We start from the raw sequence: 57671 nt of genomic DNA on the forward strand, positions 1-57671 counted from the left end.
GGACCGGGACCTGGGTGGCACCTGCCCGCATGCCGAGCAGGCCGGAGGCGAGGTTATGTTCCTGCATCACCGGCTGCTGCTCGAGGGGCAGTCCGGCGTGGACGACATTCTCGCGGCGTTCCGCAAGATCCACCGCGAGGTGACCGGGGGCCGTGCGGGGGCCCGTGAAGCCCTCCACTGACCCGATACCGGGCCTCCAGGAAGCCGTTCTCCGAAACGCACTACCGCCTACCAGTAAAGGATCGTCATGGACTTCACTGCTTCTTCCGACGAATGGGTCCTGGGCCTCGGCGGATCCTCACACGACTTCGCGGCCGCGCTCATCCATGGAACGGAGATCAAGGTTGCCATTGAGGCCGAACGGGTCACGCGGAAGAAGTACGTCCGTCCCAGGTGGTTTGAGGACCCCTCCCGTGCCTGCGTCGATTACTGCCTCGAAACCGCGGGGATATCGCGTGACGAACTGAGCCGCGTGGTCTCCTGCGAGTTGCTGCCCTATCGGGCGCGGGCCCAGTTCGACGGCATTCCCGTGCGGGCCTACCCGCACCACCTGGCGCACGCCGCTTCCGTGTGCATGATGCTGGAGCCGGCCGAGTCCGCCGTGATCATGGTCATCGACGGCATGGGCTCCCCCTGCTCCGCCGCCAAGCGGACCGAGGTGTGCCCGCAGCCGTCACCGGACCCGGGCCTGGTCCAGCGGGAGACCTTCTCGTTCTTCGTCTACGAGAACGGTGATCTCACTCCCATCGGGGCCACCCGCGGAGAAGGATTCCTGGAGTTCGTGGACCTCACCACCGGTGCCACCAACTCGATCGGCCTGCTCTACGAGATGATCACTGCGATGCTCGGGTTCCATCCCCTGGAAACCGGCAAGACGATGGGGCTCGCCCCCTGGGGCCGGCCGCGGTTCCTGGATCTGCTTCTGGAGTTCACGTCGTTCGGTGACGACCTGAACAATGTCTTCGCCTTCGATCCGTACGACCAGCGCTTCCAGGAAGCCGTGACCCAGGTACTGGACCGTGAGGGACACGACTTCACGGTGCGCGCCGACCTGGCCGCGAGCGTCCAGGAACTGTTCACGCGCACGCTGTTGCACTGCTACGAACTGGTGGCCGACCCGCGCTTCGACGCGGTGTGCATCGCCGGAGGGTGCGGGCTCAACAGTGTCGCCAACGGCGTCCTCGCCGGACGGCTGGACAGCCGGACTCGGCTCGTGGTGCCACCGCACACCAGCGACGCCGGTATCGCGCTCGGCGCTCTGTGGTTGGACCGTCATGGGGCAGAGCCGGCCACGCCGGTGAAGCTGACGGTGGCTGGCAAGCCACTCATGCCGAATATCGCGCGTCCCGGTCGCCTTTACGACGCCACGGAGCTACAGACGGCCGCAGCCGCGTACCACAGGAACATTGCTCGCGACACGCGCATCACCTCAGCCGCGGACCTCGCCAGGTTCCTGGCCGACGGGAACGTGGTCGGCGTCTTCAACGGCGGCTCCGAGATCGGCCCGCGAGCCCTCGGCGGCCGCAGCGTTCTCGCAGATCCGCGCGACGCTGCGATCCGGGAGCGCATCAACCGGCGGATCAAGCATCGTGAACCGTTCCGCCCTCTGGCGCCGATCGTCCTCACCGAGCACTTCGACGACTACTTCTTCCCCGCCGCGGCAAAGGACTACTTCATGCTCGTCGTGGCACAGGCGAACGATAAGTGCCATCGGGAGGCACCCTCGGTCGTCCATGTCGACGGGAGCGCCCGAGTTCAGGTGGTCGACGAGGACTCGGACCCCTTTCTGGCCCAGGTGCTGCGAGAGTTCCACGGCATCACCGGCCTGCCGATACTGCTCAACACCTCGTTCAACCGTCGGGGCGAGCCGATCGTGGAATCTCCGGAAGATGCGATCCGGGCCTTCGTGGACATGGGACTTGATGGCCTCTACCTCCAGGGAGACTTCTACTTCCTGGCGGACGCGGGTGATACCGAATGAAAGGGAGGGAGGGTCCCTCGCCACGGACCGGGCACCCCGTCGTACGAGCGGTTGTCTTCGACATCGGAGGCACCGTGTTCGACGAAACGCGGCAGTGGGCCGGATGGGCCAAGTGGCTGGGGGTGCCCGAGGCGACTTTCTTCGCCGCTTTCGGGGCGGTCATCGAGCGCGGGACGCACATGAGCGAGGTCTTCGCGTTCTTCGATCACGGCCACATCGAACCGTACGCGGTGCGAGCACAGCGTATGGCGGAAGGTGAACCTGACGAGTTCGGCCTTGAGGATCTCCATGGCGACGCGCTGTCCTGCTTCGAGAAGCTGCGGGCATCGGGGTTCGCGGTCGGTCTGGCGGGCAACCAGCTGGAGCATCGGCACGCCCTGATCGAGGAGTTCGGCCTGCCGGTGGACTTCGTTGCCACGTCCGCGAGGTGGGGCGTCGAGAAGCCGGACGCCGAGTTCTTCGCCCGAGTGGTGCGGACCTGCGGTGTCGCACCGGGAGAGATCGCTTACGTCGGTGACCGGGTGGACCACGACATCCTGCCTGCGCTGCGGGCAGGACTGGTTACCGCGTTCGTCCGGAGAGGACCGTGGGGCTATGTCCAGGCCCGGACCGCCGGGGCCGAGCGCGCGCATTTGCGGCTGGACGAACTCGACTCTCTGCCAGAAAGGCTCTTGTCGTGGAACGAGGGCGCTCTGTGACCGCGTCAGCCCGGGAGGCGCCCGTCGGTGTGGTCCTGGGTACGCATCTTCCGCCGCAACAGACCGCTCGGCTCGCTGCTCTTGCCGAGGAACTCGGGTTCAGCGAGATCTGGCTTCCCGAGGACTATTTCTTCACGGGCGGAATCGCCGGCGCCGCCATGGCTCTTGCCGCCACGCACCGGATCCCCGTGGGGCTCGGCGTGGTTTCCGCGGCCACCCGGCACCCCGCGCTGCTGGCGACCGAGTGCGCGACTCTGGCAGGCGCTCACGGCAACCGCCTGTGGCCCGGCATCGGACTCGGCGCCTCTCCCGCCTTGGACAGGATGGGCCTGGACATCGAACGTCCGGTCGAGTTCCTGCGGGAGTACGTCTGCGGGGTCTCGCAGTTGCTCGCTGGCGAGGAGATCACACGATCGGGCCGCTTCACCTTCAAAGGGGTGCGACTCGCCTACCCTCCCTCCAGCCCTCCTCCGGTGTTCATGGGAGCGATCAGGCCGAAGTCACTGCGGCTGTCCGGAGAGATCGCGGATGGCACGGTACTCGGCTCCATGTGCAGCGCGCCCTTTGTCTCGTGGGCCGTGCAACAGGTGCAGCGCGGACGCGCTCGCGCAGGACGGCCACAAGGGGGGCACCGTTTCCCGGCGTTCTCGTTTCTGTGCCTTCGCTCCGACCGCGCCCGGGCCCGCCAGGCGCTCCGGCCGGTCCTCGCTCCCTACCTCAAGATCGTCGGCGAGGCGGGCTGGCCCTACACGGAAATCCTGGGGATCGGCGAGGACATCAGGGCGCTGGGGTCAGTCACCCGGATCGCACAGGAGATGCCCGACGCCTGGATCGACGAACTCGCCATCGCCGGGGATGCCGAGTACTGCGCGGGCAGGATCAATCGCCTGCTCGGCGCAGGTGCCACCTCCGTCGCCCTGTTTCCCGTGCCCTTTGACGAAGCTGACTCCATGCTCTCGCTGGCCGGACGCGAGCTGCTCCCCCAGCTATGGGCGTCCGAGTTCCGCGCAGACGTCAGGGAGATGGCATGAAGGAACAGTTGGACCGTCGCGATCCGCTGCCGTTGCACGAGCACGCCACGAGGTCGTGGGAGGCGCAGCTCCTCGAGTCAGGCGGAGCCCGCCTCGTGGACGTGCCGCTCCCCGGCCACCGCTACACCGTCGCGATCGGCGGCGGAGTGCGTCACGCCCTGCGCCTGGTGCTCGACGATCTGCGTCCTGGCAGGGTGGTCGTCGCTGCCCGCCGCGGCGCGCCAGGGCCAGCCGGCCTCGGACTGCACACCCTTGGGGTGCCGGTCGAGCACGTTCTGGTGGACGACGGGGAACCGGCCAAGACGCTGGCGGATGTGGAAAGAATCTGCCGTGCCTTCGCTCAGAAGGGTCTCACGCGGTGGGACGCCGTGGTGGCTGTGGGTGGTGGAACCGTGACCGACATGGTCGGCCTCGCCGCCGCGCTTTACCACCGCGGCACCGCCGTCGTGCATCTGCCCACCACGCTCCTGGCCCAGGTCGACGCGAGTGTGGGCGGAAAGACCGGCGTGAACCTTCCGGAGGGGAAGAATCTCGTCGGCGTCTACTGGCACCCCGCCGCCGTGCTGTGCGACACCGACTTCCTGTCGACGCTGGACGCCCGGGAATGGCGCAGCGGCCTGGGGGAGATCGCCCGTTGCCAGCTGGTGGGGGGTGAAGATCACCGCACCCGCCCGATGGAGGAGCAGATCGCTTCCGCCGTCGCCATGAAGGCCGCGGTCGTCGCGCGGGACGACCGCGACCATGGTGCCCGGATCCTGCTGAACTACGGGCACACCCTGGGGCACGCCCTGGAGTCGGCAACTCGGTATCGGATGAGGCACGGCGAGGCCGTCGCTGTCGGAATGATCTTCGCCGCACTGATCGCCGAGGCGCTGGGCCGGATCCCACGGCAGCGCGTCGCCGAGCACTACGACGTCATGGACAGCCACGGCCTGCCAGTCACCCTGCCCGCCGGCGTGAACATTCGCGGACTGACCGAACTCATGATCCGTGACAAGAAGGCGCAAGGGGAGCTGACGCTGGTGCTCGACGGGCAGCAGGGGTTGGAGGTGGTCCATGGCATCTCGACAGCCCTGGCCGATCGAATACTGAGGCAGATGCTTCCCGGAGCAGAGGGGAAGTGAAACGCGCCGCCAAGGACAGCCATATGCGATATCGCTTTTCGAGGGAGGTTCCCATGAGCTGGATCAAGACCGCGTCCACGATCTGCTTCAAACCGTATTCCCTGGAGGAGGCGGTCCGTGGCATCGCCGAATCAGGGTTCGCCAACGTGGAGCTGAGCGCGGTCAAAGGCAACGTGGAGCACCTCGACCCGGACGACCTGTCCCCCTCGACGGTGCAGCACGCACAGGCCGTGCTCGCCCGGTACGGCGTGACGGCGGTGAGCGTCAGCGGGCACGGCGACCTGCACACGGCGGAGGGCCTGGCACGGCACCGCCGGATCCTGCGGGCGACCCGCGACGTCGGCGCCCGGGTCCTGATCACTTTCATCGACGGCGTGGACGGGCTTGAAGCCTGGACGGCGTTCGTGGAGAACATGCACGACCTGGCCGACGATGCCCACCGACTCGGTGTCGGGCTGTGCCTGGAGAACCACAGTGACCGCATGGCCACAGCGAAGAAGGCTGCCCGGATCATCTCCGAGATCGGCCACCCCTGGTTGCGGATGAACTACGACACCGGGAACGCCAGTTTCCTTGCCGGCGTTCGCCCGGATGAGGACGTCGAGTTCGCCCTGCCCGTGCTCGGGCACGTTCACCTGAAGGACCATCAGGAACCTGCCGGAAACATGTGGTTCCCCCCTCTCGGGGATGGAGACCTCGACGTGGACACCTTCCTGTCGCGGGTCGAATCCGCGGGATTCGAAGAACCGGTGAGTGTGGAGATCGCCTTCGATGCGACGTGGCCGTCCTGGGACGAGTGCCTGTCCGCGCTGAAACGCAGCAAGAAATTCCTCGACTCCATCCGCCCCTGACAGGCGAGAACGGAGACTTTTCCATGCATGTCGCGGTAACCGGAGGAAGCGGCACGCTCGGCTCCTACATCGTGCCCGAGCTCGTCTGGGCAGGACACCAGGTGACCTGTGTGGGCAGAAACCGCCCGAAGGCCGGTGGCGGAGCCAGGTTCGTCCAGGGTGACATCCGCGCTCCCCGAAGCCTCCGGGAGGCATTCGACGGTCAGGATGCCGTCGTGCACCTCGCCGCGGTGCCAGGTCCGCACTGGACGACTCCCGCCGACCTCACCGACGTCAACGTCAGTGGAACGGTCAACGTGCTGGAGGAAGCCGTCAGCGCGGGAGTGTCCACGGTGGTCTTCGCCTCGACCGGGGCCGCCACCGGCTTCGCCTTCGGCGATCCGGTGCCGCGGTACCTGCCGATCGATGAAGAGCATCCCAGTGAGCCGCACGACCCGTACGGACTCAGCAAGCTTTTAGGCGAACACGTCTGCGCGCGCTACACACGGGCGTACGGGATCCGCACCCTCTGCCTGCGCGTCCACAACACGTGGTACGTGGACCGCCCCGGCACCGCACGCGCGATGGACAGCGCCGGCTGGGCGCGATCCCTTACCGTGGAGCGGCTCTGGGACAACTACCTGCGAGCCCTGATGGAGCCGGAGACACAGAAGGTGCCTGGCCCGCCCTCCGCCCGCCGCACGCTATGGGGCTTCGTGGATGCCCGGGACGTCGCCCGGGCCTTCACCGCGGCAGTGGAGAATGAAACCCTCAACCACGAAGTCTTCCTCATCACCGGCGCCGAAACGTGCTCGACACAGGAGACGCCTGAGCTCGTCGCCCGCTACTTCCCGAGCACGCCGCTGCGGACAGCCCTGCGCGGACACGCGACACTGGTGTCGCACGACAAAGCGAAAAAGCTCATGGGCTACGACCCCACGCACTCGTGGAAAGACAGCGACTTCTCGGTCTGGTTGCGGGCTCAGAATCCGAGCCTTGCGATGGGATGAAAGGTGAGAAACTCCTGATGGCAGACCACTTTGAAGATATTGGCGAACGGCTGCGCAAAGATTTCACGATCCTGGAGCGCAAGACGGATGACGGTCGGCCCCTGGTTTACCTGGACAGCGCGGCCACTTCTCACAAGCCTCGTCAGGTACTCGACGCGGAGCGTGCCTACTACGAACGTCACAACGCCGCCGTGCACCGAGGTGTGCACACACTCGCCGAAGAGGCCACGGAAGCTTACGAAACCGCACGCTCCTCGGTCGCAGCGTTCATCGGTGCGCAACCGAGCGAAATCGTCTTCACGAAGAACGCTACTGAAGCGATCAACCTGCTCTCATACTCCGTAAGCAACGCTGGACTGGCCGGAAGGCAGGTCCAACGCTTCCGTCTCGAGCCGGGTGACGAAATTCTCGTCACAGAGATGGAGCATCACGCGAATCTTGTACCCTGGCAGCAACTGTGCCTGCGTACAGGCGCGGTACTGCGCTGGATCGGCGTCACGGACGATGGACGGCTCGACCTGGATCAATTAAACACGATGTTGACCCCTCGGACTCGGATTGTGGCGCTCACGCATCAATCGAATGTCTTGGGCACCGTGAATCCAGTTGCGGAGATTTCCTCTCTCGCGCACTCGGTCGGTGCTCTCGTGCTGGTGGACGCGGCCCAATCGGTGCCACACATGCCCGTCGACGTCCGGGACCTCGGGGCCGATTTCCTGGTCTTTTCAGGGCACAAGATGCTCGGACCTTCAGGAATCGGTGTCCTGTGGGGACGCTACGAACTCCTCGAGGAGATGCCTCCCTTCCTGACGGGCGGGTCCATGATCGAAACCGTGCACATGGACCATAGCACTTTCGCGCCGCCACCCCAGCGATTCGAAACCGGCGTCCCCATGGCCGCGCAGGCCGTGGGCCTGAGTGCAGCCACGGCATACCTCTCAGACGTCGGCATGGAGAACGTCGAGCGCTATGGGCGCGCTCTTACGTCATATGCTCTCGAGAGGATCCAGACCATTCCGGGCGTACGTGTTCTCGGGCCCGAGGCGGCTACGGAACGAGGAGCGCTCGTGTCCTTCGTCCTGGACGGTGTCCATCCTCACGACGTGGGTCAGTTGCTTGACGAGCGAGGAGTAGAGGTCAGGGTGGGACATCACTGCGCATGGCCCTTGCATCGCAAGCTCGGTGTCACGGCCACCACGCGCGCCTCCTTCTACGTCTACAACACCTTCGAAGAGGTAGATGCACTCGTCGTTGGTTTGGACTATGTCCGCACGTTTTTCAGGTGATAGGCAGGCGGACATGTGGGAAGGCAGGTCATGAGCGTGCCGAAGCCGCTGATAGCCGTAGCCCTGCACGACGGCTGGTACGGCGTCGCCACGGGAGCCGGCCGTTCCAATCATGCACTGCTGCGTATCCTCGCCCAGGCCCTCGCCCCCGGGGTGGAGTTGGCCGTGCTCCCCGTACGGTTCTCTCCCGGACACGGCTGGCACCAGCCGCAGTGGCATCGCGCCGCACAATCTCAACTCACCAACGTCCCTCACCGTGTCCTGCCGTTGGGTGACGGATCCTTCGGCGGGCAGCCTTTCGGCACCCTGCCTACCTTCCGGCCGCTAGTCGCCGAGACCGCCTCCATCATCACCGGGCTCGCTTCGCACCACCGTCGCGGCGCGCTCATCGCCATAGACCGGCTTTTCGCCGGTCTCGGCCCGCTTCTGCCCGCTTCCCTCGACTGGGAGTTGCTGTACCTGCCGCGTTCCACCGCCGCGCACCACGCCGATCCCGAGGAACGGGCGTGGGAGCGGCACGGCCTGGACGGCTGGATCAGGCGCGGCGCCTTCGTCGGGGCGATCAGTGGCCACATGCGCACCGTCCTCGCCTCCTGCGACGTGCCCGAGAGTCGGCTGCTCGACGTGCCAGGAGGGCTCACACCGGACGACGAGGTACCCCTTTCCGCGGCTCCGCAGTTGCCCACGGCCGCGTCGCACGGCTTCCTTCTGGCCATGGGGCGTGCTCAGCCCTACAAGGGATGGGACGACCTCCTGGACGCGCTCGCGCTCTTACGGGAACGTGCCATCCGGGTCCCCCACCTGCTGCTGGCCGCCGTGACCAACGGCCCACCCAACGCGTACCAGCGCCACCTCGCCGATCGCATTCACGCGCTCGGCCTGGACGCGACGCTGTGGACTCGTCATCACGACGGCCTTCCCGGATTACTCCATCACCCACGGCTCCGCGCTGTTGTGGTTCCCTCCCGCATCGAACCCCTGGGCCGGATTCCCCTTGAGGCCTACAGCGCCGGTGCAGCCCCCGTCATCGCCACCACCGCTGGCGGACTCGCGGAGACAGTCATCGACGGTGTCACCGGCTACACCTGCCGCCCCAGCGATCCCGCCGACCTCGCTGACGCTCTCCACCGTGCCCTGCGCGCCTCACCCCACACACTCGCCCTCCAGCGCACGGCGGGAGCTCGTCTGGCTGCGGCCCGCGACTACACAGCCTGCGTCACCAGGGCGCTGCACACTCTCGCCCCCTGGGCCACGGCCACCGCAGCCCCTCGGGCAGAGGACCGCGCGCCCGGCTGAGATTCCCGGCGGTAGAGCGACCTTCCATGTGTGTGTCAAGAATGAGTGCTTAATTTCGCGGCGGCGTGCATGAGCATGACGGCGTAGTTCCGCTCGTCATTGACTGTCCGCTTCGACTGGACGGCCACGCTGACCGATCCAGTGGGGAGCCGCCCATGCCACACCACTGTGGATATCAGGTCCCAGCCGCTTACTGGCGCCGGGGTGCGCGCATACAGCCCGTCACTCATACGCAAATACGGTTCGAGCGAAGACCCAGCCGACCGTATTTTAGGCATGTGTCGACGCATGGACCGCCCCTCCTCGAGGGAGGCGAGCACCACTTGGCCTGCGGCATCCGCCTGGAGCGGCGCGGCGTCCAGGTTTGATGCTGCCTCACTGCTACTGCGTAACGCCTGGGTGAAAGCATCGCCGCTGTTGCCTCGTATGCCCACACACTTCCTGAGTGGATCCACACCGAAGAGGATTGCCGTGTGCAGCAGGGCCACTTGTTTACTGTGATGATGAAGGGTGGCAAGCAGCCGATGCACATCTGCGGAAAGTTGATACAGTGGCCGAAGCTGATTCATGGAAGTGCCGCTACTGTGCCCATTGATCAGGCCGTAGGTCCCTCCCTCCCCTCTGTAAAATATCCCTTCGCTTACGCCGGCAGCTAAGACCCGGCATGTGGTCGATGGTGTCATCCCAGATAACTGGGAAATGTCGCGCAAAGAATGCAGGCCGTCAGGTAGATCGTCGCGAAGAAGCCGGACGATTCGAAGGGCTTTCCCCCAGGCTGAGATACGCCCCTTAGGTGGCGCTAACGGCAAGGTGCGCGAATGCTGCTCCATAGCGTCTCACATCGCTCAACACTCGGCGAGGCCGCAGTATGGCACGGTGACCAGTTACGACCTCTGGTCTGACTCACGTGTCGCAGGGACGGGGATACGGCACGCGGGAGCGCCAGGCGCAAATCGCACTCACCGCGCATCCAGGCAGTCCTGTTGAACCCGCCGGGCAGCGCGAGCCGACGAGATCCGACGACGAGCCATCAACGGCCTGCCAGTGGTGCATGTGCATGGCAACGTCTCATGCGCCATTTGCACGAGTCAACCACCCGGACCAGCACTCCCCGCGTATTACAAGCCATCACCGGGCGCCTCACTGCCCCGCCGAGATCACCACCACCTGGTGGCGGAAGCGGTCGTGGTCAGTCGCTCCTTTTCAAGGTATCTACCATGGTCACCTCGACTCACAACGGGTCGTCAATATGTTGATCAACGTCGTCCCATGACGCTCGGTCTTCCCCAACAAGGAACGTGCTGACGGTCATCAGGATCCTGTTTGCCTTCCGTGTGAATCCCTCGGGGATGCTCCTCCACAAAGCACAGCGGCCAGCCACACCGGAAGGTCACACTTGCAGGGTCAGCTTGACTCATTTTCGACTGCGGCTTTGATTGCAAGAATCAAAACTCATGGCATCCCCGTTACTGCTTTCCCTCGGTCGTGCCCACTGGATGCGCTCCTGCCTCGCCCCGAGCGTTCTCGTGGTGGACGCCGAAGCGCACACCGGCTACTTCACCCTGCCGGCCTCCCAGCTGGTCGGCCCGGTCGGCCGCGTCGTCACCATCGAGCCGTCCTTCGCCCAACCGGGACCTGACTGCAAACATCGCGGCCAACGGGTTCGGCTTCATCAGCACCGGCAACGCCAACACCCCGAGGCGAAGGACCTGCTACCTGGAGCGCTCCACCGACCTCGGCGGCACCACCGCCGTCCGCCCGCGCACCATAAAGAGCCTCCTTCGAGGGCGCCGCGGCACCGCTGCCGCACCTCCTCACCGCAGAGGAACTCGCCGCTGCCCCCTGATCAAGCTCGATGTCGAGGACGGCAAGGCCCACGGCCGTGCGCGGGCTCGCCCCCATCCGGCCCCGGCTGCGCCACGACGCCGAACTGGTCATCGATCACCCTGCGGCTGGCCAAACAAGGCGCCGCAGACCGCACCATCGACGATGTCCTCACCGCCCGAGCCGTGAGGGAGCTACGACGCAGGCGGCAGGCCGGCGGGCTGGAAAGCTTCAGGCGGCGTCGAGTTCCGCCAGCTCCTCGGCCGTCAGCTCCAGGTCGACGGCGGCGCGCGAGTCCCGGATGGTCTCCGGCCGGCTCGCGCCCGGGATCGGGATGACGACCGGCGACTTGGCGAGCATCCACGCCAGGCACACCCGCTGCGGGCTCACGCCGCGGGCCTCGGCGATGCGGGCGAACGGGGCGTGGACCGAGCCCAGTTCACCGGCTCGGGAGATGCCGCCGAGCGGGCTCCAAGGCAGGAACGCGATGCCGAGTTCGTCGCACAGGCGCAGCTCCAGCTCGCTGGAACGGAAGGCCGGGGAGAACTGGTTCTGCACGGAGACCAGCCTGCTGCCGAGGATGTCGTCGGCCTCCTTGATCTGCTCCGGATTCGCGTTGGAGATCCCGGCCATGCGGATCTTGCCCTCGTCTAGCAGCTCCCGCAGCGCGCCGACGGACTCGGCGTACGGGACCCGGGGGTCGGGGCGGTGGAACTGGTACAGCCCGATGGCCTCCACGCCGAGTCGGCGCAGGGACGCCTCGCAGGCCTCGTTGAGGTGCTCAGGGCTGCCGTCCAGCGTCCAACTGCCGTCTCCGGGGCGCAGATGCCCGCCCTTGGTGGCGACCAGGACGTCGGCGCCGCGGTGGTGGGAGGCGAGGGCATTGGCGATCAGCGTCTCGTTGTGACCGACCTCGTCGGCGTCCCGGTGGTAAGCGTCCGCGGTGTCGATCAGGGTCACGCCGGCGTCGAACGCGGCGTGGATGGTGGCGAGGGAACGGGTCTCGTCCGGTCGTCCCTCGATCGACATGGGCATCGCGCCCAAGCCGATCGCGCTGACCTCGACGTCACCGATGCGGCGGGTGTGCATGTGCTCGTGACCTCTTCCGGCTGTCGTTTCGGCTGTCGTAGCGCACCTTCGCTTGTTGTCCGGCGCCCGGCCGGGGATCGCGGCGGTGCTGGCGGACACCAGCCTGGCTGCCGGGGTGGTCAAGGCTCAATAGAAGAAGAACGCATTCATCACCTGGAGAACTGAATCGCTGCCCGGCCGGTGGTGGATGCGGCAGGGTCGCTGCGGTCGGCCGACAGGGTCCTCGCGTCCGTCGGCCGACTCGTCGCTCAGCCGCCGCGCGGCACGGGAGTCGTGCGGTCTGCGTCGAAGGGTTCCAGGCGGATGACGGTGCTGGGATGTGGGGTCAGGGCCTGGTCGGCGACCACGGTGCGGCTGGTGACGATGACGATCGTGGGGCGTGCGTGGTCGGCCTCGCGCTGCTGGAACTGCTGGACGCTTTGCAGGTAGGTGAAGTGACGTGCGGGATCCATGTGGTCGGCCGCGGCTTGGAGCAGTTCGTCGAAGCCGTCCAGGAGGACGACTCTGACGACGCCGGCGTCCGGGTCGGCGACGTCCGGCCAGGGGATGCGGCGGCCCGTGGAGCGCAGCAGGGCCTCCTCGAGCTGTTCCTGGATGTCCAGGTCGGCGGGGAGGTGGCGCAGTTCGACGCGCTGGCAGAAGAATTCCGCCGCGGGCAGCCGTGCGGCGATCAGCTTGGTCAGCAGCGACTTGCCGGATCCGGGATGGCCCAGGACCAGCAGCGGCGCGCGGGTGGCGTCCTCGGTCAGCAGATGAGCGGCGAGGAAGTCCTCCAGGCCGCCCCACAGCGGCTGGGCCTCCCACCAGTCGTCACGGGCCAGGGTGCGGTCGCCTGAGCGGCCGGCCACGCGGAAGGCGGGGTTGATGTAGCCGGCTTCCAGGTGAGGGATGCGGGGGCCCGGCTCCTCGACATGGGCAAGCGGGGCACGGAGGTGCTGCTGGTGCGCGGGGGCCGGGGCGGCGTTGTCCTGGGCGAAGGTCTCCAGCAGCCGGGACAGGCCGGCCAGGCCCCGGCCGGGTGGGCCGGCCGGTGTCGCGGCCTCGGGCGGGTCCAGGGCTTCGGGCGGGTCTTCCGTCTGGGAGGTCAGGCGCAGTTCGGGGCATTCCCACGTCACCTGGGCCAGCAGGGCTTGGTAGCGGCGCCAGGCGCGGTGCGCGAGTTTGTCTGGCTGCTGGCCGCCCACGCCGCTTTCGTCGCACACGGTGTCGGCCGCGTAGGCATAGGCGGCGGCGATTTCCGCGCGTAGCTCGGCGGGATGCCGCACGCGCTGTGATCCCAGGATGACGCGCTCCAGTTCGGCCACCACGTCGCCGGTGAGGTCTACCTGCTCGTGCCCGAGTTCTGTCGTGTAGTAGATGCCGGAGGTGCCCACGGCCTCGCAGAACGCCGTCACCAGGATGACCAGATCGGCCGCGCGCAGCAGGGCGGTGCGGGTGGTGCCGCAGCTAGCCCTTACCCGGTCGGCGAACCCTTCCAGCACGGCGTTCAGATCGGTGACGACGGCGCCGTGCAGCTTCAGTTGCTCCAGCAGTTCTGCGGTCAGCCGGTCGAAGCCCGTCCTTTCTCCGATGAGGACGTTCACGGCGCTCACGAAGTCGTCGGGGATGGTCTCGGCGCGTGGCGGAGCAGGCGGTTTGGCGGCGCGTGGCCGCGGTGGCGCCTGGTCGGCGTCGGTTTCCGCCTCATGGTGGCGGTGGCGGTGGCGGTGGCGCCAGTAGGCCAGGTCGGGGGTGAGTCCGGACGGCGGGGTGGTGGTGGCGCGTTGGTGGCAGTACTCCACGATGCGGGCGACATCGTCCCAGGGGGGGCAGGGTAGAGCGGTGCCCGTTGAGGAGCATGGAGATGGACGGCGGGGCTGCGGTTCACGGCGCGTGCCAGGTCGCTTTGTTGAACGCCGCACTCGCTCACCAGGCGTCCCAGCAGCTTGCAGAAGACCGCTACCGGTCCCGAGGTCTCCCCCACGCTCACGCACCCACCCCCGCCGTTCACGCTGATTCAGTGTGATCTCTGGCAGCATAGGCAGTGACCTGCGTCAACTCCCGTCTGCTTTGGGACTTTTCAGCGAAACCCCGGCCCGGGCCTGCCGTCCGTCACGGTCGATGCGACACAACCCCATCCCCTTTGAGGAGTGCGCATGTCCTGGCTCATCGCCCCTGTCCCGGCTCTGGTGCTGGCCCTGGTGTTCTCCGTGTTCGCGGGCGTCGTGCTGCCCGCGGTGTGGTCCACGCAGCCCGCACGCCGACAGGCAGCCGCCGCCGTCCTTGCCCAACTCCTCCGAGCTGGGCGCGATGTCGACGGCAGCGCCCGGCCGTCCGTGCTGTCGTCCTCGCTGCCTGCCGCCCCTGCCGATCACCCACAGGCGCACAGCCGATCACACCACTGGGACAACGACACGCATGGCACGGCGTCCTGAGCCCGCCGGGCACGGCAGCAGCCAGCACGTGCTGGGGCGCGTGGCTGCGTGCTGTCTCGGAACACCTGTGGGATGCCGAGGGCGCTTCTGCCCCGCCCTTCGCGTGAGGCCCTCCGGCGAAACAGACGAGACGTGGCGGTTCTGAAACGCCCCTGTCGTCCGTCGCCGCCGCAGGACGTACCCGGCCAGGACCCGCCGTTGCGGTGGCCCATGACGCCTGGATGGTGCCCGGTGGTGGGCACTGCCCGGTGCCGGATCGGAGGACAGTCAAGACCTCGGCACGGCGATGGGGTTCGCCTGAGATGCAGGGGGTGCTCATGGAGGACAGGGCAGGTGGCACGGTGGCAACGGGCGGACAGCAGCCGCTGGTACGACTGCGGGCCATGGCTGCGGACATGGTGGTTGAGTTGCAGCGGGCGGATGGCAAGGCCACTGCGCTGTGCGGGGCCGCCGGGGGGCTTCTGGCGGCTGCTGTAGCGATGCTGTCCGGAATTGACGCCCCCCAAGGCCTTGCCATGGCCTTGGTGTGGGCGTCGGTGCTGCTGGCAGCGGCGGTGGGCGCGGCCTTGTGGGCTCTTCGTCCGGTCCTTCCCCGGGCCGGTACGCCTGGCGAGCTACTCGGGTTGCGGCGGGGAGCGGACGCCGGGCCGCTGGTGGCGTCGTTTGCTGCGATGAGCAGCGTGAGCCAGCAGAGCCTGGAGGAGCGACGGCTGTCAGTGATGGCTGTCCTGGCACGGCGGAAGTTCCGGGCGGTCCGTCTTGCAGCGGACCTGGTGATGGCCGCCCTGGCGATGGCCGGAATTGGGCTGTTGATCACCTACATTCCATGTTGAGACCATCTGGGCGTGAAGGGCGTCGCAGAGGGGGGACTGTGTATCAGCCGCATGTCACAGTGATCGGTGAGCAGTTGTGGTCTCAGTTGCGTGATCTCGCACCGCGGAGGGTGCGGCCGGCGCGCAGCGTGCTGTTACGCCAGGGCGATCCCGGGACGCATGTGATTCTGCTGGACTCCGGTTCCACCCTCGTGACGCTGACGGGCCTGAGGGGGGAACGGACCCTGCTGGCCGTGCGGGGGGCCGGTGAACTGCTGGGCGAACTGGCAGTGCTGGACTCCCAGCCGCGCACGGCGTCGGTCATCGCGGCGGAAACCTGCCGCGTGCACATCATCCCGGCCGCGGACTTCCTTGCCTTCGTGGACAAGTACGACTTGCTGGCGTCGCTGCTGCGGCATGCCATTGCCCGTGTGCGAGAGGCGGAGTCGGTGCGGCTCGAGCTGGCCACCGCGTCGGTTCCCGCCCGGCTGGCCTCGGCCCTGGCCCGTCTAGCGGATGTCTCCTCCACAGCGGCGCGCGAGTTGCCGGTTCGTCTCACGCAGACAGAGCTCTCCCAGATGATCGGCGCCTCCCGCAATGCTGTCGGCGTGGCTCTCAGGCCGTGGCGCGAGCAGGGCTGGCTGGACACGGCGCCCGGTGGAGGGCTCGTCATCCGCGACATCGCAGCCATCCAGACGCACGCCCACGCGGGGACGTGACGCACTGCATCACGGTGGTGCCCATTTCTGGGCACCACCGCCAGAGGGTCTAAATCAGCATGGCGCCTGTTGTGACCGCCATGACTGAAAGGCCCGGCCCATGGACCCTTCTGTCCCTCCGGACCGTCTCGATGTGCCGCCGGAGCATGCGCTCCTGGTCGTCGACATGAAAAACTACAGCCAGCTGCCTGAAGCGAAGATGGCTCCGATCCGTTCCGACCTGGACGACATCCTCCTCAGCACCGTCTTCCCGCAGTGCGGGCTCGACGACCCCCGGTCGCGGGAGGGCGCCTACCAGGACACCGGTGACGGCGCCATCTGCGTGGTACCAGCTCGTGACACGGCACGGCTGGTGGACCCCCTACTCGGGTACCTGAACGCGGCACTCGGTCGCTACGACCAGACGCGGCTGCCCGGCGGATCCACGATCTGGCTGCGCGTCAGTGTCCACGTAGGCCCCCTGTCCTTGCCCGACCACCGAGGCGACGCCATCAACGACGCATGCCGACTGGTCAACAGCGAGGCAGTGCGGCAGGCCATGACCGCGGCGACGGATCACGGGGCCTATGTAGCGGCCGTCTTGTCCACCCCGGTGTTTGACCGCACTGTGCACGCCGGGCGCACGCCGAACCTGCTGCAGACCCAGTTCCTGAAGGCTGTCGCACGCGTTGAGGGCAAGACGGGCTTCGAGCAACACTGCCGGCTCCATGTCCCGGGGATGGCCGCCGAAACGCTGCAGCGCTACGTCACCGAGCCGGCCCCGAACGGCGGAGCAGGCACGGCTGATCCGCCGCCGGTCCCCGCAGTTTCCGGGACGACGATGCAGTTCCTCGGCTCCATGAAGGACACCAACGTCATCGGCAACGTCGGCACCTACCACCACAACAGCCCTCGGCGCTGACCCCGCCGCCGCGTAAGCAACACACCTACACCACAGACGAGGTAACGCATGTCAGAACAGGGTTTCGGGTCGTTAGGGCCCGACCAGCCGGGCACCTCCCAGTTGCCTGGGGAGGAGTCGAGCGGATCCGGCGGCTGGCGGCCGCCCTGGCGGCGGCAGGAACCGAAACGGCCGGACGAGCATCCCTCGGGCGGTGTGCCGGCGCAGGCGTACGTCCCTGACAGCCCGCGTGGGGACAGCCGTCTGGAGGAGGTTGTGCCGGGCGTCATCCTCGTCAACGAACCCGGCACCCATCTGCACGGCAATATCGATGTGGTCGCAGGCAGCATCCATAAGCTCATCAAGGAAACACGCAAGCGGGACCTGCTGGAGGGCGGGCAGCTCGACCGCGAGGATGTCCTGGGCCAGCCCTTCGTACGCGAGGGGCAATGGGCCGAAGCCTGGCAGCAGGCGCTCGCCCCGGACGTGCCGCGGCCGCGGCAGCGAGTGACGGTCGTGGTGGCGCCCCGTTCCTTCGGTGCCACCACCTTCGCGTTGCGGCTGCTGGCCGAGCACACCGACAGGGCGACCGCACTGGTCAAGCTGGATGCGGACTGGAGCACTCCGACTCAGGGCCGGCTGCCGCTGGAAGAGGAGCACGCCTACCAGCTCGATCTGAAGGATCCCGAGACCGACCGGCCGTCGGCCGATTTCCTCAACTCCCTCAGCGGATTCGCCGACGACCTCGAGACCTGCCGCTCCTATCTGGTGCTCACGGTCGCCGAGCAACTCTGGGACGACCGCTTGACCACCCGCAAGGGCATGCACGTCGTGTCTCTCACCGAACCTCCGAATGCCCAGCGGGTGGTGGAGGCACACCTGAACGCCGCCGGGCACGCACCGCTCGTTGCCGAACTCCGGTCCTTCCCGAAGGCCAGGGCTTCCTTGCAAGGGTTGCACGCGGTCGCGGCCGTACGTGCTGCGGGCACCATCGCCATGACCTGGCAGGAGCACAGGCGCCTGCAGGACGCGCGCACGTCATCGACCTCCTACCAGTCCGGGCCGGCCGACGCCGACCTCAGTCTGGAGGACCGCATCACCGCGGCGCTGTCGGACTGGAGGGAGCACCTGGACCGGCTCTTTGGCGAGCTGGCCACTACCCACGACGCCGCCAACCCGTCCCTGACGCTGGAGGACCGCTGCCTGCTGCTGGCCCTGTCCGTGCACCAGTCGGCTCCCCTGCCCGCTGTGGCGAATACCGCGCGCGCCCTGCAGCAGGCCCTCACCCCGAAGGACGTCGGCAACCCGTCGGGATTCTCCCCCGCTCAGAGTGCCTTCGCCGGACGTGGGCTACGCCGGCGCATCCAAGATGTCGGCGCTGCTGTCGGCTCCCACGACACCGTGCTCTTTGACCGGCCCGCCTACGGCCGGGCCATCCTCGAGTACGTCTGGGACAACTACGAGGCGATGCGCGAGGCGATGCTTGCCTGGCTGGTGCAGAGCGCCGGCAGCGACACAGCAGATCCCTCGGTTGCCGCCCTCTCCACCCTGGCCCTGCGCCACGGCACAGCCACCCACCTCAACACCCTCGGCAGCATCGCCCGCGAGGCCCGCCCGGACCTGCTCAGCGCCGTCCTGGTCGTGGCCGTGCACGACGAACACGTCGGCCGCCAGGCCTGGGACGTCCTGTACCGCTGGGCCGAGCAGAAGGACTACGCGCCGACCGTCATCTCCACCTGCCGTCGCGTCCTGCACGACGACTCTGCCAATGCATCGACGGCGAAGAGGGCCATGGTGCGGCTGCGGCGCATCGCGCACACCACGAACGAGTCGGCCCTGCGCCGCGACGTGCTCAAGACCTTCGAAGAACTGGCTGACCGCCCCTCGGGCACCGGCCGCCTGGTGGCAGAGGTCCGCGACTGGCAGGAGTCCAAAGCGTCCCCGAAGAGCGGGAGTCTGGCCTTCATGGCCCTGATGCCGCTCCAGGCCGACGGCGTGCCCTGGCTCATGTCCGACGACGCCCCAGACATCGACGTCCAGCGGGCCTTGCAGGACCTTCTCAGCACCCAGGAGACGACGGCTGAGATCATCCCGTACCTCACCGGATGGATCCGCACCTGCGCGCCCGACCCCGTCTCCTACGACCGTCTGCGCGACCAGCTCCTGCCGGCCCTGCGCGATCACAGGTTGTTCCACGCCGGCATGGAGCTGATGGGAGCCCTGGCCGACATCACGACGCCCCAGGGCGTCAACGCGGCCGAGGATTTCTACCAGCACCTGGTCGATCCTCGCCTGCAGCAGGTGTTCTCTCTTACGAAGACCCCGACATGAGGTGGCCCTGGCAGCGGGCACTGCGCACGACCACGTGCCCGCTTCCACGGCTGCTGGCCAGCGCGACCCCCGGCATCCCGTTCGAAGCCACCTACACGCTGCGCTGGCGCCCCACGCTGCGCCAACACGCCAACCTCGAAGACCTTGTGCGCACCGGCATCCATCAGAAGGCCGCCGAGACGGCGGCACGCTGGGACGCCTCCGATCTGCCCGCTGCCCAGGACGCCCTGAACGCCACGTTGGGCGCTCCGCACGAGAGCAACCGCTACTACCGGATCCTGACAGCCCAGGTGGTATTGCGTCTGTCGCCGGACGCCCGGGAACGTCTCGCGCAGCGCACTGCGGACACCGAACGCGTCCGGCGTCTGCAGTTCCTCAAGGCACACCTCTACGACCACCCCGGCCTCGTCGTACTCGACCGCCTCGAAAACCATCCCGAAGGCCTGCCGGATGAGGAGACTGCCGCGCTGCAGCGCCTTGCCCGCATGATCAAAGCCTGTGACCAGTGGTGGTATCCGCTGCTGGAGCAGTGGGAACAGCTCGGCGACGGCTTCAACGACACCAGCAAGCAGCAGCTGGCGATGCTCGCCCTGCTCAACGCCGTCACCACACTCAACGGCGGCACTCCACCCGCGCAGGCGAACGCCGGCTGACGTCCACCCCACGGCCCGGCACGTCCACGAACAAGGACTTGTCACGATGAAGCTTGTCCTGTGGAGAGCCCTGCTCTCCCCTCTGACCAGTCTGCAGGCCCTGCTCCTGCAACGGCGAAGCAAGACACCTCTGTCCTACGACACGGCCTGGCGGCAAGCACGCATGCTGCGAGCACCCGATGAAATGGTCTACCGGCTCCACGGACACCAGGCCGCCCCCGAGTTCCCCGATGTGCCTGGCCCTGCCCGCTCGTCCGCTGCGGACGAGGCGGGACGCAATGACGCCGGCGGCTCACGCTACTGAGGTTTTCGGCCTAGGGTGACGGTGATCTGGCTGGTGGGTGTATCCCGGTGTCATGCGGTATCCCGATGGAGGTGGCCTGACCGCGAGGCAGCGGGCTCAGCGGGAGCAAGTACGGTTCGAGGCCGCCGAGTTATTCGCGCAAGGTGTGGTGCCTTCGCAGGTCGCGCGGCGATTACGGGTCTCCCGCAAGTCCGCGTATGCCTGGCACGCTCGCTGGCGGGAGGGCGGTGTTGAAGCCCTGCGGTCCAAGGGACCGTCCGGACGGCCGTCGCGAATGAAGCCCGACTGGCGGGAGTGGCTGGCCGCCGAGCTGGAGAAAGGGCCGGCCGCGCACGGCTGGGTGGAGGACCAGCAGTGGACGCTGGCTCGCATTGCCACGATGATCGCGCGGCGTTTCCACGTGCGGTTCAGCCCGGCGCAGACCTCGCGCATCCTAAGCGCCAGATGGGCCGGACGGTGCAGGTCCCCATGCGCCGGGCCGCCGAACGCGATGAGCACGCGGTTGCCACGCGGATCAAGGAGATGTGGCCGGCGGTGGAAAGACGGTAAGGGACCAGGACGCCTGGCTGTGCTTCGCGGACGAGTCGGGGCAGCTGCTGCGGCCGCCGAAAGCACGCACCTGGTCCCGGCGTGGACGCACGCCCTGCGTCACGGTCAGGGCCGCAGGCTCGGGACGCATCTCGCTGGCTGGGCACGGTGTGCCGCAGGCCCGGCCGACGCACAAGGCTCATCTTCCGGATGCTGGTGCACCGCGGCCGCAAGGGGGGAGAAGAAAGGGTTTCGGGAGAAGGACTTCGCCGCGTTGCTGGACGCAGCTCACCAGCAGCTCAGCGGGCCCGTCGTGCTCGTGTGGGACAACTACACCCATCACGTCGATGCGGCCATGCGCGAGCTGATCAAGGCCCGGCAGTGGCTGACCGTCTTCCGCTTCCCCGCTTACGCGCCCGACCTCAACCCGGCCGAGGGCGTGTGGTCACATCTGAAGAACAACCTGGGCAACCTCGCCCCGTGCAACATCGACGAGCTCGCCGAGCTGGCCCGCACACGCCTCAAACGCATGCAGTATCAGCCCAGCCTGCTCGACGGCTTCATTGCAGAAACCGGGCTCATCCCAGCCACGCAATGACTTCACTTGCAGTTACCCCAGGCGCGAATGGGTTCGAGAACGAGGTCAGGTCGCTCACGCGAACCAGACTGAGCTCGCTGGGTTCGATCTCGGCACCGGACAGGACCAGTTCAGTGCTCCCGACGCATCCCCGTGCGACCCAGCAACGGTTGCTGCTGTCGCGCCAGAGTTCGAACGTCATGGGTTTCCCGTCGGTGGTGATAGTGACGGGTTCGGAGGCTGGCAGGCTGGCCGGCGGATCCTCGCCGGGGTGGTAGTAGTCCTCGAAAGCCCGCTCCAGCGCATCGCCAGCCTCCGCATTGCCGGAGGAAGCGCTCAAGACCGTGACGTGCTCGACCTCGGGGTCGAAGTACGGAGAGCCGAACCACAGGTACACATGGATGTCGCCGGTGACTCGGTTGTAGCCGTGACCCGTGATCTGCCGTGATTCTGGCCAGTTGGCGTCGACAGCGAAGGCGCTGAAGCCTTCTGCCGAGCCAGAGGCGCCTTGATCGTTCATGGGATCTCCCGCGTGCTCCTCCGTGATCAGGCATCCTGCCACCGCAAGAGAACCGGCGGGAAGTGGGGTCGGCATCCACGGCTTTGGCCTGGGGCTGGTCGGTGCACGCTCACACCGGTGTCACCCGGCCAGCCCAGCCGAAACGGGCCGTCCTCCACGCACGGCTGACGAGCCACCAGGCGAACAAGCCCTGACGCCGGCCCACCCCCACCGAAGATCCGCAACCCGGTGGCAGCCCCGGCTGCCCTCCACCCCCAGCCCCGCCTCACGGACTACTGATCTCGGCTCGTTAGGGTGATGTTTGCTGAACGTCCTGATGTGGGTGTGGTGTTGCCGGTAGTCCGTGGTGCGTGAGATATGCGGATGGGGGCGGGCTGACGCCTGCAGCACGGCGGCGCCGGGAAGCGGTGCGGATGCAGGCGGCGGAGATGTTCGCTCAGCAGGTCAAACCGCCCGAGGTGGCCCGGCAGCTGCGTGTGAGTGTGAAGTCGGCTTACCAGTGGCAGCAGTTGTGGCGGAAAGGTGGTGCCGACGCGCTGCTTTCCCGAGGGCCGAGCGGGGGCCGGTGTCGCCTCTCGCCGCGCTGTCTGGAGAAGCTCGCCAGGTATCTCGAGCAGGGACCGGCCGCGCACGGCTGGATTGAGGACCAGGTGTGGACGGCTGCACGCGTGGCCACGCTGATCGGCAGGAAGTTCCATGTCTCCTACAGCGTCTCGGGCGCGACGAGGCTCATGCGCCGACTCGGTTTCACTCCGCAGATGCCCGCACGCAGGGCGGCCGAGCGCGACGAAGAGGCCGTGACCGGCTGGAAGGAGGCGACCTGGGTCGAGGTAAAAGGACCCGGGCGGCCTGCGGGGGCTACATCTGCTTCGAGGACGAGGCGGGCTTCACCCGTCGGCCGCCCAAAGGACGCACCTGGGGCCGACGGGGCCGCACCCCGGTCGTGACGGTGAGCGGGCGGCGCTCGGGGCGCCTGTCGGTGGCTGGGCTGATCGCCTGGCGCCCGGGCTCCCGCACCCGGCTGTGCCACCGTCTGCGCACCCACCCCGCGGGCAAAGGCAAGCGCCGCAGCATGGGCGAGCGTGACTTCATCGCACTGATCGACGGCGTCCATCAGCTCGTCAAGGCGCCGATCATACTGGTGTGGGACCGGCTCAACACTCACGTCTCCCACGCCATACGTGAGTTGATCGCCGAGCGTGGATGGCTGACGGTGTTCCTGCTGCCCGCGTACTCACCCGACCTCAATCCCGTCGAGGGCGTGTGGGCGCACGTCAAGCGCAGCCTGGCCAACCTCGCCGTCGTCGCCCTCGACCGCCTGGAAGCGCTCGTCCGCAACCGGCTCAAGCGCCTTCAGTACCGGTCCGGCATCCTCGACGGCTTCATAGCGGGCACCGGCCTGGCTCTCGACGAGCCAGTGTCACCTTGACGAGCCGAAGTCAGTAACGCGTCGCCCCGGGTGTCCAGAGGGTTCCTGTGCTGGGGTGGATCCTCCGGCGGGCGTGACGTGCGGGAACCGGACTCTAAGGGCATAGTCGTACTTTCGTACGGAACTACGCTCTCCGTAACGGCATTCTCCGAGTCGAGATCAATTCGCGGCTGCCCCCATACCGTGTCTTCAAAGTGGCTGCCCCCATACCCCTGTCTTCAAAGTTGAGCGCTGCGGAGCTGCCTGCGGACTCGGCGGGCTCGTGGCCTCCGCAGCCCGGACATCATCACGCCTGACCTACGAAACCCGCACGTCAAATTCGGAAAAACAACTGCTTCTGAGCTTGGCATTTATCCTCGGCGGGCTTGGTGTTCCTTGATCGACTCAGCACGTTTGACCGTCTTGCCGACGTCGTGCCGTGTGGCCCGCTGCCTGTTCTTCGAGCCGGGAGGCCGTCCCGGACCCGGCTTGGACGGTTTCGGTGCGGCCGACGGACGGGCCGCCGTCGCGTGGACGTTGCGAAACCCGCGGCGGACGCGGGCGGGGGTGAGGCGGCGGGGTTCGGCGGGGCGCTCCCAGGGGCGGCGCAGGTCCTCGGTGAGAGGGCGGGCGAGGCGGAGTTGGGTGTGGGCGGTGATGATGAGCCAGGTCCACAGATCGGCGCTGTCGGCGTGGCGGACCTTCGGTGCCGTCCAGCCGAGGGTCTGCTTCAGGAGCCTGAAGGTGTGTTCCAGGTCGAATCTGCGGAGGAAGGACTGCCACCAGCGGTCCACGTCCACCGGTGTGGCGGCGTTGGCGGAGCACCACAGCCAGACCGGTTTCGGGTCGCGGTCGCCCGGCAGGCGCTCGACCTTGAGACGGATCAACGTTCCGTGCAGGATGGGCAGTTCCTCTTTGGCGTGGTTCAGCCAGGGGCCTCGGTGGGTGAGCCTGGGGTGCATCCGGTCCCAGGCGATCGTCTCGGCCTTGCCGTAGCGGGTGGTGTCCGTAGCTGTGGTGACGTCGGGCTCGTGCCAGCTGTCGGGCTTGGCGAAAGTGAGGACACCGCCGTGCCGGCGGGGTCGCCCCGCGCTTGGGACCGGAACGGGTCGGGCCCGGGTCGCGGAGCATGACCCGGTCCGAGCGCAGGCGCCCGAGCAGCGTCACCGGCAGGTCGGCCAGGGCGTGGGTAAGGTAGGTGACGTCGTAGCCGGCGTCGGCCTTCAGCCGAGCCCGAACCGCAGCCACCTCGGTAGCGCTTCGCCGTTTGCCCATGACGGCAGATCCTGACAGCAGCCACTGACAACGGCCGCCCCCTACCCGGCTGCGCTGCCGGGTACCCCACGTCGACCCTCGACAGCCGCGTCTCGTCCGGGAGGCACGTTCGTGTCCGGGTGATTTCGTGTAGTGGGCACACTGCAGGGACATGCCGTGTTAAAGATGCCTGTGTGCGTGTAACACGGGTGCTGATTGAAGGCTTCAGAGGTTGGGGACACCTTGATGTGCGTCCCGGCAACCATGTATTGGTGGCGGGGGTCCCCCGCGCCGGACGCACCGACTTGATCACGGCCCTTGCCCGGGTCCTGGATCCTGATGCCGCGCGTGGCGCCGCCCTGTCCGATCTGCATCAGCGGCCGGTCACCCCCGACAGCGCTGACTCTGCTCCGGCTGACGCGGGCGATGACACGGCCGGGGGACAGGCAGTCGTGCAATCCCCAACCGCCCGTGTTGTCGGTGCGGATGATGCGGCGGAAGAGGGCGCGTCCGGCGACAACAGCGCGGCACCGCAAGTCCTCTCTGTGGTGCCGCAGCGGGTGGAGGCCGCGCAGGTCGAGGTGACGCTGACCGATTTCGATCCCGATGTGCAGCAGTTGCTCGATGGGGTCCTGGAGCCGTTAGAGGACTCCGGGTGCGCGAGCGAGGATCCTGACGCGTCTGCGGATGCTCCGCTGTGCGCGCGGCTGACCTATCGCCTCAGCTATGACGAGGAAGCCGAGTCGCTGGAGTCGGTGGTGTACTTCCCGGCGCGCAGCAATCCGGCGCTCGGACAGTACGTGCGGGTTCCTGCGGCCACCCGGCGGATGCTGCCGGTGGTCACCCTCGATGCCGGCCAGCCCCTGCAGTTGCGTGCGGGTGCTGGCTTGCGGCGCATCCTCGACGAACGGGACGCCAAGGCCGGTGCCGCGGCGTTCGATGCACTGGCCCAGGCCGTCGCGGAGGCTGTGTCGGCGCTGTCGGCCGATCCGGCCGTGGCCGAGGCCGTCAACGCGGTACTCGCGGTCGGCGGGACCGGGGAACGGATCGGCGATGCTCCGCTCACCGCGGAGCAGGTTGGCTTCCGCACCGAGGACGGGTCGGTGGCCGCATTGCTGCGGACCCTGCGCGCGGCGCTGCACCTGGACGCGGGCGGCATGCTCGGGCTGGCTCAGCATGGCAGCACGGTCAGCGCGGTGTTGTCGATGGCCGAGGCGATGCTGCTGGCCACTGTGCCCGGGGCCGTGGTGCTGGCTGACGACTTCGGTGACCAGTTGGATGCTCCGGCTACCGAGCACCTGGCGGCCCTGCTGCGCGCCCGCTCCGGGCAGGTGTGGCTGTCCACCCGGCGGCCGGAGGCCGCCAGGGCCTTCGAGCCCACCGAGGTCATCCGGCTGGTGCGTCACGGCGGCGTCCGCTCCCACCATCAGCTGACCCGGATCATGGACCGCAAAGCACTGGTCGCGATGCGGCAGTGGCACACCCAGCTCCTGGCTGCGCTGACCGCACCCACGGTCGCCATCACCGAGGGCCCGCACGACGTGGCCGTGCTGAGCATGGTCGACCGCCGCAAGCCCCCCTCCTCCCTTCCTCTGTCCGCCCACGGTGTGCGCCTGGTCGCCTCTGGCACCGGCGGCGAGGGGGGCATCAGCCAGATTCCGCGCGTCGCCAACCTGGCTCGCCAGTTGGGCTTCCGCGTACTGGCGGTGATCGACCGCGACAAGGACAGCGCCCAGACCACCGACGAGCTCACCAAGATCCAGGCCGCGTGCGACGCAGTGGTACGGCTGCCGCCCGGCGCCATCGAGCGCGCCATGGCCGACGGCCTCCCATTGCAGGCGCTCGCCGACGCCAGCGCCACACTCACCGAGTACGGAATTCCCGACCCCATGGGCGGCCAGCTCGCCGAGGACGCGGTGACCAACCTGTGCAAGGTGATCCACAAACAGGGCCTGCACGAACAGTTCCTGGAAGCCCTCTACGCCGAGCCCAACGCACCACACCCGCCGGTGATCTCCATGACTCTGGCCCTCCTGGAACTGGCCGCCGCCCCCTCCTACAGCGGGCAGCGTCTGATCGATGTGCCCGCCGTGTCCAGGCCGGCAGGCGCCTGATGGCCTACCAGGCACGCGAGGACCAGCGTGCGGTGATCGAGAGCGTTGCGCCGGTGCTGGTGGTCAGCGGTGGCGCTGGCACGGGGAAGACCACGACCGCGGTAGCCGCCGCCCGCGCTCACCTGGAGGCAGCGGACGAGAAACTGCTGCGGCTGCGGCAGGAAGCGGCCCGGCGCGGGCAGCGCGCGCGACTGCCCGCTGCGACACGGGTGTTGTTTCTTTCCTTCTCACGTACCGCCGTCGCCCAGATCATCGACCGGGCTGCGAACGTCATCGGAGAGTTGCGGCTGCGGCTGGAGGTGTCGACTTTCCACGGCTTCGCCTGGAGGGTCATCACAGGCTTCGGTGCGCACCACGGCTATCCGCCACCGCAGAGCGTGCTGAGCCAGGCCAACCAGACCGTGCCCGGGGCCCCTCCCGGGCTGACGTACGACCAGCTGATGCCAGCTGCCCGCCGGTTGCTGGCGCTAGCCAAGGTCCGCGACCACTACGCCGGGCGCTACAGCCTCGTCATCTGCGATGAGTTCCAGGACACCGACGCCACCGAGTGGGCGTTCCTTCAGCAGATCGCCCCCGCAGCGCGTCGCATCCTGCTGGGCGACGTCAACCAGAGCATCTATGAGGGCTCGTTCAAACCCGGCGTGAATCCCGCTGCCCGGATCGCGGAGGCCATGGCCCTGCCCGGCGCCCGCCGGATCGATCTGCAGGCCGCCAGCTACCGTGACCCCTCCGGTGTGCTGCCCGCCGCCGCGGAAGCCGCCCGTCAGCGCCGCTTCTCCGACCCCGCCCTCCGCGAAGCCGCCCAGCAGGGCCGCCTGACCGTCACCCGGATCACGGACGACACTGGCTACGCGCAGGTCATCGACCTCGTCCGGGCCGCCCGCCTGAAGAAGCACACCGTCAGCATCTTCACTCACACTAATATCGCCACCACTTCCCTGTCCGACGCCCTGACCACAGCTGGCCTGGTCCACGAACAGGTCGGCTTCACGGAGGCCCACGCAGAAGCGCTCTCCGCCCAACTCGCCCTCGTCAGGTTCGCGCTCAGGGAGAAGGGGTCTCAGGTGCGACGGGCACTGGCCGTGTTCGTCACCGCGTGCCTGCGTAGCCGTGGGCTCCCTGATCTCGCACGCCAGATGCTGGACAAGTCCAACCCTGTGCTGGAACGCGCCTTGCGGGCACTCGCGCTGGATCTACGCTCAGCGGGGATCGGTCCGAACGCCGATATCGACCGCCTGGCCGAGATCGTCACGGGCGCCTACGCGCGCATCGGTACCTTCCGCGGCCAGGAGGCCTGGCTCCAGGCCGCCGCCACCACCCGCCGCGCATTGCGCCTGCTCAAGCAGGGCCAGAGCATCACGGCGGTGGCCGAGGAACTCCACCGCGCCCGCGACGAAACCCTGGTGGGCGACACCCGGCCGCGCCCGCAGCCGGTACAGGTGATGAACCTCCACCAGACCAAGGGACGCGAAGCCGACACCACCATCCTGCTGCTCGCCGACAGCGAATGGTACGGCTACGAAGGCGAGCCCTTTCCCAACAACTCACGCCTGCTCTACGTCGTCATGACCCGCGCCCGCCACCAGGCACACCTTGTCGTCCCGGCCAACGCCCACCCACTGTGGGCACCCCTCATCGCCGTGTTGGAGTAGCACTCCCCCGCCCACAGCCCCCGTGGCCGGCGCGCAGGAAAGGGCCCAGTGTGCACGACGAGTCGGCGGGAAGCGCTCTATGTGACGTTGAGGGCCGGCAGCCGCGCGGTCCGTCGGGCTGCCTGGCGGACTTGACGGTTGACGTCCTGACGCATCCGGGCGAGCAGGCTGTGTCCGCCAGGCAGATTTCGGGCGAGATTGACGCGCACGCGCCAGTCCGGGTCGTCGGCGAGCAGGCTCCTGCACAGGCTGAGTCCGGCGCTGTCAGCGCTGCTGAGGGAGGTCGCCAGGCAGCGGATCCATGGCTGGTGGTGGACGGTCAGGGTGGTCAGCGGGGGAAGAAGGTGGGGTGCGAGGTGATCGAGAGCCCTCGCGATCAGCCGCGCTTCCGCGTCGGCGGCATACCGGAGCTGGGTCAGGGCCAGAGTGACGACGGTGTCCGCCGTGTCCGGGTCGGTGCCGGCCAGCCGTGCGGCACTCACCAAGCCCTGCTGGGGCAGCAGGGACGGCCCCGTCCGGAAGCGGAAACGGTCCAGAGGGTGCTCCCGCGTGAGCTCCTCGCCCTGGTCGGCTGCGAGTTCGCTGCGGGCAGCCCGCAAAGCGAGTTCCACGTAAGGCTGTTGCTCGTCAGGGGGCAGGGCCGCTGCGGCCACGGTCATCGCGTCAAGGACCATGCGCTGTTCGCCCTGCCCGGTGGGCTCTTGGACTTGTGCGGCGAGCTGCGGCGCCCAGGGCGCGAGCTCATTGGGCGGCAGCACCTGTTCGCCCAGCAGGACCAGTTCGGCGGGGCCGAGCTGCGGGCGGTCGCCGGGCTCGGTGTCGGCGTCCGGGCTGAGCCGGCCAGTGATGACCTCGCGGCACACTACCGGTTCGGCTCCTGCCAGCAGGAGCAGGCGCAGCGCGTCGAGGCTTCCTTGGCGTGCCGGGGCCGTGCAGGCCTTGGCGACGATTTGCGGGTGGCGGTTGAACAGGTCTTCGCCGTGGCTGACGACGGTGCTGATGAGGTCGCTGTTGCTCAGTACGGCCCGGGTCAGCCGTTTGACGGCTGCGGGGGCCAGCGTGTCGTGTGCCTCGGATACCGCGGCCAGGGCCCACGCCTGTGCCCGCACCGTGGTGAAGCGGGCGTCAGTGGCCAACGGATCGGCCAGGGATGCTGCGAGCTGCGCCTGGGAGGGTGTGGCCGCGGGAGCGAGTTTGGCGAGGGCGCCCCAGGCGGCGTCGGTGAGAGCGGTCAGGTCGGCCGCACGGGCAGTTTCAGTGGTCAGTTCCTGCAGGGCAGCGTCGATCCAGGTCCTGGCCGAGGTGTCGGTGAGCGCGTCGGCCGTGCTTTCGGTGATGGAGAAGGCGCAGGTGCGTTCCCACACCGGCCGACCCCCCAGGTCCTCAGGCGCGGGCCAGTCCAGTTCCTGGGCGGGCAGGTCCGGGATCAAGGTGCGTACGGCCTTGGCTGTGTCGGCTACGCCGGAGTTCATCAGATGGGTCATCGCCGTGGTGGTGTTCCCGACTTTCATGTGCAGCCGGGCCAGGAGCTGTTCGGCCTCGCGCTGGTGTCCCCAACTGCCCATGGCGACGGCACGCCGGCGGTACTGCAGCAGGTGCTGGCGGGCGTCATGGAACTTCTCCCGCACCAGGTCGAACATGGCCGATGCCCTGGTGTCCTGGAGGGCAGGCAGAACGCTGTCACGACTGGCCTGGCGCAGGACCTGCTCAAAGCCGTGGGCACTGAAGATCTTCTCGCGTTCGGCAAGGGCCTGAGCGCTGCGGCTGAGGACCAGGCGCTGGGCGGCGAGCCACTCCCCGGCGTCCTGGTGGGTGCGGGCGGCCAGCGCGAGTTCGACCGCGTCGTAGTACCCGTCGACGGCACCGTGCGTGTCTGAAGTGGTGGCCAGGAAGCGGGCGCGGCGTGCTGCGAGCAGGCCACGGACGGGAATCGGGTAGGTGTGGCGGGCGGTGCGGTGCAGCTCGCGCCAGGCGTCGCCGCTGGGGTCGGCGTCGGCCAGGCAGGCCTGCAGACGGGCGGTGTCCAGGTCGCTGGTGCCGCTGGTCTCGGCGATCGCGGTGAAGCGCTGTACCCGCTGGGTCACCAGCTCAGTCCGGCGCTCTGCCAGGGCGTGCTCGGCGAACAGGGTGGCTGCCTGGAGCACGCTGGGATCGTCGTCCAGTTGGAGGTCGAGGTGCGCGGCGACGTCGTCGAGGGTGACCTGGTGCTCGAATTCGAACTGGGCCAGACTGCCCAGGGTGTTCACCGTGCGGACCAGCGCATCGTCCGCCTCCACCTGCTCCTCCGCCAGGCGGATCAGGGTGGCTCGGGCCTCGAAGGCACGGTCCTCGACCAGATCGCGGGCCATACGGGCCACATCCACACGCACGGCCGCGTCGGGGTCACCGGCCGCGTACAGGGCCGCGGCCTGCCGGGCGCGCAGCGCCCGGGCGTAGGGACGGTACAGGGTCTGTTCGAGCTGTTCCGCGATCCGGCCGTATGCAGTGGCGGCCGTCGCGGGATGCTCCTGCCGGGCCTGGTCTGCGGCGGCGAGGTCCCCGTCCAGCCCGAGATGGGCTACCGGACCCCGCAGCAGTGCCTGCGCATCGGGCCCCTCGTTCGCCTCCGCAGGCGAGAGGGCGGGCGCCGGGGGTACCGGGCAGAACAACTGGGTGGTAGCCGCCCCGAAGAACGCGGTCACGATGTCCGGGTGCGGGTGCAGCAGGTCCGACAGGCGTTTGCGGTTCCACAACTCGATCTGCAGGTCCGGGTATGTGCCGCGCAGCTCGAACAGCTTCTCGCTGATCTCCGTGCGGTTCGCGTCATGGGTGGTGACCACGACCAGCCGGCGTGCCCCGAAGGGCCGCTTGCCCCGTGCATAGCGGCTCACCGCGCGTTCGAGATCAAGCTGGGTGAACTCCTTCAGCCGTTTGGCCTGGAAGACCGCCGCCTCCCTGCCTGTCACACCGACAACGTCGATGCCGTGCTGGTTTTGTCCCCGCTCCCCATAGAGCCAGGTCTCCTCCCAGCCTTCCACCCGCCGTGCCAGCCATGCCACCAGGTGCTCAACGCTCTCCCACTGGAGATCTCCGGTGTTGAGCAGGAGCGGCGCTGACACTGTGAGCGGCCGGGCCGTCGCCGGCGGAGCCGCAAGCAGTTCGTGGTTCCTCTCCATCCTGCGGATCCGCCCGTTGTGGCCAGCCTCCTCGTCAGTCATGGCAGTGACCCTACGGCTCGCCGCTGACATTCGGCCGCCCCGCCCGTTACCGCGGGCGAGGCACAGCAGTGCTGCAGCAGAGTCCGTGCCGGGACGCCGGGCACGGACCGTCTGCGTATCTCGCGCTCTCGCGGCGGGGATGTCAGTCCCCAGTGCGATGATGTGGGCGTGACGGGACGGGCGAGGATTGTGGTGTGGCTGCTGGCGGTGCTGTGCGGCCTGGCGGCGGTGGGGCTGGGCGTCGTCGCGGCCGTGGCCGATCTCGACACGGCTGGTCAGGTGGCGAGCGTGGCTGGTTCGGTCGCAGGTCTGGTCGGGGTTGCGCTGAGTTGCTACACGCTTCTGCGGCCGTCTGCTGCCGGCAGTCGTGGGGCGGCCGTGACAGCGGCGGGAGCACGATCCGTCGCGGCTGCCGGCAGCATCGGCCGAGCGGTTACCGGCGATCGCGCTACCCTCACCACACCCCCTGTGACACCACCGGCAAGAGCAGGGACTTCAGGTTCGGCGCAGGCGACGGGTGAGCGAGGCGTCGCAGCGGCTGGCGGGGTCGGCGAGGCCTTCACCGGAGACGACTCGCGCGCATGAATCCGTGGTGGAGGAAACCCGCAGCAACTCCCGGATCGCAGAACTCGCCTGCTGACCGGCAGTCCTTGATGCCGGATGCTGGCGTGACGGCGTCCGGCCTGCGCTCTGTTGCGGCCTCCGGGAGCATCGGCGCAGTCACCACCGGCGACTACAGCCCTCTGACGGTCAGTGTGTATCCGCCCGCGCCAGCGCCGACTGCACTCGCCTCCCTTCCCGCAGCGCCCTCAAAGCTCAGCGGCCGGGACACAGAGGTCGAGCAGGTTCTGTCGGTCCTGCGTCCACACGCCGTGTCACCGCAGCGGGAGGTGGACTACTCCGGGGCCGGGCCGATCGCTGCCTCGGCTGCGGATGATGTCGTACCGCCCGTGCTGGTGGCCTCGGTCGCTGGGCTTGCCGGTGTGGGCAAAACGGCACTTGCCCTGGCCTGCGGGCATGCCGCAACCGAGGCAGGGTGGTTCAGCGGCAGCCTCTTCATCGACCTGCGTGGATATGACGAGAGCCCGGTGCAGCCAGGTCAGGCTCTGGAGGCGCTCCTGCGGGCCCTCGGCGTCGACTCGGCCGGTCTTCCTGCAGCCGCTGAGGAACGGGCAGCGTTGTACCGGTCCGCGCTGGAAGAGCGGGCCGACCAGGGGCAACGTCTACTCATCGTGGCTGACAATGCCGCCAGTGCCGATCAGGTCCGTCTCCTGCTTCCCGGCAGCCGTCGGCACCAGGTCCTGATCACTTCCCGGCATACCCTGCCGACACTCAACGCGCGGCTCGTGGATCTTGCCGTGCTCAGCCCCGAGGCGGCGGCGGCACTCCTGCGGCATGCCCTGCAGCAGGCCAACCCCAATGACCGACGCGTCCTCGAGACCGGAGACGGCATTGAGGAACTGGCTCGCCTGTGCGGATACCTGCCACTGGCTCTGCACATCAGCGCCGCCCTGCTGATCCTCGAACCCGATCAGACCGTCGCCGGACTCGCGGCCGAGCTGGCCACGGCCCGGTCACGGCTGAGCCTCCTGAACGACGGAGAGCGGGCTATCCGGGCCTCCTTCGATCTCTCCTACCGTCGGCTTCCACCGGATCATGCCGAGCTCTTTCGTCTCCTGGCGCTCAACCCCGGTCCCGACATTGGTCTTGAAGCAGTGGCAGTGCTGGCCGCCCGCCCTCTGCCGACCGTCCGCACCATCCTCCGCGCTCTCGTCCAGGCGCATCTGCTCGATTGCGTGAACAGGCGCTGGTCGATGCACGACCTCGTCCGCGACTACGCCACCGAGCTCGTGCACGGCACCCAGCAGGCCGCAGCAAACAATGCTGGAGGAGAAGAGACGCCGGGTACGGCAAGTCCCCACGCTCAGGCATGCAGTCGACTGCTCGAGCACTACGCCACCACCGCCCTCGCGGCGAGCGCCCACCTCACCATGGGAGCACGCTCGTCTGCGGCAGGCGAATTCACCGATCAAGACGAGGCCATGGCCTGGTTGGACAGTGAGCGTGTCAACCTCACCGCGTCCGTGGCCGCCGCAGCCGCCATCGGGCACCAGGACATCGCTGTCCAACTCCCGGTGATCCTCTACGACTACCTCATCTGGCACGGATACTTCGACGACTTGATCGCCGTGACGACGACCGCGTGCGGCGTTGCTCACCAAGTGGGAGCGCTCGCGGCCGAGGCAGGGGCATGGAACAACCTCGGCATCGCCCTGACCGAGGCCTCACGCTACGAGGAAGCTGTCCTCGCTCACAGGCGGGCCGCCGAACTCTTCGCCTCAATGGACAACCACAATGAGCGTGGCAAGGCACTCAACGGGCTCGGCTCGGCCCTGCGCGATTCAGGGAAACCTGCTGACGCACTACAGATCCACCAGGAAGCCCTGACGGTCCAAAGGGATTGTGGAGACCTACAGGAACAGGCTGCGGTACTGAACAACCTGTCCCTGGACCACCAGGAGCTGGGGTACGTCGCACAGGCGTGCGCCGCAGCAGAAGAGGCATCCTCGCTGTTCCGGCAACTCGGCGACACCACCAACGAAGCGAAAGCGCTGTGCACGGCAGCCTTCGCACTCCAGACATCGGGACAGCCCAAGGAAGCAGAGGCGGTCTGCGAGCGGGCCATCGAAGCTGCCAGCCGCGCCGTGGGCAACCCCCGCGACGAAGCGGCGATCCTGATGACCTGCACCGAGTTGCTGAGCGAGCTCACGCCCCAACAGAAGATCACCTATATACTGCAGGCCCAAGCCGCGTGCGAACGCGCCAACGCCCACGATCTGTACGCGCACGCGCTGGGCGCCATCGGCCGAGCATGGATCACCGCGGGCGACAGGAACCAGGCCGCCGCTCATCTCACACGTGCGGCAAGCATGTTTGAAGACCTTGGTCTTGCCAGCGAAGCGGCCGACGTTCGGGAGCTGCTCGCGTTGCTCCAGTCCTGACCCAGCCTCACATCACGGCGATGAGACACCCAGCTGCCTCAAAGGCAACAGATTGAACAACCGGCAGGTCTCACTGCCGATGGCCAAGCCCGGCGGGTCCCTGCATAGGCTGCAGGCACGCCGGCACAGGCAGACCCCCGCACAGACGACGGCCGTCCGGCACTCAACCCTCTGTCACCAGAGGAAAGTGACGGCATGATGACCGGTGACGCCACTGAAGAACACCGCGTGCACGTAGCCGTACGGCGCCGCGCCCGCACCAGGGCGTTCGCAGAAGCAGAGAAGGCCATCTCGAGCGTGCTCTGCAACCCGCAGGTGCGGCGTGTGAGAGCACAACTCGATGCGGCGGAAACGCAGTTCGGCCAGCTGCGCGCCCGCCTCCAGCCCTTCCAGGACCGCTACGAGAAGGCTGTGCGCGACGGTGACCTGCCCGTGCTCACCCGGATCTGCCCGGGCAATCACGGCCGCTGGGGACGAGTCTGCGTCCTGGACGAGGGGCACGAGAGGTCGTCGGAGGACCCGCACTGGGACACAACCGCGACGGCGGCCCATCGCGTGGGTGGGCAGCGCTCCCGACGACTGGTGAACCGTGCCCCGAGCTGCGGCCATGATCAACATCCCGAGCGCTCCCCCGGGGCCGCCACAGCAGGCATTCTCATTGCACTTGCGGCAGTCTCACCCAATCTGCAGGACCGCAGGTCAAACGGCTTGCACAGGGTCCGGAAACCGTCTCAGCCGACGTGCAGCACCGCAGGTCAACGGAGTGCAATCACCGCAACACTGGTGAGACATCACACACGGCCGTATCACTCCTCTCCGGCGAGTTTGCCGAGCTTCCCGATCCAGGCGCGTACGGGTATCCGGCCCGTCACCGATGCCAGGACCACTGCTCCCAGCCCACCCACGGCGGCGAGCATCCGCATGACCTCGCCGAACGTCGACCCGGTAAGGTGCAGGACCACCGCTGTGGCGAAGACGACGGTCATCATGGCGGCCTCGGCCCCGTTGAACCGCTTGCTCCTCTTGCTCCCGGGCGAGGAGACCGGGCCGGCCGGGGGCACGTCGACTGCGGTATCCGCACGCTGGGAAGGGGACACGGGGCTGTCCTCGGGGGACATCACAACTGGCTCCTGGATGCGACAGGGGCTCCTGCAGCGGGGCCCGACGGGGTTGAGGACGTGGCGTCGGACCGCGGGGCCGAGCCGACCGCGTCCCTCCGGCACGTGTCTTCATCGTTGCAGTCGTCCGGCCAAGCCCCGTACCTGAAAAGGGCTGTTGCAGCGGGTTCCGCAGTGCGCATCCCAGTCGTCCGGATGCCGCTGCGAGGGCGCCGCAGGTCTTGTGTCGGGCCCGTGCAGGAGACGGATCGCGTGGGCAGCCGTACCGCTGCGCCCTTCGCCCGCCCCTCGGGCTCGTGAATTCCGCAGCTGGGATCCCAACCCCCTGTCCCAGGCGGTCGCCCGGGAGACAGGTAGCTCGCCATCCCGGGCGTTCACCACAGAAACAGATACAGTCCGTACGCCGTCGCCGCCAGGAAGGTCAGCCAGCCGAGCACCCGGGCCGTCTGGCGCACCCGGAGCCGTACGAAGTCGTACAGGGCGCGGCGGCGGCGCGGCGGGGGCAGCTGCCAGACCTTCTTGGGCGGGAGCAGGCGGCGGAGCCGGCGGCGTAGTCCGAAGCCGTACTCATACAGCAGCCTGACGGTGTGGGCCGCGCTGCGGCGCTGGAATGGCGGGCCCTTCGCGGCCAGGGCCAGGGTCACCGCCACCGCCTCCGGGGAGTGCGGGGTGTCTCGCCAGCGGAGTTCGATGGCGGCGGTTAGCCGGGGGCCGAACTCCATCTCCTCGTCGCGGAGGATGCTCAGCGCGAACTCTTGGGCGAGGTCCGGGTCGTGCTCGGCCAGGGTGCGGAGAGTGTCACGGGGATTCAGAAGGGACTCCGGCTCCTGCAACAGGGCGGTCCACGCCTGGACCAGGGCGGCGCGCTCCTCGGGACCGGCTTGCGCGAGGGCTTTCGTCGCGGTGTCTCGGCGCTTCCAGTGGTCGCTCAGCGGCGCGGTCTCGCCGCGCCACGGGTCGCCGATCCAGCCCACGAGGGTGCGGACGACCCTCGGATCCTGGGCCAGTCCAAGCTCTTCCAGTCGTTCGACGTGCGCCATGGAGGAGTAGCCGTCGATGTCCGGGAGCACGGCGATCAAGATGTCTACGGCCTGCTCCCGATGGCCGGGGTCCGCGCGCAGGAGCCAGTCGGCTACCCACCAGCGCAGGGACGGACCCGCGTCCGGGTCCGCGCCGGTCTTCCACAGCACGGCCATCGCGCGCCGGCGTTGCTCGTCCGTCCCTGCCTGAGCCAGGGTCTGTGCCGCCGTCACCCGGGTGCCGCGCAGGACGTTTTCGCTCTCCATCAGGGTCATCAGGCGGTCGGCCACCGTGGCATCGGCGATGTCGATCAGCCGGTGCGCGGCCTGAGTACGAAGGAGTCCTTTCGTGTCGCGTTTTTGTGTGATGTAGCGCTTTCCTCCGGTGCCCCGCCTTGCGTTGCTGGCGCGCCTTTCTTGGGTGGCGCGCGGCCGTTCCTCCTTGTCCGACGCCGGCTCCATCGCGAGGGCCAGCAGGATGTCGGCCAGGCGCGGGCCGGTCGCCGTCATGTCGAGCGCCGTCAAGCGGACGTCGGCGTCCTCCGTCGGATCCGCCAGCAGGTCGAGCAGCAGGTCAGCAGCCATGTCGCCATGGCTCACCAGGCGCTTGACCAGATCGACCCGTAGTCTTCGCTCTGTCTGCCGGTCGGCGGCGAAGGGCTTGAGCAAGGTGACCTGCTGAGTGGGATCGAGGCGGGACGACAGGCGCAGCAGCACGGACACCGTCTCGTCCCGGTGGTAGCCGGGTGGCTGCTCGTCGGCCAGTCTGCGCAGCAACGGGATCGTGTCCTGTCCGAGGACCTTGATAACCCCGTCGAACACGGACACGAAGGCCGGCCCGCTGAAGAGGTATCTGCCGTGTGGGCCGTCCGTGTAGAGGGCCGTCTCCTGGGAGAGCGCCGCGAGGACACCCGGACGGTGTTCGGGGCTGAGGCTGGCCAGGAACGCCAGGGCGTATGGCGCATGACGGGACGCCCATGTCTCCTCGGCCAGGCGGACGGCCCGGCGTTTCCCCTCCGGCCCCAGTTCCACCAGCTCGTCCCAGATTCTGGGTGCCGTGAAGGCGCCTTCGGTGGTCGCGAGGCTCTCCAGCACCTCCGCCGCCTCCTCCTCGTACTCCGCTTCTATCGCACCGAGTTGGCGTGCCGCCGACCGGCGGGTGTCGGCGCTGAGTGCGGCGGTGGCGACGGTGGCGCGGAGCCAGCTCGTGACCTGGTCCCGGTGCGGGATGGTGGGCAGTACGGCCAGTCCGGCCGCCATCCTCCGGTACGGGTCGTCCCGCCAGGAGCGCAGCGCCCGCTCGCACCAGCCGCCGAGATCGGTGAGGAAGGTGGCGGTCCACTCGGGGGCCGCCACCACGCCGGACGCCAGCAACTGTCCGGCAAGCAGGCGGTGGTCGGCAGAACGGGAGCGTTGCAGCGCGGGGATCAGTCCGTTGTCAGGGTGGCGGTGCGTGTGGTGCTCCAGGACCAGCCCGGCCTCACCAGCGGCCGACGCCAGGTGGTAGGAGCGCGGGGTGGCCGCGTGCACGGCCTCCTTCCATCGGCGGTCGCCCGGCGCGTAGCGCTCCGGCAGCCCTCGGGCCTGGACCCGGGCGGCCAGGTGCTCGGCGAACGACTGGTGCAGGAAATGCAGTTCACCCGACGCCTCGGTCACCAGACCGGTGTCCGCAAGGGTCGCCGTGAGCAACTCGTGCCATGCGCCGAGCGGGATCTCGTAATTGTCGGGGGGTGGCGCGCAGTCCCGTAGGAAGGAGGTCAGTTCGGTGATGCCTTTGAGGTGGGCCACCGCCAGGCTTTCGAGCAACTCGACTCTGCGGCCGCGCAGTTCCGTCGCCGGTCCGGGAGAAGGCTGCTGATGGCCCGGCCCTTCCGCGCCGCCCCGCGCGAGCAACTGGGCGATGAACGCCTCGTACAGCGCGAAACGGTTCGTCGGCAGTGTCCGGTCCGGGTTCTGTTCGACCATGACCGCCGCGATCGTCGCGAGCAGCGGCACTTGGGCGAGTTCCGCGAGCCGGGGCTCCGCCAGTCTGCGCAGGAACTCCTGGGCGAGCAAGCGGCCGTCGTCGCCGAACCACGCCTGCGCGAAGCCGTTCAACGCGTCCCGGTCGAACGGCTCCAGGGCGTACCGGTCCGTGTCCCTGAAGCGCAGGACCCGGCTCCACGCCGAGCCGTCGAGGGGGCGGGTCGTCACGAGGAGGCGGAGTTGCCGGTCGTCATCCGCTTCCGCAGGACCGGTGGCGGCCGTGGTGTCGGTGAAGCCCTCGAGCACCTCGATCAGTCGCGCGCGGGTGTCGGGGACCGTGATCTCGTCCAGGCCGTCCACGAGCAGCAGCCACCGGGTGCCCGGCGGCGGAGCCGCCAGCAGTGCCGGAGCGATCCGGTCGCGCAGATGCGAACCCAACTCGGCGGTGAGTGCGGCGGCCAGCGCCGCCTGCCGGTCCGTGTCCAGGTGGGCCGCGAGGCGGCGGGCGGTGACGCGCAGGGGCAGCAGCAGACCCGGCCGGGTGGTCGTGTCCCCGTCCAGCCAGCGTTGTGCCAGGGACGCCGTGAGGTGCAGCGTCATCGTGGACTTCCCGGCACCCGGTCCGGCTACGACGATCCGGTGGCGGTCACCGTCCAGCAGTTCGGCCAGCGGGCGGCGTCCACCGGGACGCGGTTGCCGGTCCTCGGAAAGGTCCTCGGAAAGGTCCTCGGCACGGTTCCCGTGACGGTTGCAGGCCCGGTTCTCGGCCTTGGCCGCCTTCTCCTCGTCCCGGTCCTCGGCCTCGCCCTCCGCCGCCCGCTCCCGCAGCAACTGCCGTACGTAGATGTCCGGCAGGAGCTGCGTACGGGACCCGAAGATCCGGTACGGCAGTTCCCGGGCCGCCCGCACCTGCGCGCGCATCAGCTCGGGCAGGCTCACGCCGCCGGCCCGCGCGGCCGGGTCCCCGCCGTCCCGCTCCTGTCGGAACGCCGGGTTCAGGGCGAGGGCGAGCGCGTCCGCCGTACCCGTGGCGCCCAGCAAGGGCAGTTGCGGGGCCGTACCGGCGGCGGCCATCGCGCGGCGGGTACGTTCGTACAGGGCCCGGATGCGCAGCAGCCGGCCCTCGTCGGGCAGTCCCTCACGGAGCGCGGTGACCAGATGGCCGGTGAAAAGGGTATGACCGCCCGTGCCGTCGTCCGCCCCGGAGAGCTGGGTGGGGCCGCTGGACGCCAGCACGCACACCCCGTCGATCTCCACCTCCCCGCGCTCCAGCAGCACGGCTGGCGCGGGAGCGCCACCCAGGGTCCCGGACGCAGGGCGGAGGTCCTGCGCCGCCTTTCCGCTGAAGCAGCAGTCCAGTACCAGGACCGTGACGGCCGCCTGGGACTGGCGTAACCAGCCGAGCAGGAACGGGTAGTACACGCCCGTCGTCTCGACCGTGTCCGGCGTCGAGGTCGCGCAGGTCAGGAAGAGTTCCCGGCCCTGCGGGCGGTGGCCGTGGCCCGCGTAGTAGACCAGGAGGACGTCGGTCGCCGCGCCGCCCGCCGCGCGGATCGCATTCTGCACGTCCCGGGGTGTCGCGGGGTCCGCTACGACCGTGCAGTGCTCGGGGGAGAATCCGCCCCGTTCGGGGTCGCTCAGCAGCGCGCCCAGGCTCGCCAGGTTTCCCGTCACTGCCGGGACGTCCGGGAAGCCGCCGTCGGGCTGCCCGGCCGGGTATCTGGCCGTACCGATCAGCAAGGCCCGCGACCGCGCCGGATCGGGCAGCCGGACCATCGCTAACGGTCCCCCTCGCCCGGCTCGCCGTCCCCGGCCCCATCCCCGGTCCGCTCCAACTCCTCCACAACGCGCCGCACTTCCTCCGCCGACGCGCCCGTCACGGTCACCCTCCGGCCGCCGGGACGTTCGATGGTGACGGCGGGGCCTGGTCGTACGGCACGGAACTGGCGGACGGCCACCACCAGCGAGGCCGAGCTGAAGCCGCTCGAGGCGACGATTGCGATCGTGTCCAGCAGGGTGCCTAGTTCGCCGGGTTCCGGAGGCGGGGAGATCAGGTCCAGGCGGGTGGTCCGCCCCACGTGCGGGTCCTCACGCAGCCAGTCCGCCAGCGCGGCGAGCTCGCCGTCGCCGCCGGGCCCGGCCCCGGCCTCTTCCGCCAGTTTGACCGCGTACGTATGGTCCGCATTGCCGACGTGCTCCACGTCCCGCCTCCCCCTCGACCCGCGCCCTCCGCAGGTCAAGGTCATCGTCCCGGACCGGCGGAGTTGCGGCGAGGGAAATGGCCGAATCGGCGGAGATCGGGAGATCAGGGACTATGACAGTGGTGGCTGTGGTGCCGCCACCACCAGCCAGCTGGTGCACGTCCCGCGCTGGTCCTGTCAGACGCTCATGGAACAGCTCGCGGCCGACCCGAATGTCTTCCGCATCCCCGGCGACGAGCGGGGCACGGCCGGCTTCATGGAGATGTGGATCCCCACCCTGAGGGAGCAGGGGGGCGTGTGGGGCCGGGCGGTAATCGGCAGGACAGCGTACGGTCGGGGGCGTGTTCCTTGAGCCCATGATGCGGGCACGAGGCAGTAGGGCGACAAGGGACCGGGACTATGTGGCGCGGGTACTCAGGCACCGGCCGAGTGCCCTGCTGCCGCTGATCGCGCGCGCCTCGGCGGTTCATGGGTTCAGAGCCCGTACCGCAAGTACACGCCGTGGGCGCTGGCTGATGCCGCCCGGGTCTCGCTGGCGTGCGGAACCGAGTACCGCAAGGACGCCGGCGACGCGGATCTGCTGAAGATCTTGGACATGTACTCGCAGTTGGAGGACCACTACCTCTGCGACCACGACAGCGATGAGGACGCTCTGGGCCGGTTTCTGCTGCGCACCTCCGGGGAACAGATGACGTTCCAGGAGCCGGTCTTCCAGGAGCTGGCGCGGGCCGCGGCCATGCTCACACAGACGGCGGCAACGCGTGAGGCGCGGTGCCTGCGTCCGGGGTGGGAGGAGGAACTGCTGGATGCGAGCCTGTCTCAGTACGTTCGTGGCGCCCGACCGCCGGGCCAAGAAGCGGCCGTACCGGCGCCGGACGGGCTCAGCACCGCCGGCCGGAAGACCTTCCTCTCCCCGCCCCTCGCCCACATCCTCCGCGTCGAGGCCCGCAAACGGCACCGGCCCCGAGTCACCCGCAACCAGCAGCGCACCCGCCCGGCCGCGCACTCCCGGCCCCGGCCGCTCCCCCGGCCACGCTCGCCGCACCCGCATAACCCTCACCAACGACCACACACCCCACCCGGCCCGCACCACCCACCGGTCAGAAGCGGCGTACCCGGCCGCGAAACGGTCGGCATCCTAAGGCGGGCCGTCGCCGGGCCCAGCGACGGCGAGGAGCCGGTCGGCGTCGGAGGATGTGCTCCCGGCGGGCAGTGCCTCAGCAGGCACCGCGAAGCACACCTCACCGCAGGTGCCGCCTGGTTGGCCGTTGCAATTCATGCTGCTCGCGGTCGCGTACGCCCCCGCCCCCGTACGCGCGGATTGGCGACGGCCAACCCCGGGTAAATCAGGGCTCTCATGTACGGCCGGACGCCGCTGCGGCGTGCAGTCGCACGCGTGATGCCCCGAGTTCCAGGGGGCGTTGAGGGGGGGAGTGAACATGACGAGGAATCGGGTGCGCCTGAGCGGCGGCACCGGCTGGCAGACGGATTTCCGCCGCCGTACCACCGGCCGTGCGCCGCGCTCTGCGATGGAGATCGCCACGGTGCGCCGCACGCTGAACCACACGCTGACAGAACTGAAGCGGGCCATCGACCGGCACTCCGTCGCGGCTGCGGCCGACTTGTACGCGCTGGCCTGGCAGCAAGCGGCAGGAGCACCGCCAAGCGAGACCAGGCAGCAGCGGGCACTCCTGCAGTCCTACAAGGAGATCCTCGCCTCCCGCCGGTGGCAGGAGGCGGAACGGCTCCAGGCGTCATCCGCCCCGCCAGCCGTCACTTCGCGTCCCGGCCGAAGCGTCGCTGCACCGCCCCGGCCGACGTCTGCCGGCCGGACGGAGAAGCCGAAGCCTGCCTGGTCCTCGCAGCAGCAGGACCGGCCGGGCAAGCCCCTGTTCCCGCGCACGCGGCCGGCTGCGCAGCCCACCCCCACGGCAGTCACGGCCGAACAACGCTCTCGCCCAGGTCAGCCCGTCCTGCTGGACACCGCGCAGCTGTACGAGATCGCGACCGGCCTGCGGCCGCTGCTGGAGGAGACCGCGAAGGCCGGCGCCACCACCGGCTGGCCCCTGATCCGCAAGCGCCTGCCCGGTCTGCCCCGGCTCCACCCCGACGACGAGTCCGTGATCCTGTGGCTGGTCGACGAGGACCGCCAGGAAGGAGAACCACTCCTGGCCGCCCTCGTCACCACCGGCAACCGGCAGATGCACCCGCGCTTCCCCGTCATCGCCGAACACCTCGGCCTGCCCTGCGGCACGAACACCACACAGCAGCGAACGGCATGGAGCTACGAGGTCCTCAAGGTCCACCAGCGCTGGCGCCACCGCAGACGCTGACCCAACAGCCACGCACTGCCCGTACGAACCGCCGGGTGGAGCGGTCAGCCGCTCCGCCTCGCGGACGGATTCCCGTGATCAGCCCGGGCGCAGGCATGCCCAGCTCCGGTATGCCCTGGGTAGCGTGGAAGCATGACCAGCAGCGGACGGCAGCGGCGGGACGGCTCCGCCAAGCGCGTGCAGCTCACCAGCGGGGACCACGGCGGGCCGAAGGACAAGAAGCCAAAGGGCGCGCGCAAGTCCACCACCCTGGGCGGCAAGGCCTCGCGGGCCGCGCGCCTGCGCGAGGTCGAACGCTTCCGGGAATCCATCCGCGCCGCCGAGCAACGCCGCACCGCACGCCAGGACTCCCCCACGGTGGCGCCCCCGGCCGGGACGGAGCAGCACACGCTGTCAACGGAGCATCCCGCCGACGCGGACACCGCGCTGCAGGTTCATCTCGCCGCCTGCATCCAGGCAGCCCACAACCACGACTGGGGCCTGCTCAGGGACAGCGCCCGCCAACTCGCCGAGGCCGCCGACCGACTCGACGCCGAAGCCCGGTCAGGCGACGGCACCCACCAGGAGGACGCCGCCATGTAGCTGCAAGCCCTGCACACCGGGCCCGGACCACCTCACCTGGGAGCACTCCCGCCGGCGCCTTGCCCCGCGAAACGTACCTGTTCCCGCCGCCTCAGATGGCCCGGCACCAAAACGAACACCTGTGAGGCCCTGAATCCCGGCGGACGTGGGAAATCGGCAAGTGGGCTCTCTGGTCTGGCTTTAACGCTCTGATTCGGGGTCTGGCACAAGTTCCGTGAGCCGGTCACGCGTTGTAGTTGTTGATCTTCTTGTGGTGGGTGCGGAAGTCGCCCTGAAATCGTTCCTTGTGCGGGTGACGCGGCCGACATTCGGTGACCGTGAACGAGGTGTTGTCCTGGCTCCAGGAGCTGTTGTTCCCGTCGGCCCCCGGCATCGCCGTCGTGGCCGTAGATGCGCACGGCGAGGCGATACGAGTCGAGGCCCGGTGCACGCCCGCCGGGGCCGCCTGTCCCGACTGCGCCCACTGGACGGAACGGGTCCACAGTTCCTACCTGCGATTTCCGGCAGATCTGCCAGCTGCCGGGCGACGAGCACAGCTCGCGTTGCGGGTCCGGCGGTTCTTCTGCACGGCCTCGGCCTGCGGCCGACGGACATTCGTGGAGCAGGTGCCGGGACTGACCCGCCGCCACGGCCGGGTCACCGAGCGGCTGCGCCAGGCGATGAGTGCGATCGGGCTGGCCCTGGCGGGCCGGGCCGGTGCCCGCCTCGCCCAGGTCATGGGCATCGCGACCAGCCGCACCACGCTGCTGCGACGGGTGATGGACCTGCCGGACCCGATAGCGACGCAGCCCCGCGCCGTCGGCGTGGACGACTTCGCGCTCCGGCGTGGCCACGTCTACGGAACGGTCGTGATCGACGCCGAGACCCATCAGGTCCTCGACCTGCTGCCCGAACGCGACGCGGCCACCCTCGCCCCGTGGCTCGCAGCCCACCCCGGAATCGAGGTCATCTGCCGCGACCGCGCCGGCGCCTACGCCGAGGCCGCCGACACCGCCGCACCGCAGGCCCTGCAGGTCGCCGACCGGTTCCACCTCTGGCAGAACATCGCCACCGCAGTCGAGAAAACCGTCGCCGACCACCGCTCCTGCCTGCGCGACCTACCGCCGCCCAGCCCAGAACCCGAGCCCGCATGGGAGACACCCGCCGAGGCGGCACCCGGCCAGGAGGCCGAAACGGATGACCCGACCGGCAAGTTCGCCGAACGGGCCCGCGCCCACCACACCCTCGTCCACGACCTCCTCGCCCAAGGCATGAGCCTGCGGGGCATCGCCCACCACTTGGGCTGGGGACGGCACACCGTCCAGCGGTACGCCCGTGCCGCCCGCTGGCAGGACATGGTCAAGGGCCGCGAACGGCAACTCCCCAGCAAACTCGACCCGTTCAAGCCCTACCTGGCCGACCGTTGGGCCGAGACCGACGGGCACGTGACCATCCTCGGTCTCCACCGGGAGAGCACCGCACGCGGCTTCCGCGGCCACTACTCCACCGTCCGCGACTGGATCCGCCGCGACCTGCCGCAGCAGGAAGGCTTCACGGCCGCCCCACCACCACTGTCGATACGACAGGTGACCGGCTGGCTCACCCGGCATCCCGCCACCTTGACCGAAGAGGAGAAGCTGCACCGCAAGGCCGTACTCGACCGCTGCCCGAAGCTTGCCTCCGCCGCAGAGCTGACCAGCTCGTTCGCGGAGATGCTCACCACCCTCAGCGGCGACCGCCTGCCCGAGTGGATCACCGAGGCCACCGACGCCAACCTGCCCGGCGTCAGCAGCTTCGCCGCCGGCCTGAACAGCGATCTTGACGCGGTGACCGCGGGACTGACCACCGACTGGAACTCCGGCCCGGTCGAAGGAGCAGTCAACCGGATCAAGATGCTCAAGAGGCAGATGTTCGGCCGTGCCGGCTTCGGCCTGCTGCGTAAACGGGTCCTGCTCTCCTGAGGCTGCGGTCAGACCGCGTCCTCCACCAGTCCGAAGCCCACCGGGAACTCCTCCAGAAACGCTCGCCGCGACGGATCAGACTCCTCGCGGGCCATGGTGGCGAGGAGGCCGAGGAACTCGTCCTGCTGCTCACGCGACAGCTTGCTCACGACGTGAGCGACGCCCTCCAGGACCTTGACGGCGTCGTCTGGATCCATTTGCTCGTCTTCACAGCCTTCGACGAACCAGAGGACATCGACCAGAGCCTCGGCCAGAGCTCGCGTCAAGGAGGGGTACGCACCAGGCATCGAGACGATCTCCCAGCAAGTCGGCGAACAGAGTCCCGTCATCTCAACACATGCCACTGACGTCACGGTCAGCAACCGGCTCACGGAACTTGTGCCAGACCCCCTCAGGGCTCTGGCAGCGATCACGGGAAGCCGTCACGGTCGGTGAAGGGCGTGTTCGATTCCTTGATGAGCGCCGGGATGCGCCGTGCGATCGTGGGCGGTGGATGGGCTTCCCGGCCGTGCCTCGTCTATCAGGTGTCGTCGGGACTGCCCGTGAGGGATCCGCCTATCCAGAAGGGCAGTGCCTTTTGGTCTTTGCCCAATGACCGTCGTATGGCGTTGACCAACTGCACCTGCGCTTGGGCGGGCGCTCTACTGGCCTGGGCGAACTCCTCCACGCTCAACGGATTGTGCAACGGGTCGCGTGCCGGGTCACGCGCCACCTGGTTCAGGAGCACGTTGATGGCCTTGCCGAAGTTGTCGATCTCCCCGGCGACGTCAGCGGGGGCGACCAGGCCGGCACGGGTCAGGGCTGCGCTCCACTCGCTCCAGTCGTAGTCCCAGCCCTGCCGGTCGGCATGGGCACGGCTGATGGTCATCGTGAACTTGGCGTAGTGGCTGATCAGTTCCTCGTAGGCGATCAGCTGCTTGTCCCGCAGCCACTGACGGTCCTGGGCACGGTGTGTGACGATGCCCCCGACCAGGACCCCGATCGTGGCGGACAGCGCCCCGGCGGCCGTTGTCACCAGTGTGTCCAGCAGTGCCACCCGAGGCCCCGCATCCTCTGTCGCTCGAACGTCAGCGGCTCGAACCTACTGGTGACCAACCTCCGGTGACAATGCCCAGCCTGCGCCGGCGCAGGCAGCCGTAGCGGCGGGTCACGCGAGCAGGATCATCTTCCGGAAGAGTTCGAATTCGGCGCGCCCATACAGCTGCCTCTTGATCTTTTTGATGCGGTTCACGGCGCCCTCGGTGCCGCCCGAGCTCCAGCGGAGGGTGAGCCCGGCGGTGACGGCGTCGAGATCATTGGTGAGCCCGCGGGCGAAGCCGGTCAGGCCGGGCAGGTTGGCCGTGAGGGTCTTGTCGATCCAGGAGGGCAGGAGGACGCCGCGCCGGTCTGCTGGGTGAGCATGTCACCGAAGTCACGGACGAGTTGGTACGCGATGGCCAGCTCGGGGCAGGTGTCCAGGACCGTTTTGAGTCGCTGGTGTTCGTCCTCGGAGAGCGAGCTCGGCCGACGGGTGAGCCAGCCGGTGACTTGCCGCGCGGTCGGCGGTGCCGGGGGCGGCTGTGGGGTCCGGCGGGGCTGGCGCAGGCGGCGTCGAGGCCTCCGAGGCAGGAGGTGACCCTGTGTGAAGCCTCGGTCGCGAACCGGATGAATGTGCCGCTACTCGCCCGCCGCGGCGTACGGCGCCGAGAGGCTGGCCAGCAGGCTGAGCGAGGCCTCGGTACGACTGCCGCGCGCAGCTCGGTAGACCACGAGCTGCTGACCGTCGGAGCCCCGGACGTCAAAGGCCTGGTAGGTCAGTTCCAGAGCTCCGACGACGGGGTGTTGGAAACGCTTCGCCTCGTAGGTCCGCCCCCGCACCTCGTAGGTGTCCCAGAGCTCTCGAAAATACGCACTTTCGGCAGACAAGCGCTTCACGAGTCCCAGCAGCCGCGGGTCGTGGGGACGGCGGCCCTGGGCGAAGCGCAGCCGCGCGACGACGGCCAGGGCTGCTTCGTGCCAGTCCGTGTAGAAGGTGGCCCCCGCAGGGTCGGCGAACGTCATGAGGGCGATGTTCGTGGGATCTTCGAATCCCGCGTGCATTGCCACAGCGAGGCGGTTGCCCGCCAGGACGTCCAGGGTCTCGCTGAAGACCATGGCCGGAGTGGTCGTCCACTCCTCTATGAGTTCACGTACATCGGGCCGCACGACCATCTGCTGAGAACCGCGCTGGGGTGGTGTCGCCCCTGCCATGCGCTGCAGATACTCGCGGGCGTCCCGGTCGAGGTCGAGTGCCCGGCACAGGGCGTCGAGAACCTGGAGGGACGGGTGCCGTTCGCGTCCCTGCTCCAGCCGTGTGTAGTAGTTGGCGCTGACGCCGGCGAGCACCGCCACTTCTTCTCGGCGCAGACCTGGCACCCGGCGGACACCCGAGCTGGGCATTCCGACGCGGTCCGGATCGACCCGCGCCCGCGCTGCGCGCAGGAAGGCGCCGAGGCCCGATGCCCCGTTCCTACGATCAGTCATGCCCTGCACGTTAGGTCATGCCGCTCTCGGGTGCCTGGGTGTGTGACTCCCCCTCACGGTCCGGTCTGGTTGCACTTCAGCACAGCTGTGAGAGTCGACATCACGAGCGCGCCAACCGCCGGTTCGGCGCGTGCCGTGATCCGACACCGAAGCGAGGAACCCATGACGTGGGAGTTCAGCACTCTCGACGTCACCGTGAAGCAGGGCGTAGCCCGGGTGACGTTCAACAATCCTCCGATCAATCTGTTCGATCCGACGGTGATCAGCGACTTCCGTCGTCTGCTGTCTCAGCTCGCCGAGAGCCGTGACATCCGCGTGGTCGTCTTCTCCAGCGCCAACCCGGACTTCTTCATCGGTCACGCCGATCTCAACCTTTTCCTCGACCCCGTGGACGAGATCCCGCCCAAGCCGACGAAGCTTGGTGCGCTGCAGACCCTCTTCGAAGATCTGCGCACTCTTCCCCAGGCGACGATCGGGGTGATTGAGGGGCGAGCGTCCGGCGCCGGCACTGAGCTCCTCACCTCCTGCGACATGGCGTTCGCCACGCGCGGCCGGGCCGTGCTGAGCCAGTTCGAGGTGGCGGTGGGCGTTCTGCCGGGGGCCACAGGAACCCAGCGGCTGCCGCGGCTGCTCGGGCGTTCGCGCGCTCTGGAGATGATCCTCGGGTGCGACGAGTTCGACGCCGATCTCGCGGAGAGGTACGGCATCGTCAACCGCGCCCTGCCCGCCGAGGAGATGTGGGGCTTCGTCGACCGGCTGGCCGCGCGCATCGCGTCGTTCCCCGGCCCGGCGATCGCGCTGAACAAGGTGGCCGTGGACGCCGCGGAGCTGCCGATCCAGCTGGGCCTGCTCGAAGAGACGCACACTCTGCACCAGACGCTCGTCGGGGGCGAGGCCCAGCGCCGGATGCGTCTGCTGCTGGAGCTCGGCGCCCAGGAGGAGACATTCGAGCGGGAGCAGTTCACCGCTGCGCTTGAGCAGCTCGGTTCCTGATCGAGGTAGGAGAGGACATGAGCAACACCCCCGCGAGCCGCACTCCACGTGACGTACTCACCCAGCTGGTGGACGACGTCAGCGTCGACCGCTGGGAGGCTCTGCACGAGCTGTACGCCGAGGACACCCTCGTCATTCACCCCTTCGCCCGTGACGAGTCGAGGCGGCTCGTCGGCCGTGAGGCCCTGCGCCGTCACTTCGACCACTTCAAGCACAGCGGCTTGAAGCTCAGGGCTCGTGGTGTCGTCTTCCACGACACGACGGACCCGGAAGTCGTCGTCGCCGAGTTCGTGTACGACGGTACGGGTCCCGACGGGCGCTTCGAGATGGCCGCGTGCTTCGTCTGGCGGGTCCGGGACGGACTGATCGTCCAGGCCCACGATTACCTCGACCGGCCTCGCGCGGTCTGATTCTGAAAGGAACCCACCCATGGCAGCGAACAGCATCGATGCGAACGAGACGACGGCCGCCCGGCGCCGGCGCGGCGAGGAGATCGTCCAGACGCTGAGCGGAGGGCAGCGGCCAGCCTCGTTGGACGCGCTCGACCGCGACTTCCCCTTCCTGTCCCACGCCGTCAACTCCTACGCCGTGGGCGAGCTCTTCGCCCGGGACGTCCTGGACGTGCGCACCCGCCAGCTGGCTCTCGTCGCGGCTTTCGCAGCCCTCGGCCTCGGCGACTTCATCAAGATCCACGGAGGTTACGCACTGAACGCGGGTGCGACGGAGGAGGAGTTGAAGGAGATCGTCTACCTCACCACCATCCCCGGCGGATTCCCCCGCGCCATTCAGGCCTCCCAGGCGGTGGCCGAGCTGCTCGCATCCCGCGCGTCTTTCTGAGGTCCTGCGCGCAGTGCCCGATCTCTGACCGTGCGCTCTCGGGGCGCGTCGGCCCGGGGCTCTCCTCGTCAATGGTCGCACCCCCGCATCGCGCAGAACGGATTCGACAGGTACCGAAATGCGCGCCACTGCCGTCGGGGCGAAAGCCCGACGGTCGCCGCCCCGCCCGCCTCGCCGGCTTCCTGACAGAACGGCGAGGCCGGGCCAGCTGAGCCGAGCCCACGAGGGGACCTTCATGGCCAACCGCTTTCAGGTTGACCGACAACCCTCGGTAGATCTCTTGGGTGGACAGCCCCTAGTAGGACTCCGTTAGGTCCGTCTCGATCTTGGCCTTGAGTGCGACCCGCTGGGCAGGGGTTGGTGGCAGGTGGTGCAGACGCCGGTCCAGCACCTCAGGACGCCCTGGAGGGCGTCGAGGACTTGGTAGAGGGTGAGACCGGTCCGGGCACTTTTGGGGCCAGGCGCTGTTCAGTGAGGAAGGCGTGGGCGGCGGTTACGAGGGTGACGTGGTGGTGCCAGCCGGGCCAGGAGCGGCCCTCGAAGTGGTCCATGCCCAGGCCGTGCTTGAGTTCGCGGTAGTCGTGCTCAATGCGCCAGCGGACCTTGGCCAGACGGCCCAGGTCGGCGATCGGGGTGTCGGCCGGCAGGTTGGACAGCCAGTAATCGGTCGGTGCTTCGGCATCGGCGGGCCACTCGATCAGCAGCCAGCAGTCGGGCAGGACACCGTCCCACCAGCCTTGTTCGGCCGAGGCCGCGGCTTTGATGGGGCGCTCGACTGCTTTGCCGGCCGGTCGCACGCGCACGGCGGCGAAGCGGGAGCGTAACTCGCCTCTCGAGCCGTGCCGCCAGGTGAGCGGGGTGAATGCCTCCGGCTTGAGGCCGGCGGACAGGGCTGCCACCGACGGTGCGGTCTGCCGGTAGCGGGGCTGGGGCCAGCAGCCGATGGCCCCTTTGCGGGCCGGAGCGACGGGCTTCGTCTCGAAGGGGTGGGCGCTCACGTCCGAGCGGACGGCCAGGACGTAGGCAAGTCCGCGCTCGGACAGCGCGCTCCGCAGGTGAGCGTTGGTGCCGTAGGCGGCGTCGGCCACCACGACCGGAGGCTTCATGCCCCAGCCTGCGAGCGTGTCGAGCATGTCCAGGGCGAGGCGCCACTTCTCGCGGTGCGTGACATCCGCTGGGATGCGGGCGAGGGCCCGGCGAGCGGTGTCCGATGCCCACTCCTTGGGCAGGAACAGGCGCCATTGCAGCGGGCAGGACGCGGTATCGGTCACGGCGTGGACGCTGACCGCGACCTGGCAGTTCGCCCTCTTTCCCAAGGCTCCGCAGTACTGCGGAGCCACGCCGGCCGACATCCGGCCGTCCTTGGGCACCGACACGTCATCGATCACCCAGGCCGCCAGATCGATCAGCGGCAGCATCCGCTCACAGAGCCGCCGCTGCACCGGCACCGGATCCCAGTGGACTGGTTCACGAACTGCTGCAGGTTCTGTTCGTTGCCGTCCGGTAATCGCGAGGCCATGGCCTGAATGGACTTGCGGCGGCCGTCCAGCATCAGTCCGCGCAGGTAGCAGTCGCCCTTGGCCCGCTGGTCCTTGCGCGGCACCGAGGCGAACACATCCGCCACGAACAACGCCAACTTCGCCCGGACACGGTTCACTTCATGAGCGTCCACCCCACCCAACATGCTCCCGAACAAGGCCGACGGGAAGACCTAACGGAGTCCTACTAGAGGCCAATCGCCTGCCACCAGGCTGACCGCACAGCTTCTGCTGCAGCTGCCCGTGGTGGCGGCCTCGGCGCGCAGCGCGGGTGCCTCACCGGCCCAGGTCCGTCCCGCTACGGTCACGGCGGCACGCCCCGACTCCCGCGCTCAGCACTGCCTTGCGCTTCACTGGTCGCCTCCGCCCTGGCCCTCTCCCGGCCCGGTCAAGGGCCGTGCGCTCAGACGGGGGGCGGTAGCGGGCCGCCCCAACAGGGCGCAGCCGTAGGCAGGTTGTGCCCCTCTGCCACGCGCGGTGTCCTCATGCGGCGCGGGATGTGGAGGTCAGCCGTTTCCACGGGCCGGTGTAGGCGGCGCCGCATCCGGTGCAGTGGGCGAGGTAGAGGGCGGAGGCGGGGGTGTGGGCGGGCGCGGGCACGACCGTATGAGCAGTGCCCTCGATGACGGTGGTCAGGGCGGGCCACGGGGGCAGGCAGGTGCAAGCCTGCGGCGCCGCGGGCGCGCGGCGGGGGTGGGTCATGAGGGCTCCGGTGCGGCCGGGGGGCGGGCGCGGCGGCTGTCGGGCGTGCGGCCGATCTCGCGGGCGACGGCCTCGATCTCGCTGCTGCCGTAGGCGGTGCGGATTCCGGAGGGCGTCATGCCGCTGGCCTGGGCGAGGGGTTCGAGCTTGTAGGGGCGGTCGCCGTGGAACTCCCGGCCGTAGGCGAGGAGATGGCGGATCTCTGTGTCGGCGGCCTCGCGGGCGGCGCGGGCGTTGCCGAGAGCGATCAGCAGGGGGTCTTCCCGCAGGCTGCCGCACTGGGCTTCGAGGGCGAACGCGTAGTTCTCACGGGCCTGTTCGGCCTCTTCGAAAGCGTCGGGGTAGAGCTCCTCCGGCGTGACGTCACCGGGCTGCGGCAGGGGGACGCGGATGGCTGCGAGGTCACCGATCAAATCCATGTTTACGACAATCGCAAAAAATGCTTCTAGCGCAATGAGGTTCTTCCAGACCGCTCCCGTAAAGGACACTGGTGAGCCGGGGCCGGGGGCCGACCACGCGGGAAGCGGGCGCCGCTGGACCAGCGCCTGGCACAGACAGCGGCGCGGCTGGCGGCCTGTCAGGGGAGGCGTCCTGGGGGTGGAGGGGTGAACAGACAAGATCGCGCCGACGCGGTGGACCGGGAAATGGCCGCACGCCTGCTGCCCGATGCCGCCGTGCGGGCGCTGGGCCGCTGGTGGAAGGAGAACGCGCTGGTCTACGCGGACGGCACGCCGGGTGCGCACACGGTCCGCTACACCCCCAGCCGGTGGGCGCAGACCGCTCCGTGGCCGTCGGTGCTGACCCTCACCTCCGCCGGCGGTGATGCCGCAATCAGCCGGGCGGAGGTGGCCTCGGCCGTCGCCGACGCGCTGCGGCGTAAGGCCTTCAGGGAGGCCCTGGTCGCGACCTACGTGTGGGGTAAGGGCAAGCGGGGCACCCCCGGCGGCAGCGGACCGGCCACCCTGGGAAAGATCCTGGCCGTCGAGGGCCTGGATGCGGCGCTGGCGTGTGCGGTCACCGCGCTGCGCGAGCACGGCTCACCCGGGCCTGCGGTCGATGGCCGCTGCGGCCGGCCGAGAGAGCGGCCACGACCTGGACGGCTCCATCGCCGCCTGGGTGTGGGCGGACGGGAACTGGTCGCCCCACCGCTACGGGATCTACCTCTCCTTCCTGCACGCCGCCGCCCGCCAGCTGGCCACAGGCGCCGGCTGGCCCTCCGGTGCAGGCCCCGACCTGCTCGAGTGCGCACTGTTCAGCATGGCGTGGGAGGCATCGGGCTGACGGCACGGCGGGCGGGCCGCTTGGGGGACGGCGGTTACGCGAGTACGGCCGGGGTGGCGCCCTCATCGGTCCAGTCGCCGTCGAACAGCGCGGCGACCAGGCGCACGTGCGCGTCGGGGAGCTGGCCGGTGCGGTGCTTGGTGCGGGCCTTGGCGAGCCAGGCTCCGATCTTGACGCTCTCACCGTCGACGCGGATGGTCTCGCGGGCGGCGGGGGCGCGGCCTTCGCGGTGCAGGAAGAGTTCCAGGAGCTGGACGGTCTGCGCGAAGGTGCGGCGGGTGCGGCGGGCGGGGATGAGCGGATTGCTTTCGGGAGTCAGGCCGAGAGACCTCATCAGGTGGTGCTGGCCGGGGTGGAGGGTCTGCCAGGTGGCCAGCTGGCGGTGCAGCCAGGAGCCGATCTTCACCCCGGCCAGGAGGGTGCCCGGGGTGAGCGTGGCCGGGTCGGCCCCGTCGGCGAGGTGGGCGCGCAGCAGGTGGTACTTGCGGTGCCAGTCGGCGCCGTGGGGCAGGCGCCAGTCGGGGGCGAGGGCGGTCAGCGTGTCGGCGCGGGTCTGATCGAGCGTGTTCTTGGCGGCGAGGTGGCGCTGCTCGGCCAGCCACGCGCCGACGGGGGTGGTGGCGGGGGCAGCGAGGTGGCCGTGCATGCGGTGGTACTCGGCTGCGGCGGCCAGGCGGGCGCGCCAGGCGGCGTCGTGCTTGTCCCAGATCATGCCGAGCGCGTCGAGTTCGGCGATCCAGTCGGCTTCCAGTCGGCCTGCGGTGCGGGCGTCGCGCATGGTGGTGACGAAGGTGCCCAGCGCGTAGCCGGTGGGGTCGGTGTAGTCGGCGGGGACGTCGAGGTGGCCGTACTGGTCGCGGTAGGACTGGGCGGCAGCGAGCCCGAGGCGGCGGGAGCGGGAGACGGCCGGGTTGCGGGGGTCGAACCAGGCCAGGTCCATGGCGCGGGCGATGCGCTCGGGGTGGACGGTGAAGTCGAAGTGCCAGCGGCGTTCGATGACGTCGCTGGTCTCGCGGGGAAGGCGGTTGGCCTTGTCCGGGAGGCGTTCGAGGATGCGGTGGTCGTGGCTGGCCAGTGCGCAGGCGATCGCCCAGACGGGTTCGTAGGCGGTGCCGAGGATGTTCTCGCCGTCGGCGCCGGGCGGGACGTAGACGGGGACGATCAGTGAGGCGGTCTTGCCGGAGACGTCCAGGCGCAGGGCGCGGCCAAGAGCCTGGACACAGCGGATGACACTGCGTGTGGGGTCGGCGAAGACGACGGCATCCACGCTGGGGATGTCGACTCCTTCGGCGATCAGGCGGGCATTGGCCAGGACCGCGCAGTCGGCGGCCGCGAAATGGGCGAAGGTCTCGGCGCGCTGGGCGGGAGTGTGCTCACCGTGGGCAAAGAACAGGCGCGGGGTGATGTCCGGGCACAGGCTGGGATCGGTCCTGGCAAGCAGGCGCAGGGTATGCGGGAGTTCGCGGGCGAAGCGACGAGCGTCGGAGACGAGGTTGAAGTAGACCAGCACCTTCTTCAGGCCGTGTTCGGTCATCGCGCGCAGGACGGCCAGATGCAGGGCGGTGGTGCGCAGTGCGCCGTCCGTCTCCTCGCCGCCGCCCTCCCCGCGAGCGGGAGTGGTGCCGGGGGCAGTCAGGTTCAGGCGGCGGCGCAGGTCGGCGTCGGTGAGGGTCGGCACCACGATGCGGTAGTCCGCAGCCCGTCCGTCTTCCACCGCTTGCGCGAGCGGGTACTCGAAGACCTTCTTGCCGTACACGGCCTCGTTGTCCATGGAGTTGGCGAACGCGTCCAGCTCCGGGCCCTGCGGGCGCCGGCGGCGGGGGCGGGTGATGTCGGCGGATTCCGCCAGCTCGGGGGCGCCGAAGATGCGGGGGGTGGCGGTCATGTAGAGGCGGCGGTCCGCGCGGATCCGCTTCGCGTCATTGGCGATGGCCCACTTTTTGTCGGCGCGGCCCGCGATGCGGTGTGCCTCGTCCATGACCGCCAGGTCGAACGGCGGCACCGCGTACCCGCTGCTCTGGGTTTGCTCGATCTTGTCCAGGGAGTCGTAGGTGCAGATCACCGTCAAAGCCTGGATTTGGTCGGGCCCCTCCCCCACTACCGACATCGCCGCCGCCAGCGCGAGCGGGTCGCTGGTCGAGCCAACGCGCGCGGCAACCAGGTCATCGCGGCCGGCGGCGTCCAGCGAGGAGACGATCACCATGTGCTCGCCATGGCCGTCGCGGCGCCAGGCCAGTGCGGTCTGCGCGGCCAGGTCCAGGGTGGGGACTACGAACAGCACCAGCCGTGCGCGGAGTTCGTCCGCCACCCGGATCGACACCAGCGTCTTGCCGGTGCCCGTCGCCGACACGAACAGTCCTCGCGTCCCCGCGCGCCGCAGGTGCCGTGCCAGCCGCTTGACGGCCTCGGCCTGGTCGGGGAAGAGCTGCGGCTTCCCGGGACGGCCGGGCCGCGGTAGTTCGACCACAGTCATACAGCTCTTCCTCGATCCGAAGCGGGCGGCATCCGGGCAGCAGACGGGCCGGAAAGGCGGCGAGGCCACCGAAGAGGGCACCCTCCGATCGAGCACCCTACCACCCGCGAACGCCATCCGTACGCTAGAAGTACGTCATTCGTACGCGATAGGTGCGGTTCATGGGGTAGGGTGGGGGTGGAGGTATCCCATGTCCGAGTTGTTCGACGCGGTCGACGCGCTGGTCGCGTCCCGGTCCCCCCTGCCGCCCCCGGCAGAGCGCAAGCGACTGCGCCAGGCCCACGCCCTCACCCTGGACGAGGTGGCCGCCGCCCTGGACGTACGGCGGGCAACCGTCAGCGCCTGGGAGTCGGGCAAGACCGAGCCGCGGCCACCGCAGCGGGAGCCGTACGCGCGCCTGCTCAAGCAGCTCGCGCAGCTCTACCCCCCTGCCGAGAGCACGCCCGCCCCGCAGGAGAACACCCCGGCACCGAAGACGGACAGCGGCCCGGCACCCACGGCGCAGACCCAGCCCGCGGGTGGGACTGTTGAGGCTGCGGCCGCAACCCCGCGCGGCGCCGTCACGCCTCACGCCGCCCCGTCCGCTTCGCCCGTAGCCGCTCATGCACCGGCCGCCGCATCGCGTCCGGCGCGGGCCGTCCGGCCGCCGCAGACCTCACGCCGCCCGGGCGCGCCGAAGGCCGCTCCCGCTGGCACGCCCACGCCCGGCAGCCCGTACGCGCACGGCCCGCTGCTCGTCCTCGACGCCGACACCGAGCGCAACGTGACCGGCTTCGGCATCGGCGGCCTGATCCTGGACGTGCCCGCCAAGTCGCTGCCCGCGCTGGTGGAGTGGACGCTCACCCAGGCGCAGCTCGGGGCGGAAAGGCTGCACGGCTCGGCAAAGGACGCCGACCCGCTGCTGGTGCTCACCGAGGCGGCGTGCGCACGCTACGGACTGCCCGCCGCACTGTCGGAGTCCGAGCGGCTTGCCGGGCGGCTGCCGGAGGGGCACAAGGTCATCAAGCAGCTGCAGCGCGCCGACTGGCAGCTCACCAAACGAGGGCTCGGGCCGTGGGCACGGATCTACCGCCCCGTCCAGGGCGGCCGTCGGCAGTGCGTACAACTGTGCATCCCCTCCTGGCACGCCCTCGACGACCGCGCCTGGGGCCACGCCGCCCACCTTCAACCCGCAGAGCTCGCCCGGGTGCTGGGCGTGTACGCGCAGCGGGTGATGACACCGGTCGGCTCCACCGCCGTGACGGGACTGCAGCTGATGACCGCGCTCAACCCGCCGACCCGCGCGAGCCAGCCGGACGCCACCGGAAAGCGGCACGCCGAGCACCGCCCCGGCTCACTGGGCACGCAGCCGGTGGACCCGCCGCCGTGCGAGGCGACCGACGGACACCCCGTCCTGGCCCACCTGCCCCGCTTCCACGTGCGCGGCCCCGGCGAGAAGCTGCACGAGGAGGCCTACGACTGGGCGCGGGATCTGACCGATACCGAGTGCATGCAGCGCTACCTGGTCGGCATCGACGTGAACCTGGCCTTCGGTGCCGCCGCCAACGGCGCCGTGGTCGGCCTGGCCTCGCCGCCCATGCACGTCACCAGCCCCGCCTTCGATGCGGCCCTGCCCGGTTCCTGGCTGGTCGACCTCTCCCACGTCGACCTGGG

44 protein-coding genes and 4 pseudogenes (2 of these 48 cut by a window edge) are annotated in these 57671 nt (G+C 69.0%); 30 read left to right on the plus strand and 18 right to left on the minus strand.

All coding sequences use genetic code 11. From position 1 onward, the window contains the following. From ACZ49J_RS32590 to ACZ49J_RS32630, 9 genes are all read left to right on the plus strand, one after another. Positions 1-181, plus strand: partial view of a DegT/DnrJ/EryC1/StrS family aminotransferase gene (locus ACZ49J_RS32590; RefSeq protein ID WP_467454152.1) — the 3' end only. The gene continues 1049 nt to the left of window position 1, outside the view; the window shows 181 of its 1230 coding nt (coding positions 1050-1230); its start codon lies beyond the left edge, outside the window; the stop codon is at positions 179-181. Between the two features lie 66 nt (positions 182-247). Beyond that, positions 248-1981: a carbamoyltransferase C-terminal domain-containing protein gene (locus tag ACZ49J_RS32595; protein WP_467454151.1), complete on the plus strand. Its 1734-nt coding sequence runs from the start codon at positions 248-250 to the stop codon at positions 1979-1981. Beyond that, a complete protein-coding gene (locus ACZ49J_RS32600) occupies positions 1978-2679 on the plus strand; it encodes an HAD family hydrolase (protein WP_467454150.1) in 702 nt (233 codons plus the stop codon). Before ACZ49J_RS32595 ends, ACZ49J_RS32600 begins: the two co-directional genes overlap by 4 nt. Before the next feature lie 29 nt (positions 2680-2708). Further along, entirely contained in the window at positions 2709-3710 is a 1002-nt protein-coding gene (locus tag ACZ49J_RS32605; RefSeq protein ID WP_467454149.1) for an LLM class flavin-dependent oxidoreductase, read from the plus strand. After that, on the plus strand, positions 3707-4834 hold the full coding sequence (locus ACZ49J_RS32610; RefSeq protein WP_467454147.1) for a 3-dehydroquinate synthase family protein: 1128 nt from the start codon (positions 3707-3709) through the stop codon (positions 4832-4834). Before ACZ49J_RS32605 ends, ACZ49J_RS32610 begins: the two co-directional genes overlap by 4 nt. A 53-nt stretch (positions 4835-4887) precedes the next feature. Then, complete coding sequence (locus ACZ49J_RS32615; RefSeq protein ID WP_467454146.1) at positions 4888-5685, plus strand: sugar phosphate isomerase/epimerase family protein; 798 nt, start codon at positions 4888-4890, stop codon at positions 5683-5685. A gap of 23 nt (positions 5686-5708) precedes the next feature. Continuing rightward, the gene (locus tag ACZ49J_RS32620; RefSeq protein WP_467454282.1) at positions 5709-6674 is read left to right on the plus strand and encodes an NAD-dependent epimerase/dehydratase family protein; all 966 of its coding nucleotides are present in this window, start codon (positions 5709-5711) and stop codon (positions 6672-6674) included. 17 nt (positions 6675-6691) lie between these two features. Further along, positions 6692-7960: a cysteine desulfurase gene (locus ACZ49J_RS32625; RefSeq protein WP_467454144.1), complete on the plus strand. Its 1269-nt coding sequence runs from the start codon at positions 6692-6694 to the stop codon at positions 7958-7960. A gap of 30 nt (positions 7961-7990) precedes the next feature. Further along, positions 7991-9256 carry a glycosyltransferase family 4 protein gene (locus tag ACZ49J_RS32630; RefSeq protein ID WP_467454143.1) on the plus strand — a complete coding sequence of 422 codons (1266 nt, stop codon included), beginning with the start codon at positions 7991-7993 and terminating at the stop codon, positions 9254-9256. Positions 9257-11311: 2055 nt separating this feature from the next. On the opposite strand, the gene ACZ49J_RS32635 is transcribed toward ACZ49J_RS32630, so the two are convergent. Continuing rightward, on the minus strand, positions 11312-12169 hold the full coding sequence (locus ACZ49J_RS32635) for an aldo/keto reductase (protein WP_467454141.1): 858 nt from the start codon (positions 12167-12169) through the stop codon (positions 11312-11314). 248 nt (positions 12170-12417) lie between these two features. Continuing rightward, a complete protein-coding gene (locus ACZ49J_RS32640) occupies positions 12418-13950 on the minus strand; it encodes an NACHT N-terminal helical domain 7-containing protein (protein WP_467454140.1) in 1533 nt (510 codons plus the stop codon). A gap of 354 nt (positions 13951-14304) precedes the next feature. On the opposite strand from ACZ49J_RS32640, the gene ACZ49J_RS32645 reads away from it, so the two are divergent. The 8 genes and pseudogenes from ACZ49J_RS32645 (at position 14305) to ACZ49J_RS32680 (ending at position 21408) form a co-directional block, all read left to right on the plus strand. Beyond that, positions 14305-14583, plus strand: a complete 279-nt coding sequence (locus tag ACZ49J_RS32645; RefSeq protein ID WP_467454139.1) for a hypothetical protein — start codon at positions 14305-14307, stop codon at positions 14581-14583. Between the two features lie 317 nt (positions 14584-14900). Next, positions 14901-15416, plus strand: coding sequence for a Pycsar system effector family protein (locus ACZ49J_RS32650; RefSeq protein WP_467454138.1), 516 nt, complete (start codon positions 14901-14903; stop codon positions 15414-15416). 38 nt (positions 15417-15454) lie between these two features. Continuing rightward, positions 15455-16114, plus strand: coding sequence for a Crp/Fnr family transcriptional regulator (locus tag ACZ49J_RS32655; RefSeq protein ID WP_467454136.1), 660 nt, complete (start codon positions 15455-15457; stop codon positions 16112-16114). A 100-nt stretch (positions 16115-16214) separates the two neighbouring features. Continuing rightward, on the plus strand, positions 16215-17015 hold the full coding sequence (locus ACZ49J_RS32660) for a hypothetical protein (RefSeq protein WP_467454135.1): 801 nt from the start codon (positions 16215-16217) through the stop codon (positions 17013-17015). 48 nt (positions 17016-17063) lie between these two features. Continuing rightward, positions 17064-19325, plus strand: coding sequence for a hypothetical protein (locus ACZ49J_RS32665; protein WP_467454134.1), 2262 nt, complete (start codon positions 17064-17066; stop codon positions 19323-19325). Continuing rightward, positions 19322-19978, plus strand: a complete 657-nt coding sequence (locus tag ACZ49J_RS32670; RefSeq protein ID WP_467454132.1) for a hypothetical protein — start codon at positions 19322-19324, stop codon at positions 19976-19978. Before ACZ49J_RS32665 ends, ACZ49J_RS32670 begins: the two co-directional genes overlap by 4 nt. 46 nt (positions 19979-20024) lie before the next feature. Next, a complete protein-coding gene (locus ACZ49J_RS32675; protein ID WP_467454131.1) occupies positions 20025-20282 on the plus strand; it encodes a hypothetical protein in 258 nt (85 codons plus the stop codon). Positions 20283-20334: 52 nt separating this feature from the next. Then, positions 20335-21408 (plus strand): annotated as a pseudogene (locus ACZ49J_RS32680) (IS630 family transposase). Here ACZ49J_RS32680 and ACZ49J_RS32685 read toward each other — a convergent pair. Then, the gene (locus ACZ49J_RS32685; RefSeq protein ID WP_467454130.1) at positions 21389-21907 is read right to left on the minus strand and encodes a hypothetical protein; all 519 of its coding nucleotides are present in this window, start codon (positions 21905-21907) and stop codon (positions 21389-21391) included. The pseudogene ACZ49J_RS32680 and the gene ACZ49J_RS32685 sit on opposite strands and share 20 nt — an antisense overlap. Before the next feature lie 350 nt (positions 21908-22257). On the opposite strand from ACZ49J_RS32685, the gene ACZ49J_RS32690 reads away from it, so the two are divergent. Continuing rightward, positions 22258-23336, plus strand: a protein-coding gene (locus ACZ49J_RS32690) for an IS630 family transposase (RefSeq protein WP_467454128.1) whose coding sequence is annotated in 2 segments (ribosomal slippage) — positions 22258-22759 and positions 22759-23336 — 1080 coding nt in all. Because the reading frame shifts where the segments join, the coding sequence is not laid out codon by codon here. 350 nt (positions 23337-23686) lie between these two features. On the opposite strand, the pseudogene ACZ49J_RS32695 reads toward ACZ49J_RS32690, so the two are convergent. Next, positions 23687-24536: pseudogene (locus tag ACZ49J_RS32695) on the minus strand (transposase); the annotation flags it as partial. Between the two features lie 242 nt (positions 24537-24778). Here ACZ49J_RS32695 and ACZ49J_RS32700 point away from each other — a divergent pair. Both ACZ49J_RS32700 and ACZ49J_RS32705 read left to right on the plus strand, forming a co-directional pair. Beyond that, a complete protein-coding gene (locus ACZ49J_RS32700) occupies positions 24779-26683 on the plus strand; it encodes a hypothetical protein (RefSeq protein WP_467454127.1) in 1905 nt (634 codons plus the stop codon). Beyond that, the gene (locus tag ACZ49J_RS32705) at positions 26683-28335 is read left to right on the plus strand and encodes a UvrD-helicase domain-containing protein (protein WP_467454126.1); all 1653 of its coding nucleotides are present in this window, start codon (positions 26683-26685) and stop codon (positions 28333-28335) included. Before ACZ49J_RS32700 ends, ACZ49J_RS32705 begins: the two co-directional genes overlap by 1 nt. 77 nt (positions 28336-28412) lie before the next feature. Here ACZ49J_RS32705 and ACZ49J_RS32710 read toward each other — a convergent pair whose 3' ends face one another. Beyond that, complete coding sequence (locus tag ACZ49J_RS32710) at positions 28413-31532, minus strand: hypothetical protein (protein ID WP_467454124.1); 3120 nt, start codon at positions 31530-31532, stop codon at positions 28413-28415. A 668-nt stretch (positions 31533-32200) separates the two neighbouring features. On the opposite strand from ACZ49J_RS32710, the gene ACZ49J_RS32715 reads away from it, so the two are divergent. Beyond that, on the plus strand, positions 32201-34534 hold the full coding sequence (locus tag ACZ49J_RS32715) for a tetratricopeptide repeat protein (protein WP_467454123.1): 2334 nt from the start codon (positions 32201-32203) through the stop codon (positions 34532-34534). A 174-nt stretch (positions 34535-34708) separates the two neighbouring features. Here the strand turns inward: ACZ49J_RS32715 and ACZ49J_RS32720 are convergent, their stop codons facing one another. The 4 genes from ACZ49J_RS32720 to ACZ49J_RS32735 form a co-directional block, all read right to left on the minus strand. Then, complete coding sequence (locus ACZ49J_RS32720) at positions 34709-34996, minus strand: hypothetical protein (RefSeq protein WP_467454122.1); 288 nt, start codon at positions 34994-34996, stop codon at positions 34709-34711. A gap of 344 nt (positions 34997-35340) precedes the next feature. After that, positions 35341-35631, minus strand: coding sequence for a hypothetical protein (locus ACZ49J_RS32725; protein WP_467454120.1), 291 nt, complete (start codon positions 35629-35631; stop codon positions 35341-35343). Positions 35632-36026: 395 nt separating this feature from the next. Beyond that, a complete protein-coding gene (locus tag ACZ49J_RS32730; RefSeq protein WP_467454119.1) occupies positions 36027-40412 on the minus strand; it encodes a caspase, EACC1-associated type in 4386 nt (1461 codons plus the stop codon). Between the two features lie 2 nt (positions 40413-40414). Next, positions 40415-40837 carry an effector-associated constant component EACC1 gene (locus tag ACZ49J_RS32735; RefSeq protein ID WP_467454118.1) on the minus strand — a complete coding sequence of 141 codons (423 nt, stop codon included), beginning with the start codon at positions 40835-40837 and terminating at the stop codon, positions 40415-40417. A 1439-nt stretch (positions 40838-42276) separates the two neighbouring features. Between ACZ49J_RS32735 and ACZ49J_RS32740 the strand changes: the two genes are divergently transcribed. Together ACZ49J_RS32740 and ACZ49J_RS32745 are read left to right on the plus strand one after the other, a co-directional pair. After that, positions 42277-43170 carry a hypothetical protein gene (locus tag ACZ49J_RS32740; protein WP_467454117.1) on the plus strand — a complete coding sequence of 298 codons (894 nt, stop codon included), beginning with the start codon at positions 42277-42279 and terminating at the stop codon, positions 43168-43170. A gap of 132 nt (positions 43171-43302) precedes the next feature. Continuing rightward, a complete protein-coding gene (locus tag ACZ49J_RS32745) occupies positions 43303-43752 on the plus strand; it encodes a hypothetical protein (RefSeq protein ID WP_467454116.1) in 450 nt (149 codons plus the stop codon). Between the two features lie 223 nt (positions 43753-43975). Here ACZ49J_RS32745 and ACZ49J_RS32750 read toward each other — a convergent pair whose 3' ends face one another. Continuing rightward, a complete protein-coding gene (locus tag ACZ49J_RS32750; RefSeq protein ID WP_467454295.1) occupies positions 43976-44125 on the minus strand; it encodes a hypothetical protein in 150 nt (49 codons plus the stop codon). Between ACZ49J_RS32750 and ACZ49J_RS32755 the strand changes: the two genes are divergently transcribed. Beyond that, on the plus strand, positions 44079-45692 hold the full coding sequence (locus ACZ49J_RS32755) for an ISL3 family transposase (protein ID WP_468351237.1): 1614 nt from the start codon (positions 44079-44081) through the stop codon (positions 45690-45692). The genes ACZ49J_RS32750 and ACZ49J_RS32755 overlap by 47 nt on opposite strands. Positions 45693-45700: 8 nt before the next feature. On the opposite strand, the gene ACZ49J_RS32760 is transcribed toward ACZ49J_RS32755, so the two are convergent. From ACZ49J_RS32760 to ACZ49J_RS32775, 4 genes are all read right to left on the minus strand, one after another. Continuing rightward, positions 45701-45889, minus strand: coding sequence for a hypothetical protein (locus ACZ49J_RS32760; protein WP_467454113.1), 189 nt, complete (start codon positions 45887-45889; stop codon positions 45701-45703). A gap of 323 nt (positions 45890-46212) precedes the next feature. Continuing rightward, positions 46213-46728, minus strand: a complete 516-nt coding sequence (locus ACZ49J_RS32765) for a hypothetical protein (RefSeq protein ID WP_467454112.1) — start codon at positions 46726-46728, stop codon at positions 46213-46215. 111 nt (positions 46729-46839) lie between these two features. After that, positions 46840-47061 (minus strand): transposase, encoded by a 222-nt coding sequence (locus tag ACZ49J_RS32770; protein ID WP_468351239.1) that lies wholly within the window; start codon positions 47059-47061, stop codon positions 46840-46842. Between the two features lie 287 nt (positions 47062-47348). Next, positions 47349-48194, minus strand: coding sequence for a helix-turn-helix transcriptional regulator (locus ACZ49J_RS32775; RefSeq protein ID WP_467454111.1), 846 nt, complete (start codon positions 48192-48194; stop codon positions 47349-47351). A 162-nt stretch (positions 48195-48356) separates the two neighbouring features. On the opposite strand from ACZ49J_RS32775, the gene ACZ49J_RS32780 reads away from it, so the two are divergent. The 3 genes from ACZ49J_RS32780 to ACZ49J_RS32790 are packed head-to-tail and all read left to right on the plus strand — an operon-like array spanning position 48357 to position 50024. Then, positions 48357-49187 (plus strand): enoyl-CoA hydratase/isomerase family protein, encoded by an 831-nt coding sequence (locus ACZ49J_RS32780; protein ID WP_467454110.1) that lies wholly within the window; start codon positions 48357-48359, stop codon positions 49185-49187. 17 nt (positions 49188-49204) lie between these two features. Continuing rightward, positions 49205-49597, plus strand: coding sequence for a nuclear transport factor 2 family protein (locus ACZ49J_RS32785; RefSeq protein ID WP_467454109.1), 393 nt, complete (start codon positions 49205-49207; stop codon positions 49595-49597). A gap of 19 nt (positions 49598-49616) precedes the next feature. After that, a complete protein-coding gene (locus ACZ49J_RS32790; RefSeq protein WP_467454108.1) occupies positions 49617-50024 on the plus strand; it encodes a carboxymuconolactone decarboxylase family protein in 408 nt (135 codons plus the stop codon). A 392-nt stretch (positions 50025-50416) separates the two neighbouring features. Here ACZ49J_RS32790 and ACZ49J_RS32795 read toward each other — a convergent pair. The 3 genes and pseudogenes from ACZ49J_RS32795 to ACZ49J_RS32805 all read right to left on the minus strand — a co-directional run bounded on the left by ACZ49J_RS32795 (position 50417) and on the right by ACZ49J_RS32805 (position 52683). After that, positions 50417-51696 (minus strand): annotated as a pseudogene (locus ACZ49J_RS32795) (IS701 family transposase). Between the two features lie 349 nt (positions 51697-52045). Next, the gene (locus ACZ49J_RS32800) at positions 52046-52264 is read right to left on the minus strand and encodes a hypothetical protein (RefSeq protein ID WP_467454106.1); all 219 of its coding nucleotides are present in this window, start codon (positions 52262-52264) and stop codon (positions 52046-52048) included. Further along, a complete protein-coding gene (locus tag ACZ49J_RS32805; protein ID WP_467454105.1) occupies positions 52261-52683 on the minus strand; it encodes a hypothetical protein in 423 nt (140 codons plus the stop codon). Before ACZ49J_RS32805 ends, ACZ49J_RS32800 begins: the two co-directional genes overlap by 4 nt. Positions 52684-52908: 225 nt before the next feature. On the opposite strand from ACZ49J_RS32805, the pseudogene ACZ49J_RS32810 reads away from it, so the two are divergent. Both ACZ49J_RS32810 and ACZ49J_RS32815 read left to right on the plus strand, forming a co-directional pair. Next, positions 52909-53289: pseudogene (locus ACZ49J_RS32810) on the plus strand (8-oxoguanine DNA glycosylase OGG fold protein); the annotation flags it as partial. 31 nt (positions 53290-53320) lie between these two features. Next, the gene (locus tag ACZ49J_RS32815; RefSeq protein ID WP_467454104.1) at positions 53321-53545 is read left to right on the plus strand and encodes an 8-oxoguanine DNA glycosylase OGG fold protein; all 225 of its coding nucleotides are present in this window, start codon (positions 53321-53323) and stop codon (positions 53543-53545) included. Between the two features lie 34 nt (positions 53546-53579). Here the strand turns inward: ACZ49J_RS32815 and ACZ49J_RS32820 are convergent, their stop codons facing one another. Further along, complete coding sequence (locus ACZ49J_RS32820; protein ID WP_467454103.1) at positions 53580-56018, minus strand: helicase associated domain-containing protein; 2439 nt, start codon at positions 56016-56018, stop codon at positions 53580-53582. Between the two features lie 190 nt (positions 56019-56208). On the opposite strand from ACZ49J_RS32820, the gene tap reads away from it, so the two are divergent. Then, positions 56209-57671: the 5' portion of a telomere-associated protein Tap gene (tap, locus tag ACZ49J_RS32825; RefSeq protein WP_467454102.1), read on the plus strand. The gene runs 796 nt beyond the window's last position; only the first 1463 of its 2259 coding nucleotides appear in the window; the start codon lies at positions 56209-56211; its stop codon lies off the right edge, out of view.

It is taken from the genome of Streptomyces sp. NPDC030840 (assembly GCF_055572015.1).

Bases quoted from the DNA above. Each gene is read 5' to 3' on its own strand.
- ACZ49J_RS32670 (WP_467454132.1), top strand. From the start codon at position 19,322: ATGAGGTGGCCCTGGCAGCGGGCACTGCGCACGACCACGTGCCCGCTT.
- ACZ49J_RS32780 (WP_467454110.1), top strand. From the start codon at position 48,357: ATGACGTGGGAGTTCAGCACTCTCGACGTCACCGTGAAGCAGGGCGTA.
- ACZ49J_RS32815 (WP_467454104.1), top strand. From the start codon at position 53,321: ATGGCCGCTGCGGCCGGCCGAGAGAGCGGCCACGACCTGGACGGCTCC.
- ACZ49J_RS32820 (WP_467454103.1), bottom strand. From the start codon at position 56,018: ATGACTGTGGTCGAACTACCGCGGCCCGGCCGTCCCGGGAAGCCGCAG.
- ACZ49J_RS32625 (WP_467454144.1), top strand. From the start codon at position 6,692: ATGGCAGACCACTTTGAAGATATTGGCGAACGGCTGCGCAAAGATTTC.
- ACZ49J_RS32615 (WP_467454146.1), top strand. From the start codon at position 4,888: ATGAGCTGGATCAAGACCGCGTCCACGATCTGCTTCAAACCGTATTCC.
- ACZ49J_RS32730 (WP_467454119.1), bottom strand. From the start codon at position 40,412: ATGGTCCGGCTGCCCGATCCGGCGCGGTCGCGGGCCTTGCTGATCGGT.
- ACZ49J_RS32600 (WP_467454150.1), top strand. From the start codon at position 1,978: ATGAAAGGGAGGGAGGGTCCCTCGCCACGGACCGGGCACCCCGTCGTA.
- ACZ49J_RS32685 (WP_467454130.1), bottom strand. From the start codon at position 21,907: ATGAACGATCAAGGCGCCTCTGGCTCGGCAGAAGGCTTCAGCGCCTTC.
- ACZ49J_RS32675 (WP_467454131.1), top strand. From the start codon at position 20,025: ATGAAGCTTGTCCTGTGGAGAGCCCTGCTCTCCCCTCTGACCAGTCTG.
- ACZ49J_RS32800 (WP_467454106.1), bottom strand. From the start codon at position 52,264: ATGACCCACCCCCGCCGCGCGCCCGCGGCGCCGCAGGCTTGCACCTGC.
- ACZ49J_RS32645 (WP_467454139.1), top strand. From the start codon at position 14,305: ATGTCCTGGCTCATCGCCCCTGTCCCGGCTCTGGTGCTGGCCCTGGTG.
- ACZ49J_RS32705 (WP_467454126.1), top strand. From the start codon at position 26,683: ATGGCCTACCAGGCACGCGAGGACCAGCGTGCGGTGATCGAGAGCGTT.
- ACZ49J_RS32760 (WP_467454113.1), bottom strand. From the start codon at position 45,889: ATGGATCCAGACGACGCCGTCAAGGTCCTGGAGGGCGTCGCTCACGTC.
- ACZ49J_RS32745 (WP_467454116.1), top strand. From the start codon at position 43,303: ATGACCAGCAGCGGACGGCAGCGGCGGGACGGCTCCGCCAAGCGCGTG.
- ACZ49J_RS32750 (WP_467454295.1), bottom strand. From the start codon at position 44,125: ATGCCGGGGGCCGACGGGAACAACAGCTCCTGGAGCCAGGACAACACC.
- ACZ49J_RS32790 (WP_467454108.1), top strand. From the start codon at position 49,617: ATGGCAGCGAACAGCATCGATGCGAACGAGACGACGGCCGCCCGGCGC.
- ACZ49J_RS32635 (WP_467454141.1), bottom strand. From the start codon at position 12,169: ATGCACACCCGCCGCATCGGTGACGTCGAGGTCAGCGCGATCGGCTTG.
- ACZ49J_RS32665 (WP_467454134.1), top strand. From the start codon at position 17,064: ATGTCAGAACAGGGTTTCGGGTCGTTAGGGCCCGACCAGCCGGGCACC.
- ACZ49J_RS32595 (WP_467454151.1), top strand. From the start codon at position 248: ATGGACTTCACTGCTTCTTCCGACGAATGGGTCCTGGGCCTCGGCGGA.
- ACZ49J_RS32650 (WP_467454138.1), top strand. From the start codon at position 14,901: ATGGAGGACAGGGCAGGTGGCACGGTGGCAACGGGCGGACAGCAGCCG.
- ACZ49J_RS32660 (WP_467454135.1), top strand. From the start codon at position 16,215: ATGGACCCTTCTGTCCCTCCGGACCGTCTCGATGTGCCGCCGGAGCAT.
- ACZ49J_RS32785 (WP_467454109.1), top strand. From the start codon at position 49,205: ATGAGCAACACCCCCGCGAGCCGCACTCCACGTGACGTACTCACCCAG.
- ACZ49J_RS32710 (WP_467454124.1), bottom strand. From the start codon at position 31,532: ATGACTGACGAGGAGGCTGGCCACAACGGGCGGATCCGCAGGATGGAG.
- ACZ49J_RS32805 (WP_467454105.1), bottom strand. From the start codon at position 52,683: ATGGATTTGATCGGTGACCTCGCAGCCATCCGCGTCCCCCTGCCGCAG.
- ACZ49J_RS32620 (WP_467454282.1), top strand. From the start codon at position 5,709: ATGCATGTCGCGGTAACCGGAGGAAGCGGCACGCTCGGCTCCTACATC.
- ACZ49J_RS32775 (WP_467454111.1), bottom strand. From the start codon at position 48,194: ATGACTGATCGTAGGAACGGGGCATCGGGCCTCGGCGCCTTCCTGCGC.
- ACZ49J_RS32630 (WP_467454143.1), top strand. From the start codon at position 7,991: ATGAGCGTGCCGAAGCCGCTGATAGCCGTAGCCCTGCACGACGGCTGG.
- ACZ49J_RS32610 (WP_467454147.1), top strand. From the start codon at position 3,707: ATGAAGGAACAGTTGGACCGTCGCGATCCGCTGCCGTTGCACGAGCAC.
- ACZ49J_RS32740 (WP_467454117.1), top strand. From the start codon at position 42,277: ATGACGAGGAATCGGGTGCGCCTGAGCGGCGGCACCGGCTGGCAGACG.